General features: G+C 68.1%; 53 protein-coding genes (1 of these 53 only partly in view). 23 read left to right on the top strand and 30 right to left on the bottom strand.

What is annotated here, in order from left to right; genetic code table 11:
* On the bottom strand, positions 1–353 hold the 5' portion of the coding sequence (locus tag ACJH6H_RS19415; protein ID WP_212812643.1) for a TIGR00730 family Rossman fold protein. Its footprint begins 211 nt before the window's first position; only the first 353 of its 564 coding nucleotides appear in the window; the start codon lies at positions 351–353; the stop codon falls past the left edge of the window.
* 101 nt (positions 354–454) lie between these two features.
* Here ACJH6H_RS19415 and ACJH6H_RS19410 point away from each other — a divergent pair, with 101 nt between their 5' ends.
* Together ACJH6H_RS19410 and ACJH6H_RS19405 are read left to right on the top strand one after the other, a co-directional pair.
* Entirely contained in the window at positions 455–2113 is a 1659-nt protein-coding gene (locus ACJH6H_RS19410) for a tetratricopeptide repeat protein (protein WP_406775626.1), read from the top strand.
* Positions 2114–2184: 71 nt separating this feature from the next.
* On the top strand, positions 2185–3042 hold the full coding sequence (locus ACJH6H_RS19405; RefSeq protein ID WP_406775603.1) for a type VII secretion target: 858 nt from the start codon (positions 2185–2187) through the stop codon (positions 3040–3042).
* A 126-nt stretch (positions 3043–3168) separates the two neighbouring features.
* On the opposite strand, the gene abc-f is transcribed toward ACJH6H_RS19405, so the two are convergent.
* From abc-f to ACJH6H_RS19375, 6 genes are all read right to left on the bottom strand, one after another.
* Positions 3169–4758, bottom strand: coding sequence for a ribosomal protection-like ABC-F family protein (abc-f, locus tag ACJH6H_RS19400; RefSeq protein ID WP_406775602.1), 1590 nt, complete (start codon positions 4756–4758; stop codon positions 3169–3171).
* A 142-nt stretch (positions 4759–4900) separates the two neighbouring features.
* Entirely contained in the window at positions 4901–5263 is a 363-nt protein-coding gene (locus ACJH6H_RS19395) for an RNA-binding S4 domain-containing protein (RefSeq protein ID WP_073697652.1), read from the bottom strand.
* A complete protein-coding gene (gene dapE, locus ACJH6H_RS19390) occupies positions 5260–6324 on the bottom strand; it encodes a succinyl-diaminopimelate desuccinylase (protein WP_406775601.1) in 1065 nt (354 codons plus the stop codon). Before dapE ends, ACJH6H_RS19395 begins: the two co-directional genes overlap by 4 nt.
* A gap of 118 nt (positions 6325–6442) precedes the next feature.
* Positions 6443–7723, bottom strand: coding sequence for a GAF domain-containing protein (locus tag ACJH6H_RS19385; RefSeq protein WP_318986206.1), 1281 nt, complete (start codon positions 7721–7723; stop codon positions 6443–6445).
* Positions 7724–7746: 23 nt separating this feature from the next.
* On the bottom strand, positions 7747–8541 hold the full coding sequence (locus tag ACJH6H_RS19380) for an acetoin reductase (protein ID WP_346416963.1): 795 nt from the start codon (positions 8539–8541) through the stop codon (positions 7747–7749).
* Between the two features lie 14 nt (positions 8542–8555).
* A complete protein-coding gene (locus tag ACJH6H_RS19375) occupies positions 8556–9602 on the bottom strand; it encodes a 2,3-butanediol dehydrogenase (protein ID WP_406775600.1) in 1047 nt (348 codons plus the stop codon).
* A 114-nt stretch (positions 9603–9716) separates the two neighbouring features.
* Here ACJH6H_RS19375 and ACJH6H_RS19370 point away from each other — a divergent pair, with 114 nt between their 5' ends.
* Together ACJH6H_RS19370 and dapD are read left to right on the top strand one after the other, a co-directional pair.
* The gene (locus ACJH6H_RS19370) at positions 9717–11531 is read left to right on the top strand and encodes an NAD(P)-binding domain-containing protein (protein WP_406775599.1); all 1815 of its coding nucleotides are present in this window, start codon (positions 9717–9719) and stop codon (positions 11529–11531) included.
* Between the two features lie 136 nt (positions 11532–11667).
* Entirely contained in the window at positions 11668–12591 is a 924-nt protein-coding gene (gene dapD, locus ACJH6H_RS19365) for a 2,3,4,5-tetrahydropyridine-2,6-dicarboxylate N-succinyltransferase (protein ID WP_406775598.1), read from the top strand.
* A 72-nt stretch (positions 12592–12663) separates the two neighbouring features.
* Here the strand turns inward: dapD and ACJH6H_RS19360 are convergent, their stop codons facing one another.
* Positions 12664–13077 (bottom strand): PPOX class F420-dependent oxidoreductase, encoded by a 414-nt coding sequence (locus ACJH6H_RS19360; protein WP_318986211.1) that lies wholly within the window; start codon positions 13075–13077, stop codon positions 12664–12666.
* A 143-nt stretch (positions 13078–13220) separates the two neighbouring features.
* On the opposite strand from ACJH6H_RS19360, the gene ACJH6H_RS19355 reads away from it, so the two are divergent.
* A complete protein-coding gene (locus ACJH6H_RS19355) occupies positions 13221–14546 on the top strand; it encodes a hypothetical protein (protein ID WP_406775597.1) in 1326 nt (441 codons plus the stop codon).
* On the opposite strand, the gene ACJH6H_RS19350 is transcribed toward ACJH6H_RS19355, so the two are convergent.
* Positions 14543–15940: an acyl-CoA synthetase gene (locus ACJH6H_RS19350; protein ID WP_406775596.1), complete on the bottom strand. Its 1398-nt coding sequence runs from the start codon at positions 15938–15940 to the stop codon at positions 14543–14545. The genes ACJH6H_RS19355 and ACJH6H_RS19350 overlap by 4 nt on opposite strands.
* 142 nt (positions 15941–16082) lie before the next feature.
* Between ACJH6H_RS19350 and ACJH6H_RS19345 the strand changes: the two genes are divergently transcribed.
* From ACJH6H_RS19345 to ACJH6H_RS19330, 4 genes are all read left to right on the top strand, one after another.
* Positions 16083–17066 carry an NAD-dependent epimerase/dehydratase family protein gene (locus ACJH6H_RS19345; protein ID WP_406775595.1) on the top strand — a complete coding sequence of 328 codons (984 nt, stop codon included), beginning with the start codon at positions 16083–16085 and terminating at the stop codon, positions 17064–17066.
* 68 nt (positions 17067–17134) lie between these two features.
* Positions 17135–17632, top strand: coding sequence for an NUDIX domain-containing protein (locus tag ACJH6H_RS19340; protein ID WP_406775625.1), 498 nt, complete (start codon positions 17135–17137; stop codon positions 17630–17632).
* Positions 17633–17746: 114 nt separating this feature from the next.
* Positions 17747–17983, top strand: coding sequence for a hypothetical protein (locus ACJH6H_RS19335; RefSeq protein WP_406775594.1), 237 nt, complete (start codon positions 17747–17749; stop codon positions 17981–17983).
* Between the two features lie 83 nt (positions 17984–18066).
* Positions 18067–19086, top strand: a complete 1020-nt coding sequence (locus tag ACJH6H_RS19330; protein WP_406775593.1) for an isopenicillin N synthase family dioxygenase — start codon at positions 18067–18069, stop codon at positions 19084–19086.
* On the opposite strand, the gene ACJH6H_RS19325 is transcribed toward ACJH6H_RS19330, so the two are convergent.
* Positions 19074–22529 carry a proline dehydrogenase family protein gene (locus ACJH6H_RS19325; protein ID WP_406775592.1) on the bottom strand — a complete coding sequence of 1152 codons (3456 nt, stop codon included), beginning with the start codon at positions 22527–22529 and terminating at the stop codon, positions 19074–19076. The two genes, ACJH6H_RS19330 and ACJH6H_RS19325, sit on opposite strands and share 13 nt — an antisense overlap.
* 69 nt (positions 22530–22598) lie before the next feature.
* On the opposite strand from ACJH6H_RS19325, the gene ACJH6H_RS19320 reads away from it, so the two are divergent.
* Positions 22599–23525 (top strand): LysR family transcriptional regulator, encoded by a 927-nt coding sequence (locus tag ACJH6H_RS19320; protein ID WP_406775591.1) that lies wholly within the window; start codon positions 22599–22601, stop codon positions 23523–23525.
* 5 nt (positions 23526–23530) lie between these two features.
* Here the strand turns inward: ACJH6H_RS19320 and ACJH6H_RS19315 are convergent, their stop codons facing one another.
* Positions 23531–24004, bottom strand: a complete 474-nt coding sequence (locus ACJH6H_RS19315; protein ID WP_406775590.1) for a MarR family winged helix-turn-helix transcriptional regulator — start codon at positions 24002–24004, stop codon at positions 23531–23533.
* The gene (locus ACJH6H_RS19310; protein WP_406775589.1) at positions 23991–25031 is read right to left on the bottom strand and encodes a TIGR03617 family F420-dependent LLM class oxidoreductase; all 1041 of its coding nucleotides are present in this window, start codon (positions 25029–25031) and stop codon (positions 23991–23993) included. The genes ACJH6H_RS19315 and ACJH6H_RS19310 overlap by 14 nt, the downstream gene beginning before the upstream one ends.
* Positions 25032–25181: 150 nt before the next feature.
* Between ACJH6H_RS19310 and ACJH6H_RS19305 the strand changes: the two genes are divergently transcribed.
* The gene (locus tag ACJH6H_RS19305) at positions 25182–26306 is read left to right on the top strand and encodes a sulfotransferase family protein (RefSeq protein ID WP_406775624.1); all 1125 of its coding nucleotides are present in this window, start codon (positions 25182–25184) and stop codon (positions 26304–26306) included.
* Entirely contained in the window at positions 26296–27588 is a 1293-nt protein-coding gene (locus tag ACJH6H_RS19300; protein WP_406775588.1) for a hypothetical protein, read from the top strand. Before ACJH6H_RS19305 ends, ACJH6H_RS19300 begins: the two co-directional genes overlap by 11 nt.
* A gap of 112 nt (positions 27589–27700) precedes the next feature.
* Here ACJH6H_RS19300 and dapC read toward each other — a convergent pair whose 3' ends face one another.
* Both dapC and fdxA read right to left on the bottom strand, forming a co-directional pair.
* Positions 27701–28804, bottom strand: coding sequence for a succinyldiaminopimelate transaminase (dapC, locus tag ACJH6H_RS19295; RefSeq protein WP_406775623.1), 1104 nt, complete (start codon positions 28802–28804; stop codon positions 27701–27703).
* A 2-nt stretch (positions 28805–28806) separates the two neighbouring features.
* Positions 28807–29127, bottom strand: a complete 321-nt coding sequence (fdxA, locus tag ACJH6H_RS19290) for a ferredoxin (RefSeq protein ID WP_029121628.1) — start codon at positions 29125–29127, stop codon at positions 28807–28809.
* 257 nt (positions 29128–29384) lie between these two features.
* On the opposite strand from fdxA, the gene ACJH6H_RS19285 reads away from it, so the two are divergent.
* Together ACJH6H_RS19285 and ACJH6H_RS19280 are read left to right on the top strand one after the other, a co-directional pair.
* Positions 29385–29951 (top strand): PadR family transcriptional regulator, encoded by a 567-nt coding sequence (locus ACJH6H_RS19285; RefSeq protein ID WP_406775587.1) that lies wholly within the window; start codon positions 29385–29387, stop codon positions 29949–29951.
* Entirely contained in the window at positions 29948–31963 is a 2016-nt protein-coding gene (locus ACJH6H_RS19280; protein WP_406775586.1) for an FAD-dependent oxidoreductase, read from the top strand. The genes ACJH6H_RS19285 and ACJH6H_RS19280 overlap by 4 nt, the downstream gene beginning before the upstream one ends.
* A gap of 119 nt (positions 31964–32082) precedes the next feature.
* On the opposite strand, the gene ACJH6H_RS19275 is transcribed toward ACJH6H_RS19280, so the two are convergent.
* Together ACJH6H_RS19275 and ACJH6H_RS19270 are read right to left on the bottom strand one after the other, a co-directional pair.
* On the bottom strand, positions 32083–32544 hold the full coding sequence (locus ACJH6H_RS19275; protein ID WP_406775585.1) for a DUF2231 domain-containing protein: 462 nt from the start codon (positions 32542–32544) through the stop codon (positions 32083–32085).
* 150 nt (positions 32545–32694) lie between these two features.
* Entirely contained in the window at positions 32695–35274 is a 2580-nt protein-coding gene (locus ACJH6H_RS19270; protein ID WP_318986224.1) for a bifunctional FO biosynthesis protein CofGH, read from the bottom strand.
* Positions 35275–35487: 213 nt separating this feature from the next.
* Between ACJH6H_RS19270 and ACJH6H_RS19265 the strand changes: the two genes are divergently transcribed.
* Positions 35488–36834 carry a hypothetical protein gene (locus ACJH6H_RS19265; protein ID WP_406775584.1) on the top strand — a complete coding sequence of 449 codons (1347 nt, stop codon included), beginning with the start codon at positions 35488–35490 and terminating at the stop codon, positions 36832–36834.
* Between the two features lie 231 nt (positions 36835–37065).
* Here ACJH6H_RS19265 and ACJH6H_RS19260 read toward each other — a convergent pair whose 3' ends face one another.
* Together ACJH6H_RS19260 and mshB are read right to left on the bottom strand one after the other, a co-directional pair.
* Entirely contained in the window at positions 37066–37518 is a 453-nt protein-coding gene (locus tag ACJH6H_RS19260) for a hypothetical protein (RefSeq protein WP_406775583.1), read from the bottom strand.
* A 90-nt stretch (positions 37519–37608) separates the two neighbouring features.
* Complete coding sequence (gene mshB, locus ACJH6H_RS19255) at positions 37609–38487, bottom strand: N-acetyl-1-D-myo-inositol-2-amino-2-deoxy-alpha-D-glucopyranoside deacetylase (RefSeq protein WP_133425568.1); 879 nt, start codon at positions 38485–38487, stop codon at positions 37609–37611.
* 28 nt (positions 38488–38515) lie between these two features.
* On the opposite strand from mshB, the gene ACJH6H_RS19250 reads away from it, so the two are divergent.
* A complete protein-coding gene (locus ACJH6H_RS19250) occupies positions 38516–39814 on the top strand; it encodes a chloride channel protein (protein ID WP_406775582.1) in 1299 nt (432 codons plus the stop codon).
* Here the strand turns inward: ACJH6H_RS19250 and ACJH6H_RS19245 are convergent.
* Positions 39801–41711: an ABC transporter family substrate-binding protein gene (locus ACJH6H_RS19245; protein ID WP_318986228.1), complete on the bottom strand. Its 1911-nt coding sequence runs from the start codon at positions 41709–41711 to the stop codon at positions 39801–39803. The genes ACJH6H_RS19250 and ACJH6H_RS19245 overlap by 14 nt on opposite strands.
* Before the next feature lie 64 nt (positions 41712–41775).
* Between ACJH6H_RS19245 and ACJH6H_RS19240 the strand changes: the two genes are divergently transcribed.
* Positions 41776–42636, top strand: coding sequence for a hypothetical protein (locus ACJH6H_RS19240; RefSeq protein ID WP_318986229.1), 861 nt, complete (start codon positions 41776–41778; stop codon positions 42634–42636).
* A gap of 48 nt (positions 42637–42684) precedes the next feature.
* Here the strand turns inward: ACJH6H_RS19240 and typA are convergent, their stop codons facing one another.
* Positions 42685–44589 (bottom strand): translational GTPase TypA, encoded by a 1905-nt coding sequence (gene typA, locus ACJH6H_RS19235; RefSeq protein WP_318986230.1) that lies wholly within the window; start codon positions 44587–44589, stop codon positions 42685–42687.
* Positions 44590–44657: 68 nt separating this feature from the next.
* On the opposite strand from typA, the gene ACJH6H_RS19230 reads away from it, so the two are divergent.
* Both ACJH6H_RS19230 and ACJH6H_RS19225 read left to right on the top strand, forming a co-directional pair.
* Positions 44658–44825: a hypothetical protein gene (locus tag ACJH6H_RS19230; protein ID WP_165605901.1), complete on the top strand. Its 168-nt coding sequence runs from the start codon at positions 44658–44660 to the stop codon at positions 44823–44825.
* Between the two features lie 93 nt (positions 44826–44918).
* Positions 44919–45191, top strand: a complete 273-nt coding sequence (locus ACJH6H_RS19225) for a hypothetical protein (protein WP_073698499.1) — start codon at positions 44919–44921, stop codon at positions 45189–45191.
* Here ACJH6H_RS19225 and ACJH6H_RS19220 read toward each other — a convergent pair.
* Positions 45185–45571, bottom strand: a complete 387-nt coding sequence (locus ACJH6H_RS19220; RefSeq protein WP_318986279.1) for a (deoxy)nucleoside triphosphate pyrophosphohydrolase — start codon at positions 45569–45571, stop codon at positions 45185–45187. The genes ACJH6H_RS19225 and ACJH6H_RS19220 overlap by 7 nt on opposite strands.
* Positions 45572–45645: 74 nt before the next feature.
* Positions 45646–46500, bottom strand: a complete 855-nt coding sequence (locus tag ACJH6H_RS19215; protein WP_318986231.1) for a DUF559 domain-containing protein — start codon at positions 46498–46500, stop codon at positions 45646–45648.
* A gap of 144 nt (positions 46501–46644) precedes the next feature.
* On the opposite strand from ACJH6H_RS19215, the gene ACJH6H_RS19210 reads away from it, so the two are divergent.
* The gene (locus ACJH6H_RS19210; protein ID WP_064979105.1) at positions 46645–46920 is read left to right on the top strand and encodes a 4a-hydroxytetrahydrobiopterin dehydratase; all 276 of its coding nucleotides are present in this window, start codon (positions 46645–46647) and stop codon (positions 46918–46920) included.
* Here ACJH6H_RS19210 and ACJH6H_RS19205 read toward each other — a convergent pair.
* Positions 46901–48079 carry a mannosyltransferase gene (locus ACJH6H_RS19205; RefSeq protein ID WP_318986232.1) on the bottom strand — a complete coding sequence of 393 codons (1179 nt, stop codon included), beginning with the start codon at positions 48077–48079 and terminating at the stop codon, positions 46901–46903. The genes ACJH6H_RS19210 and ACJH6H_RS19205 overlap by 20 nt on opposite strands.
* A 183-nt stretch (positions 48080–48262) precedes the next feature.
* Between ACJH6H_RS19205 and ACJH6H_RS19200 the strand changes: the two genes are divergently transcribed.
* Positions 48263–49048, top strand: a complete 786-nt coding sequence (locus ACJH6H_RS19200) for a hypothetical protein (protein ID WP_318986233.1) — start codon at positions 48263–48265, stop codon at positions 49046–49048.
* A gap of 45 nt (positions 49049–49093) precedes the next feature.
* The gene (locus ACJH6H_RS19195) at positions 49094–50140 is read left to right on the top strand and encodes a hypothetical protein (protein WP_406775581.1); all 1047 of its coding nucleotides are present in this window, start codon (positions 49094–49096) and stop codon (positions 50138–50140) included.
* Here the strand turns inward: ACJH6H_RS19195 and ACJH6H_RS19190 are convergent, their stop codons facing one another.
* From ACJH6H_RS19190 to ACJH6H_RS19170, 5 genes are all read right to left on the bottom strand, one after another.
* Positions 50141–51556 carry a CHAD domain-containing protein gene (locus ACJH6H_RS19190; protein ID WP_406775622.1) on the bottom strand — a complete coding sequence of 472 codons (1416 nt, stop codon included), beginning with the start codon at positions 51554–51556 and terminating at the stop codon, positions 50141–50143.
* Positions 51557–51654: 98 nt separating this feature from the next.
* Entirely contained in the window at positions 51655–52395 is a 741-nt protein-coding gene (locus ACJH6H_RS19185) for an SDR family oxidoreductase (protein WP_318986236.1), read from the bottom strand.
* A 58-nt stretch (positions 52396–52453) separates the two neighbouring features.
* Positions 52454–52816: a nuclear transport factor 2 family protein gene (locus tag ACJH6H_RS19180; protein WP_406775580.1), complete on the bottom strand. Its 363-nt coding sequence runs from the start codon at positions 52814–52816 to the stop codon at positions 52454–52456.
* A gap of 32 nt (positions 52817–52848) precedes the next feature.
* Positions 52849–53277, bottom strand: a complete 429-nt coding sequence (locus ACJH6H_RS19175) for a MarR family winged helix-turn-helix transcriptional regulator (protein ID WP_406775621.1) — start codon at positions 53275–53277, stop codon at positions 52849–52851.
* Positions 53278–53449: 172 nt separating this feature from the next.
* A complete protein-coding gene (locus tag ACJH6H_RS19170; RefSeq protein ID WP_064859942.1) occupies positions 53450–53599 on the bottom strand; it encodes a DUF1059 domain-containing protein in 150 nt (49 codons plus the stop codon).
* Between the two features lie 33 nt (positions 53600–53632).
* Here ACJH6H_RS19170 and ACJH6H_RS19165 point away from each other — a divergent pair, with 33 nt between their 5' ends.
* Positions 53633–54295: a nitroreductase family protein gene (locus tag ACJH6H_RS19165; protein WP_406775579.1), complete on the top strand. Its 663-nt coding sequence runs from the start codon at positions 53633–53635 to the stop codon at positions 54293–54295.
* Positions 54296–54368: 73 nt separating this feature from the next.
* Here ACJH6H_RS19165 and ACJH6H_RS19160 read toward each other — a convergent pair whose 3' ends face one another.
* Together ACJH6H_RS19160 and ACJH6H_RS19155 are read right to left on the bottom strand one after the other, a co-directional pair.
* Positions 54369–54947 carry an HhH-GPD-type base excision DNA repair protein gene (locus tag ACJH6H_RS19160; protein ID WP_406775578.1) on the bottom strand — a complete coding sequence of 193 codons (579 nt, stop codon included), beginning with the start codon at positions 54945–54947 and terminating at the stop codon, positions 54369–54371.
* A 542-nt stretch (positions 54948–55489) separates the two neighbouring features.
* Positions 55490–56271, bottom strand: a 782-nt coding sequence (locus ACJH6H_RS19155; protein ID WP_406775577.1) for a hypothetical protein, incomplete at its 5' end; no start/stop codon positions are given.

Genomic DNA, 56271 nt, shown 5'->3' with positions numbered 1-56271 from the left:
AACTCCTCGAGGGTGCCGATCCCGCCCGGCAGCGCGATGAACGCGTCGGACCGGTCCTCCATGATCTGCTTGCGCTCGCGCATCGTGTCGGTGACGATCAGTTCGCTGGCGTTCACATCGGCCAGCTCACGGTGCACCAGCTTCTTCGGGATGACACCGATGGTGCGGCCGCCGTTCTCCCGGGCTCCGTCGGCGACGGCGCCCATGGCCGAGACGTTGCCGCCGCCGGACACCAGCGTCCAGCCCCGGGCCGCGATCGCCCGGCCGACATCGCCGGCGAGGGTGAGCAATTCGGGATGACGGGGACCAGCGGCGCAGTAGACACAGACGGCGTAGGCGTTTTCGGTTGTCACACCGCAACGCTAATCGAGCCGTGCCGGGCATCGCGCAGCCATAGGATCGGACCGTGGTGCTGAGCCAGCTCGAAGCGGGCGTCGAAACCCGGTCCGGTGCGCTGCTCACCGGTGCCCGCGGGTCCGGCAAGACCACATGGGCACGGGCCGCATACGACGAGCTGGCGCCCGGCTTCGAGCGCGCCGCCTGGATCACCGGCACCGCGGCCGACTCCCGCGTACCGTTCGGCGCCTTCGAGCGGTTGTTCACGGTGCCCGAGACCGGCCGGACGGTTCAGGTGCTGAGCGCGGCCCGCGAGGCCCTCGGGACCGGACTGCTGTTGGTCGTCGACGACGGGCATCTGCTCGACCGGTTGTCGGCGTCGCTGGTGTACCAGCTCGCGGTCTCGGGTGCGGCCCGGGTCATCGTCACCGCGGAATCGAATCAGTCTCTGCCCGAGGGCATTTCGTCACTGGTACGGGACCGGCTGGTGGTGCCGGTGACCGCCGACGGGCCGGTCCCTCCTGCCGAGTCCCCCGCTGCTGACCCACTGCCGGCGCCGGACGACGACGGTGTCGTCGGCCGGCTGCGGCGCGCGGTGCGGGCACTCGACGGCGGTGACGCCCTACCCGTCGCCGAGTTGGCTGCCGCCGCCGACGATGCCCTGCGGCTGGGTGATCTCGAGCTGGCGGAACGCCTGGGCCGCGCCGCGCTGCCGGGCGGCGGCCTGGCCACCCGGGTGACGCTGAGCTACGCCCTGGCCTGGCAGGGTCGCGGTCCGGATGCCGATGCCGTGCTGGCCGAGGTCGACGCGACCGCACTGACCGAACCCGCGTTGCTGATGTGGGCGCTGCCCCGCGCGGCCAACCAGTTCTGGATGCTGTCCGAGCCCGAGCGGGCGACGGCCTTCCTGCGCACCGTCCGCAGCCGGGTCCAGACGCCGACGGCGAAGGTCACGCTAGACGCCTTGTCGGCGACGTTCGCGATGAACGCGGGCAACCTCAATCGGGCCATGCAGCTGGCCGACTCGGTGCTGTCCAGCCCTGACCCGAGCGACACCGCCGTCGGCTGGGCGGCATCGGCGGCGGCGCTGAGCTGTGCCCGCACGGGCCGGTTGACCGAGGTGGACGGCTTCGCCGAGCGCGCGCTGGCCGCCGGCCAGCCGGGCCTGTTGCGGTTCACCAGTGGCTTCGGACAGACCACGGCCCTGCTGTTGGCCGGCGAGCCCGACAACGCGCAGCAGCTGGCCCGGGAGCTGATCGATTTCACGCAGTCCCAACAGCCCGGGCGGGCCATCGGTGAGGTGCTGTTGGCCGATGTGTTGATCTCGCGGGGCGAACTCGACTCGGCGATCGAACTGCTCGAGAACGCGGCGAAAGCGCTGGCGCGCACCGGATATTCGTGGGGCCCGCTGGCATGGATGCTGCTGGCGCGAGCCCTCGGACAGCGCGGGGCGACCGCCGAGGCGGGCCGGGCGCTGGCCCGCGCCGAAGCCAGGCACGGCTTGAAGTCGATGTTGTTCGCTCCCGAACTGGCCCTGGCCCGCGCCTGGACCAACGCGGCGCGGCGGGACCGGCACGGCGCGATCGCCGCCGCCCGCGAGGCGTTCCGTGCCGCCGAGCGGGGCGGCCAGTCGGCGGTGGCGCTGCGCGTCCTGCGCGACGCGGCGTTGTTGGGCGATGTCCGGGCCGCGGACTGTTTCGACCGCGTCGGCGTCGACTGTGCGTTCGGCAGGCAGGCTCGGGCCGTGGCGGCGGAGGTCGCCGCCGATCGCGCCTGACCATTTGCCGCAGGGCATGTCATCGACGTCGCCATAGGATTGACCGCAACAGGTCTTCGAGGGGGCAGATCATGGGCGATCCGCTGTACGTCAATACCGAGGGTGTGCTGGGCATGGCCCGGGTGCACGACGCGGTCGCGGCCGGGCTCGGTCAGCTCCAGAACGGCGCGGGTCTCGGCCAGTCGGTCGGCCCGGCCGGTCCGGCGACGACGCACGGGCTGATCGCCCACGGCATGAATTCGGCGCTCGGTGGGGTGATGGCGCGGCGCGACAGCATCCTGCAGTCGACGGGCGCGGCCGGCCAGCAGATGTCCGAGCAGTTGCACCGCGCCGCCGAGGCCTACCGGGCCGGTGACGAGCAGGGCGCGCGTGGGCTGTCTTCGGCCGCCGAGGGCATCCCGGGCGGCGGGGCCGGTGGCGGCGTCAGTGCCGGCACGCCGGGTGGGCTCGGCGCGGCGGTCCCCGGCAGCCCCGCCGCCGGCGGTGGCGACGTGGCGCAGACGCTCGGGCAGGTGGGCCAGCAGGCCGGCCAGATCGCCCAAGGTGTGGCGCAGACATTGGGACAGATTCCGGGGCAGATCGCCCAGGGCGTGAGTGGCGTGTTGGGCGGGTTGCTCGGCGGACTGGGCGGGGCTGACGGTGTCGGCGCCGGCCATGCGGCGGGCACGGGACTGGGCGGAGCGAGCGGCTCGGGTGGCGTGGATTCCGTTGGGGAACATGACAAGCCGGACACCGACGACCGGGAACGGGAACGCCGGGATCCCGAACGCCACGAGAAGGGTGACGACGACAAGCGGATCCTGTCGGTCGAGCACCGCGGTCCGGCAAGCGGCACCGCCGACGGGAGCGGGGACCCGGCGGCCGGTCCGTCGGGCGTCGCCGCTCCCCCGCCGCGGCGTCCGGCCCAGACCCGGCCGCAGGACATCTAGATCGGGGCCGGGGCCTCACCCGGTGACCCGGAGCTGTCACCAAACCCGACATTGTCAGCCGATGTTGACAGTTTCAAATCGCAAGCGCCGCAGGAGAGCCGACACGCGGACCCGTGCACGCCGGTTTCACTCCAGCGTCATCCGCCGCTCGATGCCGATCGCATCGAGGAAGCGCTCGTCGTGACTGACCACGATGAAGGCGCCGCGGTAGGCGTTGAGCGCCGACTCCAGCTGCGCGACGCTGACCAGGTCCAGGTTGTTGGTCGGTTCGTCGAGCAGCAGCAGGTGCGGCGCCGGTTCGGCGTACAGCACGCACGCCAGTGTGGCGCGCAGCCGCTCGCCGCCGGACAGCACCGACACCGGTAGGTCGATCCTGTTGTCCTGGAACAGGAACTGCGCCAGCAGATGCCGCCTGCGGGTGATGCTGAGGGTCGGCGCCCAGGCCATCAGGTTCTCCAGGACACTGCGCTCCTCATCGAGCAGGTCGAGGCGCTGCGACAGGTAGGCGATGCGGCCGTCGCCTCGGATCAGGGTTCCGGCGTCGGGTTCGAGGTCGCCGTTGATCATCTTGAGCAGCGTCGACTTGCCCGCACCGTTCCGGCCGGTCAGGGCGATCCGCTCGGGTCCACGGATGTCGAGGTCGATTCCGTTGCCGGCGAACAACGTCCGGCCGCCGCGCTGGATGTTCAGGCCGGCCGCGCTCAGCACCGTCCGGCCTGCGGGCACTTCCGTGTCCGGCAGGTCGAGGGCGATGACGTCGTCGTCGCGCACCGCACGCTCGGCGGCGTCGAGGCGCGCCCGGGCATCGTCGACGCGCTGGGAGTGGACCTCGTCGGCGCGGCCTGCCGACTCCTGGGCATTGCGCTTGAGCTTTCCGGCAATGATTTTCGGCAGCCCGGCGTCCTTGACGTTGCGGGCAGCAGTGCCGGCCCGGCGGGCGGCGCGCTCGCGGGCCTGCTGCATCTGCCGCTTCTGCAGCTTCAGTTGCGACTCGGCGTTACGCATCTCATCGACAGCCGCTCGCTGCAATTCAGCGATCGCATCCTGGTACGCCGTGAAGTTGCCGCCGTAGAACTGGACGTCACCGTCACGTAGTTCGGCGATGCGGTCCATGCGGTCCAGTAGTGCGCGGTCGTGACTGATCAGCAGTAGAACGCCTGGGTAGCGGTCCAGCTCGTCGTAGAGCCGTTGCCGTGCAGCAGAATCCAGGTTGTTGGTCGGTTCGTCGAGCAGCAGGACATCGGGACGCCGCAGCAGTTGCGCGGCCAGGCCGAGGGTGACGACCTCACCGCCCGACAGCGTGCCGAGCACCCGATCGAGCGGGACGTCGAGACCGAGCCGGGCCAGCTGCGCCGTGCTGCGTTCCTCGATGTCCCAGTCGTCACCGATGGTGGCGAACACGGCCTCGGAGGCGTCACCCTCGGCGAGTGCCGCCAAAGCCGCCAAAACGGGTGCCACGCCGAGCATTTCGGCGACGGTCAGATCGGTGGCGAACGGCAGTGTCTGCGGCAGGTAGCCGAGCGTGCCGTCGACGGTCACATTGCCGCCAGTCGGCTGCAGTTCTCCGGCAATGAGTTTGAGCAGCGTGCTCTTCCCGGCGCCGTTGGGAGCGACCAGTCCGGTGTGACCGGCACCGACCGTGAACGACAGATCCGAGAACACTTCGGTGCCATCGGGCCAGGAAAACGACAAATGGGAACAGGAGATAGAAGACATGCAAGAGCTCTCGTGAGAGTGACAGGGCGAGGGCGTACTCCGGTTATCCGGAGATGTCTTCTCCCAGCATGTTTCGGCCCACCTCGGTTGGCAGCAGTTGCAAAGCCCACAGTACTCACGGGCGCAACTGATTTATTGCCGCTCAGTACCCGCGCAACTGATCCAGCTGTCGCCGTTCACGTTTGGTGGGCCGGCCGGCTCCGCGATCCCGGACGGGCACTGCCGGCATCGTCTCTTTGGCCGGTGGCGGCGGGCTGCGGTCGATCAGGCATTCCGGCACGACGGCCGCGCCGACCCGCTTGGCGATCGGGCGGATGACCTCGACGATGCGCTCGCGGCCATCGAGCCGGACCCGGACCTCGTCGCCCGGGCTGACCAGCTGCGCCGGTTTGACGGTGACGCCATTGACGCGGACGTGGCCGGCCCGGCAGGCGGCGGCCGCCAAAGACCGGGTCTTGGTGATCCGGACGGCGAAAATCCAGCTGTCGACGCGGACGCTACTCAACTTGTCAGATACCGCCGCAGCATCTCGGTGACGGCGGTGATGTCCGCCGTCGTCACGCGCTCGTCGACCTTGTGCGCCAGGTTCGGGTCGCCCGGTCCGTAGTTGACGGCCGGAATGCCCAGGGCGGCAAAGCGTGCCACGTCGGTCCAGCCGTACTTGGCTCGCACCTGGTCCCCGGCCGCGGCCACCAGCGCGGCGGCGGCCGGCTGCGTCAGACCGGGCAGCGCGCCGGCGGCGGAGTCGGTGAGCTCGATGCGGACATCGACACCGGCGAACACCTCGTGGACGTGCGCGAGGGCCTGCTCGACGCTGCGGTCCGGCGCGAACCGGAAGTTGACGGTGACCGACGCGGCGTCGGGGATGACGTTGCCGGCGATGCCGCCGTCGATCCGGACCGCGGACAGTCCCTCGCGGTAGACGCAGCCGTCGATGTCGACCGAGCGTGCCTGGTAGGCGGTGAGCCGGTCGAGGACGGCACCGAGCTTGTGAATCGCGTTGTCGCCCAGCCACGATCGCGCCGAATGCGCGCGGGTACCGGTGGCGTGGATGATGACGCGCAGGGTGCCCTGGCACCCGGCTTCGATGAGACCACCCGACGGCTCGCCGAGGATCGCGACGTCGGCTTTGAGCCAGTCGGGCAGTTCCCGCTCGATGCGGCCGAGACCGTTGGCGCTGGATTCGATCTCCTCGCAGTCGTACATGACGAGGGTGATGTCGTGCGTCGGCTCGGCGATGGTGGCCGCCAGGTGCAGGAACACCGCGTCGCCGGCCTTCATGTCGGAGGTGCCGCAGCCCCAGAGCTCGCCGCCGACGAGCCGACTGGGCAGGTTGTCGGCCGCCGGGACGGTGTCGGTGTGCCCGGCCAGCAACACGCGCGACGGCCGGCCCAGGTTGGTCCGGGCCAGCACCGCGTCGCCGTTGCGGATCACCTCGAAGTGCGGAGCCTGGGCCTTGATCGCGGCCTCGATCTCGTCGGCGATGAGCTGCTCGTGCCGCGATTCGCTGGGGATGTCGACCAGGGCGGCGGTCAGAGCGATCGGGTCGGCGGTGAGATCCAGCATTCAGCCAGATTAGCTGGTCACCTTTCACCCGCGAGCAGACGCAAAACTGTCGTTTTCACGGCCGAAAACGACAGTTTTACGTCTGCTCGCGAGGGGAGAGTGCCCCAGCTCACGAGGTTCAGGCGACGGCGCGCAGGGCCCGGATGGCAGGTGCCGTCGAGGCGCCGAGCAGTGTCGAGCGGTCGGCCGGGTAGCGCACGTCGATGACGGCGTCGTCACCGAACCGGTAGGGCTTGCCGAGAATCAAGCCCGCCAACTGCTTTCGCATCCGGGACAGCTCGGCCCGCACCGTGACCACCCGGCTCCGGTCGCCGTACAGGTCTTCGGCGAGCTCCGACGCCGAGCGCCCGTTCCGGTGGATCGCCAGCACCAGCAGGATTTCGGCGTGCCGTAGCGAGATGTCATGGCGCCATCCCCCGAACTCCCCGGCCATCTCGAGGACCGGGGCGGCGCGCAGGTCCAGGACGACGCGGGTGGCGGTGGCGTCGTCGTCGGCCGCGGCGGTGGACGGCCGGACCAGCCACCCGCCGGGCAGCATCTCGACGTCGCATCGTCCGAGGGTCGGGATCCACGCCCGCCCCGGGGCCAGTTCGTCGGGCAGCAGAATCCGATTGTGCAGTGGCATCTGGTCGACGGCGGCCACCCAGCCGTCGGCGTCGACCGCCAGCGCCGGACTGCCGATGCGGGCCAGGATGGGCGCGGCGACCATCCGCAGCCGGTTCAGCGTGCCCTCGTGCTGCTCGCGCAGGTGCGCTTCGGCCAGCCGGGCGACCGCGTCGACGAGCGCGACGGTGGTGGGATGCACCGTCGCGGCCGGGCCGGAGACGTCGACGACGCCGATGACCTGGCCGGTGCGCGGGTCACGGACCGGGGCGCCCGCGCAGGTCCAGGCGTGGTGGCTGCGCAGGAAATGCTCGGCGGAGAACACCTGCACGGCCCGGTTGGACGCCAGCGCGGTCCCGATGGCGTTGGTGCCGACGGCGCCCTCGCCCCAGTTGGCGCCTTCGACGAACCCGAGCCGGTCGGCCTTGCCCAGCACGGCCGCGGACCCGGACCGCCACAGCACACGACCCCGCGCGTCCGCCAGCACGAGGATGTTGTCGCCTTCGGCGACAATGGATTCCAGCCCGCGCGACACGTCGTCGAGCACGGCGAGCAAACCCGACGACTTGCGCAGCGCATCCAGACCGGACGATTCGATGACCGGCGGGATGTGGGTGTCGGGGTTGACGCCGCGGGCCAGCATCCGCTGCCACGACTCGCCGATGACGTCGCGGGGCCGCGCCGGCGCGCGGCCGCCGGACATGGTCGCGTCGTAGACAGCCGACATCAACCGCGCGTAACTGCGCGGGTCCTCGCCAACAGCTACCGCTGGTTCAGGCACGGCCGGGCTCTGCATCAACGCCGATTGTGCTCCGCATGTCAGCGATAAACCAGGCCGCCGTCGATGAGACCAGCCTGCCCGGTCATGTAGTCGGCGTCGGGCCCGGCCAGGTACGACACGAACCCGGCGACGTCATCCGGGGTTTCCGCACGGCCCAGCGCGATGCCGCCGACGAACTTCGCGTACGTCTCGCCGACCGGGGCGCCGGTGAGTTCGGCGAACCGCTTGTCGATCTCCACCCACATGTCGGTACCCACCACGCCGGGGCAGTAGGCGTTGACGGTGATGCCGTCGGCGGCGTGCTCCTTCGCGGCGGCCTGGGTCAGGGCGCGTACGGCGAATTTGGTGGCGCTGTACGGCCCCAGCATGGCGAAGCCGTCATGCCCGGCGATCGATGAGGCGTTGATGATCTTGCTGACCTTGCCGTGCGCCTGGTTGCCGAGTTCCTTGAATTTCGCGACCGCGGCCTGGATGCCCCACAGCACGCCGTCGACGTTGATCGACCACAACCGCTGCAGGTCCTCGGGCGTGACGTCGGCGAGCGGGCCGACCAGTGCGACACCGGCATTGTTGACCATGATGTCGAGCCCGCCGAGTTCGGTTGCCACATAGTCGACGGCGGCGAACACCTGGTCCCGAGCACTGACATCGGCGACGAAAGTGGTTAATTTGGAACCGATTTCGGATATCTCGGCGGCCACCTCCGCCAAGGGATCGGCTTCGACGTCGACGAGTGCGACGTCGGCGCCGTCACGCGCCAGCCGTAGTGCGATACCGCGCCCGATGCCACGTCCGGCCCCGGTGACCAGGGCTACCTTTCCTGCCAATGTCATTGCTGTTTCTCCGCTCATCGCGTCGGGTCGACCAGAACTTTCATCTTGTTCCCCGCATGCAGGGCCTCGAATCCTTCGGAAACCACGTCACCGATCGGGATCTGGGCCACCCATCCGCTGGTGTCATAGGCGCCCTGCGCCATCAACGCGATGACGGCCTCGAAGTCGGCGCCCGTGTAGCACAGCGAGCCCTGGATGCGGGACTCGTTCATCACCAGGTTCAAAAGCGGTGTCTGCAGCGGCTTTTCGTAGATCGCGACGCTCACCATCGGCTTGCGGGATCCGACGCAGGCCAGTGCCGTCTCCACAGCGGGCGTGACGCCGGCGGCGTCGTACACCGCGTCGGCGCCGGCGCCGTAGGTGTGGTCGGCGATGAAGCCGGGCACATCGATGACCGTCGGGTCGAGCGTGACGGCGCCGAGCGCTTCGATGGCCGCGCGCCGTGTCGGCGACGGCTCGACGACGAAGACCTCCTGAAGTCCCTTGCCGCGCAAGGCGAACCACAATCCGATGCCGATGGGACCGGCGCCGAAGACCATCGCGGTGTCACCGGATTCGACGTCGCCGAGGGTCGCCGCGTGGTAGGCCACCGACATCGGTTCGACGAGCGCGCCGAGTTCCAGCGAGACGTTGTCGGGCAGCCGGTGCAGCATGTTCGTCGGCACCACGGTGTACTCGGCCATGCCGCCGTCGGACATCAGGCCGTGGAAACCGATCTGCTGGCAGACGTTGTAGTTGCCTGCCGCACACGGGCCGCAGTGGTCGCATTTGTAGATCGGTTCGACGGCCACCCGGTCGCCCTCGCGCCAGTCCGTCACCCCGGCGCCGACCGCCGTGACGGTGCCGGAGAACTCGTGGCCCAGCGTGAGCGGGAGTTCCTGATGCGTCAGGGGGTGCGGCTGCGTGGGGACGAAGATGGGGCCGGCGTAGTACTCGTGCAGGTCGGTGCCGCAGATGCCGTTGAATCCGACCTGTAGTTGCACCTGGCCCGGCCCGGGAGTCGGGATGGCGACGTCCTCGACCGAGACTTTGTTGGGTCCGTAGTAGACAGCAGCTCTCATGCGACCAGTTGTATGTGACCGCGGCCACACCCCGACAGAGTTGCAGGAGGTTGCAACGCTGCAACGTGATGCAACTCTTGTCGGGAGTTGCGCCCTGGCTGTGTCCTGAGTCACATGACCGCAACACTGGAACCCACCACCGCCATCTCGCCGCAGCAGCGCGTCGAGAACTGGCTCGCCAACTTCGAGGCGGCACTGGCCGCACAGGACATCGACGCCGTCGTCGGGATGTTCGCCGTCGACAGCTTCTGGCGTGATCTCGTCGCCTTCACCTGGAACATCAAGACCGTGGAAGGCCGCGACCAGATCGCCGGCATGCTGCGCGCACGGCTGGCCGACACCACCCCGTCCGGGTTCCGGACCCGTGAACCCGCCACCGCCGACGGCGACGTGACATCGGCGTTCATCGAGTTCGAGACGGCCACCGGGCGTGGCTCGGGGCACCTGCGGCTGCGCGGCGACGAAGGTTGGACGCTGCTGACCACGCTGCAGGAACTCAAGGGCCATGAGGAGCGCAAGGGTGCGACGCGGGTGCTCGGCGCGGTGCACGGGTCCGACCCCGACTCGCGCTCGTGGGCCGAGAAGCGCGCCGAGGAAGAGGCGACGCTGGGGCGCGAGAAGCAGCCCTATGTACTGGTCATCGGCGGTGGTCAGGGCGGTATCGCGTTGGGTGCGCGGCTGCGGCAACTCGGAGTGCCGTCGATCGTCGTCGACAAGCACGAACGGCCCGGCGACCAGTGGCGCAAGCGGTACAAGTCGCTGTGCCTGCACGACCCCGTCTGGTACGACCACCTGCCCTACCTGCCGTTCCCGGCCAACTGGCCGGTCTTCGCCCCAAAGGACAAGGTCGGCGACTGGCTGGAGTTCTACACCAAGGTCATGGAGGTGCCGTATTGGTCGCGCACCGAATGCCTCTCGGCCACTTACGATTCCGAGGCCGGCCGGTGGACCGTCGAGGTGAACCGCGACGGCGAGCGCATGACGCTGCACCCGACCCAGCTGGTGCTGGCGACCGGTATGTCCGGAAAGCCAAGCATCCCGACACTTCCGGGTCAGGACATCTTTGCCGGGGAACAGCACCACTCGAGTCAGCACCCGGGCCCGGACCGGTACGTCGGCAAGAAGGTCGTCGTGGTGGGGTCGAACAACTCCGCGCACGACATCTGTAAAGCCCTGTACGAGAACGGCGTCGACGTGACGATGCTGCAGCGCTCGTCGACACACGTCGTGAAGTCCGACTCACTGATGGAGCTCGGCCTCGGCGACCTGTACTCGGAGCGCGCGGTGGCCGCCGGTATGACGACCGAGAAGGCCGACCTGACGTTCGCGTCGCTGCCGTACGCCATCATGGCCGATTTCCAGCGACCGATCTACGACGCGATCCGGGTGCGGGACAAGGACTTCTACGACCGGTTGGAGGCGGCCGGCTTCGAGCTGGACTTCGGCGACGACGACTCCGGCCTGTTCATGAAGTACCTGCGCCGCGGCTCGGGCTACTACATCGACGTCGGTGCGTGCGAGCTGGTAGCCAACGGTTCCATCAAGCTGGCGCACGGCCAGGTGTCACACCTGACCGAGAACGCGGTGGTGCTGGCCGACGGCACGGAACTGCCCGCCGACGTCGTCGTCTATGCGACCGGCTACGGCTCGATGAACGGCTGGGCCGCCGACCTCATGGGCCAGGAGATCGCGGACCGCGTCGGCAAGGTGTGGGGCCTGGGCAGCGGGACCGCCAAGGACCCCGGCCCGTGGGAGGGCGAACAGCGCAACATGTGGAAGCCGACGCAGCAGGAGAACCTGTGGTTCCACGGCGGCAACCTGCACCAGTCGCGGCACTACTCGCTGTACCTGGCGTTGCAGCTCAAGGCCCGGTACGAGGGCATCCCGACGCCGGTGTACGGGCTGCAGGAGGTCCATCACCTGCAGTGACGCGCGGTTCTCCCCGCTAGTCCTCTTCGCGAGCAGACGTAAAACTGTCAATTTCACCGCGAGAACGACAGTTTTGCGTCTGCTCGCGAGTGGGTGGTGCCCCCAGTTCAGCGCTGGTTCAGTAGCCTTTAGCAACGTGACTTCTGCATCCGGCATCGGCATCGCCACCATCACCTCCGACGGAACCGTCCTCGACACCTGGTTCCCGGCACCCGAACTGAACGCCGACGCCGCGGCCGGCCCGGTCCCCGCTGAGCTGGAAGCCCTCGTCGGCACCGACGAGGACCGCGGCGTGCGCACCGAGATCGTGCGCACCACCATCGCCTCGCTCGACGACAAGCCCGCCGACACGCACGATGTCTGGCTGCGCCTGCACCTGCTGTCGCACCGCCTGATCGCGCCGCACGGCGCCAACCTGGACGGCATCTTCGGCCTGCTGACCAACGTGGTGTGGACCAACTTCGGCCCCTGCGCGGTCGAGGGCTTCGAGACCGTCCGCGCCAAGCTGCGTCGCCGCGGCACCGTCACCGTGTTCGGTGTCGACAAGTTCCCGCGCATGGTCGACTACGTGCTGCCGAGCGGTGTGCGCATCGCCGACGCCGACCGGGTCCGCCTGGGCGCGCACCTCGCGTCGGGCACCACCGTCATGCACGAGGGCTTCGTCAACTTCAACGCCGGCACCCTGGGCACCTCGATGGTCGAGGGCCGCATCTCGGCGGGCGTCGTCGTCGATGACGGCTCCGACGTCGGTGGCGGCGCGTCGATCATGGGCACGCTGTCGGGCGGCGGCAAGGAGGTCATCTCGGTCGGCAAGCGCTGCCTGCTGGGCGCCAACGCGGGCCTGGGCATCTCGCTGGGCGACGACTGCGTCATCGAGGCCGGCCTGTACGTCACCGGCGGCACCAAGGTGACCACCGCAGACGGCCAGACCGTCAAGGCCAAGGAACTGTCCGGCTCGAACAACCTGCTGTTCCGCCGGAACTCGGTCAGTGGCGCGGTCGAGGTCGTCAAGCGCGACGGCACCGGCATCACGCTCAATGAGGCGCTGCACGCCAACTAGAGTTGGCTCACCGAAAGTGAGCTTGTGTGCGCGGTTTCATCGAAAGCTCGCACACAAGCTCACTTTCGTCGTTCAGGCCCAGGGGCCGACGCCCGTCACCTTGTCGATGGTGATGCGGGTGAGGTATCCCGGCGGCGCGCCGGCCGGTGGGAACTGGCCGTTGAACTCGGGCGCCATCACGTTGGTCAGTCGGGTCAGCACTTCGGGCGCCCCACCCTCGACGATGCGGGCGGTACCGCTGATCGCGAGGTACGGATTCACCGATGCGGCACCGCGGTCGGTGCCGATGATGGTGACCGCGACCCTGGGATCGCGGCGCATGTTGCGCAGCTTCTTGTAGTCGCCGAGGTGCGCGCTGACCAGTTCGTCGCCCTGCAGTTCGACCCACACCACCGAAACCTGCGGGCTGCCATCGGCATTCAGAGTCACCAGCGTTGCGTTGGCCCCGTCCCCGATCAGGGCGCGGGCTTCGTCTGTGAGTTGCATGGGATCTACAAGGCCGCGGCGGCGTGTGGCATTCCCGCCGGGAAAGAGCTTGTGCGCGTGGATCCGCCCAGCTCGTCGCCGCCGGGAAGTTGGAGGTTTTCCCCCAGGGACATCGGCGCACATTCATCGCTAGCGTCAATCCGGTGAGCACGACGACCGGCGACGCGGACACCTTGACGCCTACCGACCCCGAGGAGATTTCGGCACCCGAATGGACCGGCGCGCAGAAGCTGGCGTTCCGGCTGTTCTTCACCATCGGCGGCGGAATCCTGATCCTTTCGGTGTACGGCAATCTGGGCCTGAGCGTCTTGATGGCCCCGCTTCTGCAGGGGCTCGCAAACCTGGGCAGTTTCGTGACCCGCGGCGAGGGCGCGTACCTGAACATCGACGGCGGCGCTGATTCCCTGGCGGAGTGGTGCCTGCACCTCGGCTGGATCCTGGTGGCCCTGGTGATCACCGCGGTGTGGACCGCCCTGGACCGGCATCGACCGAACTACCGCAGTCTTGCCGCGCTGCTGCTGGTGTTCGCGCGGTTCGGTCTGGCCGTCTCGATGCTGCTCTACGGTCTGGCCAAGCTCATTCCGACGCAGATGGCCTACATGATGCTGCCCGGCTACCAGATCCAGATGGTCGGCGACGTCAGCATGATGAACACGCTGTGGGGTTTCATGGGCGCCTCGGACCCCTACTCGGTGGCCACCGGTCTGGTCGAATTCGCCGCCGGTGCCCTATTGCTGTGGCGGCGCACGTGGCTGCTGGGCGCGCTGATCGCGATCGTGGCCATGGCCCAGGTGTTCCTGCTCAACCTCTTCTACGACGTCCCGGTGAAGCTGGTGTCCGGCCAGCTGTTGTTCATCGCCGTCGCGATCACCACGCCGTACTGGAAAAGCCTGGCTCAAACGGTATTCCAGCTTGGCGCTCCCGAACCGGTCGCGCTGTGGCCGGCGCTGGGTTCCGGCAGGCGGTGGTTGCGCCGGACCGGCATCGTGGCGAAGTTCGCCATCGCAGGCGTCGTCGTCGTGCTGGTCACGACGTTCAGCGTCGTGACCTACCAGCAGATTCGGCACCGGGAATCGGACATCGACGGAGTCTGGCGCGCAACGTCATTCACCGTGGAAGGCGAACAGGCGACGCTGCAGCAGACCTCGCCGGCGCCATGGACGAATGTCGCGATCGCGGACCGGCCCGGCGACTACACGAGCTTCGTCACCCAGGTCCCGGCGGGTTATGTGACCGTCTACCTGTTCGAGATCCGCGGCGACCGGCTGGAGATCAAGAGGCACGAAGCGGATCCGCCCACGGTGCTGCACTTTCGCCTCGACGGTCCCGACCGGCTGACGTTGACCGGCACGGTCGACGGCAAGCACATCGAAGGCGACTACCAGCGACGGCACATGCAGCGCAGCGAATCTCACTTCCGGTTGATCCAGCCGGAGATCGAGGGTGGACCGGCCAGTCGTCTGCCCTAGACGAGGAGCTTCTTCTGCACCTTGCCCATGGCGTTACGCGGCAGGCTGTCGACGAGGCGCACCTCGCGCGGCCGTTTGTGCACCGAAAGCTGTTGCGCCACAAAGTCGATGAGTTCCTGCGCCGATGCGGACCCGACCACGAACGCGACGATGCGCTGGCCCAGGTCGTCGTCGGGCACGCCGACCACCGCGGCCTCCGATACACCCGGGTGCCCCAGCAGGACGGTCTCGATCTCGCCGGCGCCGACCCGAAAACCACCGGACTTGATCAGGTCCACCGACTCACGGCCGACGATGCGATGCATGCCCTCGCCGTCGACGACGGCCACGTCGCCGGTGCGGTACCAGCCGTCGTCACCGAGCACCTCCGCCGTCGCCTCGGGCCGGTTGAGGTACCCGCTGAACAACGTCGGCGTGGAAACCTCCAGGCGGCCAATGGTTTCCCCGTCGTGCGGTACCGGCGACCCGTCCTCGGCGACCAGCCGGGTCTGCACGCCGTCGAGCGGCAAGCCGACCCAGCCGGGCCGGCGTTCGCCGTCGACCCGGGTCGACAGCGTGATCAGCGATTCGGTGCTGCCGTAGCGCTCGACGGGTGCGTGCCCGGTGAGCCGCACCAGGTCGTCGAACACCGGTACGGGCAGCGCCGCACTGCCGGACACCAGCAGGCGGGCGCCCCGCAACGCCTCGGCCGCGGCGGCATCGGCGACGACGCGGGACCACACGGTCGGCACGCCGAAGTACAGCGAGCCGCCCGCCGCCGCATACGCGGCTGGTGTCGGTTTCCCGGTGTGCACGAAGCGATTTCCGATGCGCAGCGAGCCCAGCAGGCCGAGGATCAGGCCGTGCACGTGGAACAACGGCAGGCCGTGCACCAGGGTGTCGGCCGGGGTCCAGGCCCAGGCTTTGGCCAGCGCATCGATGTCGGCCGCGATGGCGCGACGGCTGATCAGCACGCCTTTCGGCAGACCCGTGGTGCCCGAGGTGTACATGATCAGCGCCGTCGAATCCGGCGAGGGCTCGGCGTAGCGGTGCCAGGACCGGGCGTGCAACCGGACCGGAACAACCGGTAGCCCTTCGGTCTCCTCGGGCGCCTCCCCCAGCCACGCCTGCGCCCCGGAGTCGGTGATCATGTGCCGGCGTTCGGCGGCGCCGACATCGGCCGGCACCGGAACCACCGGCACCCCCGCGATGAGGCAGCCGGCGATGGCCAGCACCGTCTTGGCGGTCGGCCGGGCCAGCACGGCCACCCGCGACGCCCCCGCGACGCGCTCGGCCACCGACGTCGCGGCCCCGACCAGATCGCTGCGCGACAACGCCGTGCCATCGATGCGCACCGCGTCTTCGAGATCGTGTCCGGCGGCGACGGCGGCCGGGTTCAGAGAGGTCAGCAGCACATCGCGAGGCTACTCGCCTGTCCGGATGCACCGAACGTCCAGCGTCGGTAAATGACTCGCGCAGGACAGTCGGCGCCAATATGTTCGGTGCCGTGAGTGTGGCACATCGTCCATTCAGACGGACAACCAGGAACCGGCCGCGATGAGGATCCTCGTGACCGGCAGTTCGGGTCACCTGGGTGAGGCACTGATGCTGCGCCTACAGCAGACGAACCACGACGTCATCGGTCTCGATGCGACGGCGTCGAGCTTCACCCACCACCAGGCATCGGTCGCCGATACCGTCGCCGTGGCCGAAGCGATCCGCGGCGTGGATGCCGTCGTGCACACCGCGGGCCTGCACAAGCCGCACGTCGCCACGCACACCCGCCAGGAGTTCGTCGATACGAACATCAGCGGCACGCTGAACCTGCTGGAAAACTCGATTGCGGCCGGGGTGACGCGATTCGTCTACACCAGCACGACGAGCGCATTCGGGGACGCGCTGATTCCGGGCCCGCACGAGCCCGCCGCCTGGATCACCGAGGACGTCGCGGACAGGCCCAAGAACATCTACGGCGTCACCAAAGCAGCCGCCGAAGACCTGTGTGAACTGTTTGCGCGCCGGCGCGGACTCCCCTGCGTGGTGTTGCGGACCGCGCGGTTCTTTCCGGAATCCGATGACAGCAAGGATATTCGGGACAGCTACGACGACGCCAACGCAAAGGTCAACGAGTTCCTCTACCGCCGTGTCGATCTGGAAGACGTCGTCGAAGCCCACCTGCGGGCCATCGAGCGCGCACCTGATATCGGGTTCGGGCGCTACATCATCAGCGCGACGTCGCCGTTCACCGTGGCGGATCTGCCGCAGTTGCGGCTGGACGCACCGGCGGTCGTGGCACGCTACGTGCCCGGGTACGTGGACGAATACCGGCGCCGTGGTTGGACCATGTTCCCGTCGATCGACCGGGTCTATGTCAACGACCGCGCCAGGACCGAACTGGGTTGGCACCCGCGGCACACCTTCGCCGAGCTGATCGGACGACTCGCGCAGGATCGCGAGTTCCGCAGTTCCCTGGCGGTGTCGGTCGGCTCGAAGGGATATCACTCGCAGGTCTTCACCGACGGCCCATACCCGGTCGAATAGCGGCACTCCGCGATACTGGAGCTGTGATCGAACGCGTCGGCTCCCGTGAGGTCTACCGCAACGCCTGGATGTCTGTCCGAGAAGACGACATCCGTCGTCCCGACGGCACCACCGGCGTCTACGGCGTGGTGGACAAGCCCACCTATGCCCTGGTGATCGCCCGCGACGGCGACCGCTACCGGATGGTGGAGCAGTTCCGCTACCCGATCGGGTTGCGGCGCTGGGAGTTTGTGCAGGGCACCGCGCCGGGCACCTTGGACGGCGACGAGCCTGCGCCCGGCGATCTGGCGGCGCAGGAACTCCGCGAGGAGACCGGGCTGCGTGCCGAGACGTGGGAGGTGTTGGGCCAGTTGGACGTCGCACCCGGGATGTGCAGCCAACGCGGCTGGGCCTACCTCGCGACCGGCATCACCGAGGGCGAACACGAACGTGAGCATGAGGAGCAGGACATGCACAGCGAGTGGTTCACCGCCGATCAGATCGAGGACATGATCCGCCGCGGCGACATCACCGACGCACAATCGTTGGCGGCGTGGACGTTGTTGCGGTTGCATACGAGTCGATAAGCGATCCTGCCAACTCGGATAAACATCGCGCCACCTGGGATGATGCCGATTCGGGCGCCTGTTGATCTGGGCATCGCACCCAGGCACCCAGCAGGAGGCAACGGCATGAAAACGATGAGCAGTAGTACACGGCAGGCGCTGGGCCGTTACGTTCTCGCAGGCGCACTCGGAGTCGGAGTCCTGGTGTCCCCGATCGTGTGGTCGTTCGGCGAGGATACACAGAAGGCGCTGCCGGAAACCGTTGTGGCATCGCACAACAACCACGGCATCGACCAGCTGGAGTGGCTCCAGGACATCCAGCCGCACGCGCAGGCGCCACGGGTCGACACCACGGTGCACCAGAGCCAGTAGTCGGCGTCACAGACCGACGGTGTTGCGCGAGAAGAATTTTCACACTTGATCTCAACTTAGGTTGAGGTTCTAGCGTCGACAGCATGACCCAACAAGAAGTGATCGTCGACCGTGTCGTCCTGCAGGACGGCTTCGTCCCAGTGATAGACATCAGCAGCGCCCGCACCGGCGACCCGACGCACCGCCAGGCGGTGGCCGATGCGATCGGCCGGTGCTGCGAGACGAGCGGCTTCCTGATCCTGGTCGGGCACGGCGTGCCGTACAAGGCCATCAACGACGTCAACCGCGCCCTGCGCGAATTCTTCGCGCTACCGCAGGCCGAAAAGGACCGCGTCCGAGCACTTCCGGGCGACCCACTGGCCCGTGGATTCAGCAGCGCGGGCAAGCTCGCGGCCACCAACGATGGCGCGGACGTCGCGGCCGAACACCAAGCGCCGGACCGGGTCGAGAAGTTCGTCCACTTCCCGCTGGGCAACCCGGAGGGCCTGGGCGGCGACGGCTGGACCGACGAACGGGTGGCCGTCGCCGACCGCTGGCCCGACCTTCCGGGCTTCCGTGCGGCCTACGAGCGCTACTACGCCGAAATGGAATTACTGGCGACCGAATTGTCGCGGCTGTTCGCGCTCGCCCTCGGCCTGCGCGAGGACTGGTTCGACGCGTCGATCGACCGCCACAACTCCAACCTGATGGCCAACTACTACCCGGCCGACGATCGGCCGGCCGGCGAAGTCCGGCTGAGTCAGCACAGCGACTGGGGCAATCTCACGATCCTGTTGCAGGACGAATCTCAGCGCGGGCTACAGGTTCGGGGTGACCAAGGTGAATGGATCGATGTGCCCATCGTCCCCGGATCGTTCGTCATCAACATCGGCGACCTGCTGGCCCGGTGGACCAACGACCGCTGGGTCAGCACCGTGCACCGCGTGGTGAGCAACGGCGCGGGCGGAGAGCGGTTCAGCCTGCCGTTCTTCCACCAGCCCAACTTCGACGCCGTCATCGAGTGCATCCCCACGTGCGCGACGGCCGACAATCCGCCGCGCTACGCACCGGTGGTGTCGGGACCCTATCTGCTCGACAAGTTCAAGCTCGCCTACGCGCTCTGAGTGACGGCGTCACCGAACAGGTTCTCGGACAACGGCGTCGGAGAACCGAATCGGTGCGCCGTCACGGCGATCGCCTGCTCGTGCAGGAAGGTCAGCAGCTCGACGCGCCCGGCTTCGACAACCGGCCCCGCGTAGAGCGCGGTGCCGACAGCGCCGGCACTGTCGCGCGCAAACTGTTCGCGGCTGCCGCCGAGCAGGCGAACCCGTCCAGGTGCGTTGTCGCGCAGGGTGTTCCGCCACGACACCGCATCCTCCACCCGGTACACGACGCCGGCGGTGGCCAGCGTGCCGGCGATCGCCGGAGCGAGCGGAACCGGGGTGGAGACGGTCACGCGGGAGCCGGCCAGGATGCCCGCGCCGACCACGCGCAACAAGGCTGCCGGATCGGCATTCTCGGCGCGCACCGTGACCGGGACGGGCAGGTACCGGAAGACGTTCTTCTCCGCCATCAGGCCGGAGACATCGCGCGCGACGCCGAACTCCGTCGCCCAGGCCTGTGCGTCGGATCCGAAGGACCGTTCGAGGAAATCGATTTCCGCGGAATCCAGCGCGAAAGTCTGTGCGGCGTCGAGGATCGCTCGTACGGTCGGCGATACCGGAGCAGTCTGGGTCGCGGGCGCGGAACGCCAGTCATTCAGCCCGACAAGGTAATTCGGCCCACCCGCCTTCGTGCCCGCCCCGACCGCCGATTTCTTCCAGCCGCCGAAGGGTTGACGCTGCACGATCGCGCCGACGGTTGAGCGGTTCACATAGGCGTTGCCGGCCTCGACCCGGTCGAGCCAGCGTTCGATCTCCTCGCGGTCCAGACTGAAGAGGCCTGCCGTCAGTCCGTAGTCGACCTGATTCTGGATGGCGATCGCCTCGTCGAGATCGGCGGCGGCGATGAGGCCCAGAACCGGTCCGAAGTATTCGGTGAGGTGGAACTCCGAGCCGCGCCGAACCCCGGTCTTCACTCCCGGCGACCAGAGCCGGCCGGTGTCATCGAGTTGGCGGGGCTCCACCAGCCACTGCTCCCCCGGTCCGAGCTGCGTGAGCGCCTTCAGCAGTTTGCCGTGCGCGGGTTCGATGACGGGCCCCACCTGAACGGTCGGGTCCGACGGGTAGCCGACCTTCAGCGACGTGACGGCATCGACGAGCTGGTCGCGGAACCGCGCGGACCGCGCGACCGAGCCGACCAGAATGCCCAGCGACGCTGCCGAACACTTCTGTCCGGCATGCCCGAAGGCCGAGTACACCAGGTCTTTCACCGCGAGATCGAGATCGGCATGCGGCGTGACGATGATGGAGTTCTTGCCGCTGGTCTCGGCCAGCAGCGGCAGGTCGGGCCGGAAGCCGCGGAACAGTTCGGCGGTCTCGAACGCGCCGGTGAGGATCAGCCGGGCGACGCGCGGGTCCGATACCAACCGGGTGCCGAGATCGCCCTCGTCGAGATGCACCAACCGCAGCACGTCGCGCGGCACACCGGCGTCCCAAAGCGCTTGCGCCATAACGGATCCACACCGCCTGGCCTGCGTGGCGGGTTTGATGATGACGGGACTGCCCGCGGCCAGCGCGGCCAGCACCGATCCGGCGGGGATCGCCACCGGGAAATTCCATGGCGGCGTCACCACCACCAATCCCGCAGGCACCGCGACGGCGCCGTCGACAGCATCGAGTTTTTCCGCCTGTGCCGCATAATAGTTCGCGAAATCGATGGCCTCGGAAACCTCCGGATCACCTTGATCCAGCGTCTTACCGCACTCGGACGCCATCACCTCCAGCAACACCGCCCGCGCTGCCTGCAACGAGGCCGCCGCGCGCCGCAGGACCGCCGCCCGCTCGGCACCCGTCCGCGCCGCCCAGGTCGCACCCGCGGCGACGGCGTCGGCGATGATCCCGTCGAGCGCGGCCGTGCTCGTCACGGTGTGCTCGGCCACCAACTCCACGCCGGTCGACGACGCGGCGATCCGCTCGGTGATCGCCCGCCCCCACAACCGATTTCCGGGCAGCGCCGGATCGGTGTCGGCGACATTCGCGAACCGGCCGGCCGGGCACATTGCCGCGCGCGGATCGTCGGTACGGCGATCCTGACGACGGTTGGGCACCGGAATGACAGTCTCCCCCACGAGATCCGCGAGCGACGCGATGAACCGGTCCCTCTCGCGCTGGAACAGCGACTGGTCGTCGTGCAGCTCGAACACCGCCGACATGAAGTTGTCCTGGCTGGCACCTTCCTCCAACCGCCGCACGAGGTAGGCGATCGCGACGTCAAAGTCCTTGGGGTGCACCACCGGTACGTACAGTAAAAGACCGCCGACGGTGCGCCGGACGGCTTCGGCCTGCGCCTCCGCCATCCCCAGCAGCATCTCGAACTCCACCCGGTCCCGGACGCCGCGACGCCCCGCGAGCGTCCACGCGTACGCGATGTCGAAGAGGTTGTGCCCCGCGACACCGATCCGCACGTTCGCCGTGTGTTCGGGCCGCAGTGCGTAATCCAGCACCCGCTTGTAATTGGTGTCCGTGTCCCGTTTGGTCGGCAGCGTCGCCACGGGCCAGCCGTGCAGCGAGGCCTCCACGTGTTCCATGGGCAGGTTGGCGCCCTTGACCAACCGGACCTTGATGCCGGCGCCACCCCGCTCGCGGCGCGCGCGAGCCCAGTCCTGCAGGCGCATCATCGCGCTCAGCGCATCGGGCAGGTAGGCCTGCAGCACGATCCCGGCTTCGAGGTCCAGCAGGTCGGCCCGGTCGAGCAGCTTGGTGAACACCGCGATCGTCAACTCCAGGTCGCGGTACTCCTCCATGTCGAGGTTGATGAACTTCTTCGTCGGCGCGGTCGCCGCCTGCGTGAACAACGGCAGCAGGTTCTGCGCGATGTGGTCGACGGCTTCGTCGAACGCCCACGGCGAGTGCGGCGGCACGGTGGCCGAGACCTTGATCGACACGTAGTCGACGTCGGGGCGGGCGAGCAGGCGTTCGGTGCCCTGCAGCCGTCGGGCCGCTTCGGCCTGGCCGAGCACGGCCTCACCGAGCAGGTTGATGTTGAGTCCGACGCCACGATTGCGGATCCGTGCGATGGATCGTCCGAGACGGGCATCGGTCGCGTCGACGAGAAGGTGACCGACCATCTGGCGCAACGCCTTCCGGGCGACCGGGATGACCAGGCCGGGCGCGATCACCGACACCAGGGCGCCGAGCTTGATCAACAGCCGTTCGTGCAGCGGCAGGAAGGCGGGCGCGTTGCGCGCGAGGGCGCGGAGGTTGGCTGCCGCGACCCGATGGTCTTCGGGCCGGATCACCCGGTCGACGAAGCCGACGGTGAAATCCAGGCCGTGTGGATCGCGCAGGACGTCGGCCAACCGTCTGCCGGCCGGGGCGACAGGCAGGCGGGCGGCGTCGTCGAGCCACGACCGGACCTGGCTCACGACATCGGTCAGCAGATCTTCGTCACTGCCTAGCTGGGTCATCTGCCCATCATGGGCTCGTCAGACACTTAAAATAAAGCGATGATTTCTGACAGAAAAGATTAAGCAGAAATGAAACATCAGCGCGCTGACCTGCTCGACACCCGACGGCTGCGTCTGCTGCACGAGCTGAGCCTGCGTGGCACGTTGTCCGAGGTCGCCGAGGCACTGCACCAAAGCCCGTCCTCGATATCGCAGGCGCTGAGCCAGCTCGAACGCGAAGTCGGCGTGCCGTTGCTCGAGAAAGTCGGGCGCCGGCTGCGGCTCACGCCCGCCGCCGAGGTGCTCGTCGAACACACCGCGGTCATCTTGGCGCGGCTCGAGCAGGCCGCCTCCGATGTCGCGGTGCAGAGCGACGAGGCGTCCGGCACCGTTCGGCTGGCCGTCTTCCAATCGGCGGCCTCGGCCTTCATGCCGCAGATGTTGACGGAGCTGGCGACCCGCCATCCGCGGCTGCGCGTGACCATGTCGCAGCGCGAGCCGGAGCAGGCGCTGTACGAGACCTGGCTGCGTGAGTTCGATCTGGTGATCGCCGAGGAGTATCCGGGGCACGCCGCGCGCGCGTACCCCGATCTGCACCGGGCACCGCTGACCACCGATCTGCTGCGGCTGGCCGTCCCACCGAGCGGAGATCCGTGGGACCACATCTCCTCGGTCGAAGATGCCGCCGAGCTGCCGTGGACGATGGAGCCCGAAGGCACCGCTTCCCGGCACTGGGCCGAACAGCTCTGTCGGAAAGCAGGTTTCGAGCCCGACGTCCGCTTCGAGACCGACGACCTCGAAGCCCAGATCGCCCTGATCGAGAACGGCAACGCCGTCGCCATCCTGCCCGACCTGATGCGCGTCCGGCGCCGTCCCGATGTCCGCGTCATCGACGTCGATCCGCGCCGGCGCGTGGTGTTCACGGCGACGCGGACCGCCATCAGCAAGACGCCGGCCATCGTGGCGTGCCGGGCCGCGCTGGCTTCGGCCGTGCCCGCGCAGCTCGACGTGGATTGAACGCCCTAAATCGGGGTTTCCTTGGTGTCGTTGACGAACCTGTTCAGCAGCACGTCGAGCTGACGCAGATCGTCGGCGCTCCAGTCCGCCAGCGCACGCGCCAGGTGTTCGCGACGCACTTCCTGCAGCGCGTCGGCCGCCCGCTGCCCCGCCGCGGTGACCTGCACGATGGACACGCGCCCGTCATTGCCGTCGGCGTGCCGGGTCACGTGCCCGGCGTCGACCAGGGCCTGCACCCGCCGCGTGGTCATGCCGACGTCCATGTGCGCGGTGGTCGCCAACTGCCCCACGGGCTGCGGCCCGTCATCGATCAGGACCCGCAGCAGCGCGTACGACGGCTGCGACAGTTCGGTGTCGGCACTGGCGGCCTGCCGCTTGAAGGCCGCACGGCTCAAGCTCAACCGCACCACCTGGGCGAGGGCGGCGCTGATCGAATCCACCGATTCCATCTTGCGTTTCGACGCCCTAATCGAGGCCATGGCGCGCTCCGTTCTGCAGGTCCCGGACGCAGGCCCGCACGGGTTGATCCTCGTTCTCGTCCGCACCGACCGGCGGTAGTACCACCCCGTCCGCAATGCCGTCGTACTTGGCACGCAGCAGATTCGGCAGCTGATCGTATCGCCCGGCCGTCACGAGCTGATCGAGTACGGCGTCGTCGAGGACGGTGGTCAGGTCTTCCCACCGTTGCTGTTTGATGAGGGCGCGAAGGTCGTCGGCCAAGGCGTGCCAGCCTTTTCGTTTCAGTGTCGCCGCGTAGGCGGGTGTCGAGAGCAGGAAGGCCAGCATCCGGCGTTGGCGCTCGCGGTCCTGCGCGACCCGCAGGTCGGTGCTGCCGGTGGCGACCGCGGTCGATGCCACTAGCGCCGGCAGGTCCGTGCGGCCCGCCGCCTCGGCGCCATGCTGAAGTGCCGGGCGGACAACGTCTCTCAGGTAGTCCGGGTCCGAATTGGTGGAATGGGTGACGACGCCGTCCGCCACCCCACCGGCCAGTTCACACATCCGTCCGTTGACTGCGCCCAGCCAGATGCGTGGTGGCGCGAGGTCATTCGGCCCCGGGTTGAAGTACGGCTGGAGCCGGGTGATGCGGTAGGCGTCACCCTCGTAGCGGACGGACTCGCCAGTGCGGAACGCTTCGAAGATCGCCTTGAGGGCGCCGACGTATTCGGCCATCCGTGCCCGCGGTTCGCTCCAGGGCATGCCGAAGCGGTCTTCGATGTTCTGCCGAATCTGCGTGCCCAGGCCCAATTCGAAGCGCCCGCCCGAGAACGTCTGGAGGTCCCAGGCCGCATAGGCCGTGAGCATGGGGCTGCGGACGAAAGCCAGCGTGACGGCCGTGCGGATGGTCAGCCGCTCGGTGTGTTCGGCGGCCAGTAGCGCCACGGCCAGTGAGTCATGCGTCGTCTCGGCGATGTGCAGGCCGTCGAAGCCGAGTCGCTCGATCCGGCGTGCGTAGGCCGGCACCTGGGTCAGCGGCAGCTCGGGCGACATGGCGGCGAATACCTGCATACGCCAGGACGCTAGCCAGCCTGGTTGACATTGTCAATTGATTGACAAAGTCAACTAAAGGTACTTACGTTGTGGCCGGTCCCATTCCGACTCCACGCTCGAGGAACACCCGTGTCGCGTTTCTACTTCGACTGGTCCAACTACTTCACGATGCTGCGCCTGCTGCGCCGTGACGTCCGTTCGCAGCGCCGGTGGGCGCCCTTCGTGCGATTCGCCGCCGGGGTACCACTGATGGCCGGCCTGCATGCGCTGTGCTTCGCACTCGACCCGCTCCTGTTTCCGTCATTGCGCCGCACCGAGGTTCGCGCCCCCACGTTCTGTATCGGGCACGCGCGCAGCGGCACGACATACCTGCACCGCTTGATGGCGCAGGACCCGCAGTTCAGCTACGCCCTGATGTATGAGCTGTTCTTCCCGTCGCTACTGGAGAAGAAGCTGCTGCGCTTGTTGTTTCGTGTCGACGCGGCGACCGGCGGGCGGTTGCGTCGCCGGCTCGACGAGATCGAGGAGCGGGCTTTCGCGCCGACCGAGGACATCCACAAGACCGGTTTCTTCGTACCCGAAGAGGACGACGCGTTCCTGACGTGGTCGCTGAGTTCCGGATTCTGGATCGTGGCGTTCCCCTACATGGGCGAGTTGGACTTCTATCACGTCGACCGCTGGCCCGCGGCGAAGCGGCGCCGCATGATGGCGTTCTACAAGGAATGCGTGCGGCGCCAGATCGCCCTGAACGGCGGCGGCACCCACCTGAGCAAGAACCCGACCTTCTGCGGCCGCGTGGAGACCCTGATCGAGACCTTCCCCGACGCGAGAATCATTGTGCCGATGCGTAATCCGTACGAGACCATACCAAGCCTGCTGAAACTGATGCAGACCGAATGGTCGCTGCGCGGGCGCGATGACCAGCTGGTCGCCGGCTCGCTGCGCGTGCTGGCCGACCAATCCGTCGACACCTACCTGCATCCGCTCGAAGTGCTGGCGCGCCATCCCGAGGTGCGTGCCAGCGTCGTCGACTACCGCGAACTCGTCGGCGCGCCATCCGCCACCATGCGCCGCGTCTACGCCGACCTCGGCCTCGACGTCGGCGCGGAAGCCGAGCAGGCCTTCACCGCTGCCGAACGCCGGCCCGGCCACGAGACGACGCACCGGTACAGCCTGGCCGAGTTCGGGCTCGATCCGAACGACATCCACCGGCGACTGGCCGGCCTGTTTGACGAATACCAGTGGGCCACCCTGGTAGAGGACAAAGGAGAAAGCAACGCTCATGTCAGCTGAACTCGAAACGATGCGCGCGGCGTGGACCGACATGATGGCCGCGCTGGACCGCGCGCGCGATGCCGTCGACTCCCCCGACCTGCACGCACCACCCGTGTCATCCCTCGGGGTCGCCGAAGGCTACCGGTATCTCCTGGGTTTCGCGTTCAGCGCCATCGAACGCGCCTTCCACGAAGACCCCGCGTTCCCCTATTTCCGCCGCACCATCCAGCCCGTCGACAAAGCCACCATCGACAACGCCGACGCGCTGTACCTGTCGGCGGCGATCGACGGCGCCCACAATTACCTGATCCGCGGATCATTGGGACCAAATGCACCGCACTACCTCATCTTTGAGACGCACACGGTGTATGCGGGCGATACCGGCACGTTGGCCGAGCTGGGGCCGGGTGGGCGCGTCGTCACCGGGATGCTGGACTCTGCAACGCTTCTCGTCGACGACGGCGGCCGGTTCGAAATCCTGCTGGCCCCGGAGCGGCCGGCCGGCCACACCGGCAATTTCATCGCCACGGCGTCCGACGGGAACACCGCCGGATATGTCATCGCGCGCATGCTCTTTCATGACTGGGAGCACGAAACCTGCCCCGATCTGCACATCGCGCAGATCGGCGCCGAGGGCACGCATCCGGCAGCGCTGACACCGTCGTCCACGGCGGCCCGGCTACGGCGCACCGGTGAACTCGTCGAGAATCAGATGAAGTTCTGGAATGAGTTCTACGACGTCGTCCTCGAAGCACACGGCGACAAGAACGGCGACGGCATCACCTTCATGCCCCGCAACGCACTCAACGCACCCATGCCCGCCAACCTCGCGACGGGCGGCGGCCAGTGCACCAACGTCTACTCGGGCGGTACCTACGATCTGGGACCCGACGACGCACTGCTGGTCGAGCTCAATGTCCCTGTGCCACCGGCATATCTGGGTTTTCACCTGTCGAACCTCTGGGGTGAGTCACTCGACTACGCCAATCACGTCAGCAGCCTCAACGGATTTCAGACCGAACCCGACCTGGACGGCCGGCTGCGCTACGTCATCACCGGTGTCGATCCCCAGGTGCCGAATTGGCTTGACACCGCGGGACATTCGCAGGGCTTCCTCACGGTGCGGTGGACGTACAGCGCGCCGCCCGCGGAGTTGCCGACGGCGACAGTGACGGTGATCAGCCGCGACGAGGTGCGCAAGCATCTGCCCGAATCCACCCGCACCGTCAGCGCCGACGAACGTCGCGAGCAGATCAGAATCCGGCAGGAGCACGTCCAGCGGCGCTACCGCCAGTACTGATCGCGGGGTCACCACCCACTCGCGAGATGGGGGTACCTCCCGCTTGCGAGCAGACGCAAAGCTGTCCCTCTTCTCGAGAAGAGGGACAGCTTTGCGTCTGCTCGCGGAAGAACTAAGCCAAGCGGGAAACCGCGGCGGCGATGCGCTCGTCGGTCGCGGTGAGTGCGATGCGTACGAACTGCTCGCCCGCGGGGCCGTAGAACTCGCCGGGGGCGACGAGGATGCCGCGTTCGGCCAGCCACGCGACCGTTGCGCGTCCGGACTCACCGCGGGTGGCCCACAGGTAGAGGCCGGCCTCGGAGTGCTCGACGGTGAAGCCGGCGCCCCGGACCGCCGCCAGCAGCGCGTCGCGGCGCTTGGCGTACCGGTCGCGCTGGACGCGTTCGTGTTCGTCGTCGTCGAGGGCCGCGACCATCGCGGACTGCACGGGCGTCGGGACGATCATCCCGGCGTGCTTGCGCACCGCCAGCAGTTCCGCGACAAGTTCCGGGTCGCCGGCGACGAAACCGGCGCGGTAGCCGGCCAGCGAGGAGGTCTTGGACAGCGAGTGCACGGCCAGCAGACCGGTGTGGTCGCCGTCGCAGACGTCGGGATGCAGCACCGACAACGGCTGGGCATCCCACGACAGGCCGAGGTAGCACTCGTCGGACGCGACGACGACGCCGCGCTCACGCGCCCAGCCGACAACCTTGCGCAGGTGGTCGACACCCAGCACCCTGCCGGTCGGGTTGCTGGGCGAGTTGAGGTACACCAGCGCGGGCACCTGGGGCCCGACCTGGGTCAGCGAATCGGCCCGCAGTACCTGTGCGCCGGCCAGCCGCGCGCCGACGTCGTACGTCGGGTAGGCCAGCTCGGGCACCACGACGGTGTCGGCGGCTCCCAAACCGAGCAGCGTCGGCAGCCAGGCGATGACCTCTTTGGTGCCGATGACGGGCAGTACCGCCTGCTCCGGCAGGCCGGTGATGCCGTAACGGCGCTGCAGGGCAGCCACCGCCGACGCGCGCACGGCCGGCGTACCGGCCGTCGTCGGGTAACCCGGTGAGGCACTGGCAGCGGCCAGCGCGTCCCGGATGACATCGGCGACCGGATCCACCGGCGTGCCGACGGACAGATCGACGATGCCGTCCGGGTGGGCACGAGCGGTCGCGGTCGCCTCCGCCAGGGTGTCCCAGGGGAACACCGGCAATGCGGCCGAGACCTTGGCTCTAGCGGACAGGGTCACTCGCCCTGCGGCGCGAGATCCTTGACCGCCTGCGGGTCGTTGTCGGTCTGGCCGACCTTCGACGCACCACCCGGCGAGCCGAGCTCGGCGAAGAAGTCGGCATTGTTCTGGGTGTACCCGCTCCACTGATCGGGGACGTCGTCCTCGTAGTAGATGGCCTCGACGGGGCAGACGGGCTCGCACGCGCCGCAGTCCACGCACTCATCGGGGTGGATGTACAGCATGCGTGCACCCTCGTAGATGCAATCGACCGGGCATTCTTCGATACATGCCTTGTCTTTGACGTCGACGCAGGGTTCGGCAATGACGTACGTCACCGGTAGTTCTCCTGTTCCAGTGGGCTGCTGGCTCGTCAGGATTACAACGAGCAGACGTCAGTATGGTGCGCCCGTACCGAAGCGTCTGGCTCAGTGTTACCTAACTTTACGCGCCGCCCGGGAAGGGTGGCGCGTGGTTACTGATACTAGACGTTGCACATACCGTCCGACTAGTTCCCACCACAGCTTTTTACGCGTGTCATTTTTGGCTTTGCAATTTGTTGCATAGGACCGTCGGTAGCACCTACGCTCATGCCGTGGCCCTCCCCCACGCCATCCTCGTGGCGTTGTGCGAACAAGCCGGTTCCGGTTACGAACTGGCCAGCCGGTTCGACCGATCGATCGGCTACTTCTGGGCCGCCACTCACCAGCAGATCTACAAGACGCTGCGCACCATGGACACCGAAGGCTGGGTCAGTGTCGAGGTCGTCGCGCAGCACGGCCGTCCGGACAAGAAGGTCTATTCGGTGACCGACGCCGGCCGGGCCGAACTCGAACGCTGGATCGCCGAACCGCTCACCGGCCGTGGTAGTTCCGTGACCGACGCTCGCACCCGCGAACTCGCGGTTAAGCTGCGCGGCGCGACGTACGGCTCCGCGAACAGCACCGCCGCCCTGCGCGAGCAGATTCGCGCGCTGCGCGCCGAACGCGCCGCGCTGCTCGACACCTATCGCGGCTACGAAAAACGTCAGTTCCCCGATCCCTCCGCACTGACCGCCAGCGCGCTGCACCAATACCTGGTGCTGCGCGGCGGTATCCGCGCCGAGCAGGGATCGGTGGACTGGTTGGACGAAATCCTGTTCGCCCTAGAAGGAACACCATGACCAACCCCTATCCGAACCTGTTGTCGCCGTTGGACCTTGGCTTCACCACGCTGCGCAATCGAGTGATCATGGGCTCGATGCACACCGGCCTCGAAGACCGCGCCCGCGACACCGGAAAGCTGGCCGAGTACTTCGCCGAGCGGGCCCGCGGCCGTGTCGGCCTGATCATCACCGGCGGCTACGCCCCCAACCGCACCGGCTGGCTGCTGCCGTTCGCCGCCGAGATGCTGTCGTCGAGCGACGCCCGCCGGCACCGCCGGATCACAGGCGCGGTGCACGCCGAAGGCGGCAAGATTCTGCTGCAGGTACTGCACGCGGGACGCTATGCGTACCACCCGCTTTCGGTCAGCGCGTCGTCGATCAAGGCCCCCATCAACCCATTCCGGCCGCGGGCCCTGCGCGATGTCGAGGGCACCATCAATGACTTCGTGCGGTGCGCGCTGCTGGCCCGCGAAGCCGGGTACGACGGCGTCGAGATCATGGGCAGCGAAGGCTATCTGCTGAACCAGTTCCTGGCGCCGCGCACCAACAAGCGCACCGACGCCTGGGGCGGCACACCCGAGAAGCGCCGCCGCTTCCCGGTCGAGATCGTCCGCCGCACGCGCGAGGCCGTCGGCCACGACTTCATCATCTGCTACCGGCTGTCGATGGCCGACTACGTCGAGGACGGCCAGACGTGGGAGGAAATCCTCACGCTGGCAACGGAAATCGAAGCCGCTGGGGCGACGATCATCAACACCGGCATCGGTTGGCACGAAGCGCGCGTACCCACCATCGTCACGTCGGTCCCCAACAGCGCGTTCGCGGACATCAGCAACGCGGTGGCGCAACACGTCACCATCCCGGTGGTCGCGTCCAACCGGATCAACATGCCCCAGTCCGCCGAACAGATCCTGGCCGACGGTGCGGTGCAACTGATCTCGATGGCGCGACCGCTGCTGAGCGACCCGGATTGGGTCCGCAAGGCACAGCGCGATGCCGCCGACGAGATCAACACCTGCATCGCCTGCAACCAGGCCTGCCTGGACCACGCGTTCGTGCACAAGACCGTGTCATGCCTGCTGAATCCGCGGGCCGGGCACGAAACCACGTTGGTACTGGGCAAGACTCGGGTGACGAAGCGCGTCGCAGTCGTCGGCGCCGGCCCCGCCGGCCTGGCCGCCGCCGTCACCGCCGCCGAGCGCGGCCACGATGTGACACTGTTCGAGGCCGGCGACCACATCGGCGGCCAATTCGATTTGGCCCGAAGGATTCCCGGCAAAGAGGAGTTCAACGAGACCCTCCGCTACTACACCACGATGCTGGCCAAGCACCGCGTGGATGTCCGGCTGAACACCCGGGCGTCGGCCGACGAACTGTCCGGCTACGACGACGTCGTGCTCGCCACCGGCGTCGCGCCGCGCATGCCTGCGATCCCGGGCATCGATCATCCGATGGTGCTGTCGTACGCGGAGGCCCTCACGGGCGCAGCGGTCGGCAAGCGCGTGGCGGTGATCGGCGCCGGCGGAATCGGTTTCGACGTCAGCGAGTTCCTCACCGTCGACGAATCGCCCACCTTGAACCTCAAGGAATGGCGCGCCGAGTGGGGCATCGCCGACGGCGGCGACTCCCGCGGCGGGTTGGCCACGCCGATCCCGCTGCCACCGGCCCGCGAGGTGTACCTGCTGCAGCGCACCAAGGGCGCCCAGGGACGCGGGCTCGGCAAAACTACGGGCTGGGTGCACCGGGCATCGGTCAAAGCCAAAGGCGTCCAGCAGCTTTCCGGCGTGAACTACGAGAAGATCGATGACGCCGGCCTGCACATCAGCTTCGGCCCCGACCGGTCCGATGCCCGCATCCTCGAGGTCGACAACGTGGTGATCTGCGCCGGCCAGGAGTCGGTGCGTGACCTCGAGGAAGGCCTGCGGCGCAACGGGATCACCCCACACGTCATCGGCGGTGCAGCGGTGGCCGCCGAGCTCGACGCCAAGCGCGCCATCCGCCAGGGCACCGAGTTGGCGGCCAAGCTCTAGTCGGCCGCTGTCCCGGCCACGGCCCTACGTCGAGCGTGGGCGTTGCCGCGCTCCGTGCGGCGTGTCGTCACCACCAAGCGCCACGCTCGGCGTAGGACGGCCGCCTTGTCGGGTTCGGGCTACAGACTGAAGCCGCCCCAGACGGCTCGGGCCCCGGTGTGCCCGATCCGCACGATCTGGTAGATCGTGGCCACGCCGACGACCACAGCCAGCACCGCCACTATGACGCGGGCCAGCGTCTCCTTGTCCCCCAGTCGTGCACCCCAGCGGTGCAGGAAAGCCACGGCCAGCGACACCACGAGCAGACCGATGACGAAAAAGACTGCGGTATCGCCGAGTTCGGCGTGCTCACGCAGCACCGGGTTGTCGGGGAGCTGCTTGATCAGCGCCTCGCCGGCCTCGATGGCGAACGGTGTCAGAATGACCGTCGCCACGGACAGCGCCAGCGTCAGCCACACGAGCCGCTCCCGGGCGGCCGTCCATACGGCGCACATGATCGTCAGGACCGCCGTCAGCGGCGTCAGGACGATGATCGCGTGCACCAGCAATGGGTGGGCGGGCAGGTCACCGATCGTGTTCACGCATCACAGCGTGACACTCGCCGCCGACGAGCGTGCGCAAAATGCACGCGACACACCGCGAAAGCCCGTACAAACTCCCCCGCAAGCGGGTGGTGCCCCCAGGCCGGCTCGCGGGAGGTGGTGGTGCGCCCCGGCTCGCGGGAGATGGGGCTAGGCGGCCAGGGGCGAGTAGTCGGTGCTGCGTTGGCGGGCGGGGCGGCCGATGCCTTCGGCGATGGCGACCAGCTCGGCGACGGTCTTGGCCGAGCCGTTCTCCGAACCGGCCATGCGCGAGATGGTCTCCTCCATCAACGTGCCACCGAGATCGTTGGCACCGCCCTGCAGCATCACCTGCGTGCGCTCGACGCCGAGCTTGACCCACGAGGTCTGGATGCTCGGAATCCGGCCGTGCAGCATGATCCGCGCCAGCGCGTGCACCGCGCGGTTGTCGCGGTGCGTCGGCCCCGGGCGTGCCCCACCGGCCAGATACAGCGGCGAGGACTGATGCACGAACGGCAACGGCACGAACTCGGTGAAACCACCTGTGCGGTCCTGGATTCCGCGCAGCACGTTCAGGTGCCCCACCCAATGCTTCGGGGTGTCCACGTGCCCGTACATCATCGTCGACGACGACCGCAGACCCACCTCGTGCGCCGTGGTCACCACATTGATCCACTCGGCGGTCGGCAACTTGCCCTTGGTCAGCACCCAGCGGACCTCGTCATCGAGAATCTCGGCCGCGGTGCCCGGGATCGTGTCCAGGCCGGCCTCCCGCAGCGAGGTCAGCCACTCGCGCACCGACAACCCACTGCGCGTCACGCCGTTGGCGATCTCCATCGGCGAGAAGGCATGCACGTGCATCGACGGCACCCGATTCTTCACCGCCCGCACCAGATCGGCATACCCCGTCACCGGCAACTCCGGATCGATACCGCCCTGCATGCAGACCTCGGTCGCCCCGGCGACATGCGCCTCCCACGCCCGGTCGGCGACCTCGTCGACCGACAGCGAGTAGGCATCAGCGTCACCCTTGCGCTGCGCGAACGCGCAGAACCGGCAACCGGTGTAGCAGATGTTGGTGAAGTTGATGTTCCGGTTCACCACGAACGTCACGTCATCACCGACGACATCCCGCCGTAGCGAATCAGCCAGCGCGGCAACAGCATCCAGCGCCGGACCGTCAGCGGTGGCCAGGGCCAGATACTCGTCGTCGGAGCAGCCGCCCGGGTTGCGTTCGGCCGACCGCAGCGCGGCCAGCACGTCGGTGTCGATGCGCTCGGGGGCCCGGGCCGCCAGCTCGGAAACCTTCTCCCGGATGGACTCCCAGTCCCCGAACGCACTACCCAGATCGCTGCGCGTCTCGGTCAGCCGGCCCTCGGTGTCGATCGCAGAGTGCAGATCGGTGCGGCCCAACGACTCTGACGCCTCATCGGGTTCCTGCCACGGCAGGCCGACAGGGTTGACCTCGCGTGCCCAACCGGTCTCCGGGTCGGCCAGCGCATCCACGTGGCCCCGCACCCGCGGGTCGATCCACGCCGCCCCGGCCTGCACGTACGACGGCTGCGCCGTCAACCGCTGCACCAGGTCATAACCCGCCTCGGCCGTCACCGCAGCCAGATCGTCCAGCGCCGGCCACGGCCGTTCGGGGTTGACGTGGTCGGGGGTCAGCGGGGACACCCCGCCCCAGTCGTCCACGCCGGCGCCGATCAGCGCCAGGCATTCCTCACGGGACACCAGATTCGGCGGCGCCTGAATCCGCATCTTCGGGCCCAGCACCAGGCGGGTCACCGCGATGGTGGCCAGGAAATCGTCGATCCCGGCATCGGGAGTCGCGGCCATGGCCGTGTGGTCCTTGGCCCGGAAGTTCTGCACGATGACTTCCTGCACGTGCCCGAATTCCTTGTGCGACTTGCGGATGGCATGCATGGTCTCGGCCCGCTCGGTGAGATTCTCACCGATACCGACCAGCAGGCCCGTGGTGAACGGGATCGACAACCGGCCCGCGTCATCCAGCGTGCGCAACCGCACCGCCGGATCCTTGTCGGGGCTGCCGTAATGCGCCAGGCCCTTGGTCTCGAACAGCCGCCGCGACGTCGTCTCCAGCATCATGCCCATCGACGGCGCCACCGGCTTGAGCCGCGACAGCTCCGACCAGCTCATCACACCCGGATTCAGGTGCGGCAGCAGACCGGTCTCCTCCAGCACCCGGATCGCCATCGCCCGCACATAGTCGAGGGTGGAGTCATAGCCCCGCTCGTCGAGCCACTGCTTGGCCTCGTCCCAACGGTCCTCCGGCCGGTCACCCAGGGTGAAAAGCGCCTCCTGGCAACCCAACTCGGCACCGCGACGAGCCACGTCGAGAATCTCGTCGGGCTCCATGTACATGCCCATACCCTGCGCGCGCAGCTTGCCCGGCACCGTCACGAACGTGCAGTAATGGCAGGTGTCGCGGCACAGATGCGTGACCGGGATGAACACCTTGCGCGAATACGACACCGGCAACCGACCGGTCGCACCCCGCCGTCCCGCGGCCTCCAGCCCGGCGTCCCGCACCCGGGCAGCGCTCGCACAAAGGTCGGCCAGGTCGTCGCCGCGGGCCGTCATCGCGATCGCGGCCTCATCCACATTCAGCGCCACACCATCACGGGCGCGGCGCAGCACGCGACGTAAGGCGGACGACGATGCGGGGGCGGCGAGCGGTGGGACCACGGGAAGAGGCAGGTCTGCGCCGTTCTGGGGGTTCAGAGCCACTTCCGTGTAACCCCGCTGAAGTCGACGTTCATCCACGCGTCTCACATTCTGAAACCACTGCGCCTGGCATACCGGCCACAGTAGCGCCAGCTCGCCGGCGCGGCGCGGGCCCCATACCCGGACACACACAGCAAACGCGCAGACTATTCGCCGAATTTGGTGACGACCGCGTAAGTTCAGAGGGTCGGGACGCGATCATTTCGAGGAGCCACGGTGTCCGTTTCAGTCCGCTCGTATGTCATGGCGGGCGCCGCCGCTGCGACCGCCACAGCTGTCGCATTGACCCCCATCCAGGTGGTTCCCGCCGACGTCGCGGTCCCCGCGCACTCGACCACAGCCCAACCGCACCTGACCGAGGCCATGGTCAAGCTGCTGGCCGCGGCAAGCAACATGACGCCGCCGGTGCCGCCCAAGCTGCCCGCCGCGGGCGTCGTCCCCAAGGTCGGGCCGAACCCGCTGGCGGCCGCACCCACGGTGACCGGGCCCGTCGTCACCCCACAGAACGCGGCCAGTGACTGGCTCACCAACGCGTACACCGGCATTCAGGCATGGGTCGACTGGGGCGTCGACTACGCCACCGACGTTCTGTATTGGCTGAACTGGTTCGTGCCATTCACCGGCACGATCGCCGCCCAGACCGACATCTTCTACTGGACGCTGATCCGGCCCGTCTCGGACGACATCTTCTACCAGGCGGTCGTCCCGATCGTGAACGATCCGCTCAACCTGGGCGTGTGGGTCAACGGCATCGGCAATGCGATCCGCTATTCGGTCAATGACGTCATCAACTTCGGCATCGCGGAGTTCAACTACTTCTTCGGTTGGATCATCCCGCCGATTCCGCCGCTGCCGCCCATCGGGTCGTTGGCCGCCACGCAGACCACCCTCGAGTCGATCGCCAAGACGGTGCAGACCACACTGACCAGCCTGGCCGCCGGTCTGGTCCCCGCCAAGGCCGCCGAGAAGGCCGCCGCCGCGGACGCCGACCCGGCGAGCAAGCTCGCGCCGACCGCCGCGCAGTCCCCGGCGGACAAGCCGGCAGACAAGCCGGCCGAGAAGCCTGCCGAGACGCCAGCGGTGACGCCGGCGAAGGCGGACGACAAGGGCAAGTCCGACGACAAGGGCACGCAGCCCGCGGGCACCGAGGCCGGCCAGCAGCCGACCGACCCGCAGGCCGAGCCCAAGACGGACCCCAAGGCGGAGCAGCCCAAGACGGACCCCAAAGCCACCGACCCGAAGACCGAACCCAAGGCCGATCCGAAGACCGAACCCAAGACCGGCACTGCGACCGGCGAGGCCGAGGGTCCGGCCAAGCAGCAGGACGAGGTCAAGGCACCGAAGCCCGTCAAGAAACCCGGCAAGAAGGCCGGGGATAAGACCGAGGCCACCAACAACAACGCCGGCACGGATCACCCGACCGGCACGACCGGAGCGACGAAGCCCGGCAAGGGCGACAAAGCCGGAAGCGGCAAGGCCAAGGGCGACAAGGGCGCCGGCCAGTCGCAGGGCGCTGCCGGCGGCCAGAAGGCCGGTTCGGGAAGTCACACAGCCAATAGCTGAGCCAGGCGCCCAGGTTCGCCTGCTCTTGTCACACGTCGATCGCCGCGCCCTGACCGCAGAATCACCGACACCGTCGTTGGCTCTGCGTCAGCGGCGTCAGGCACTCGACCTTTCCCGCCACAACCGCAGGACCAACCAGGCACCGCGATCGACCCTGCGGCCACAGCGGCATCTACTCGATAGTTGTCGCCCTCAGTGCGGAGTCGATGCGGAAATGCCGGAGACCGGACGCTAGTCCGGCGCTGCCGCGCGCCGCTGGGCATTTCGCCACAGCACCACGCCGGGCGGCGTCGCCCCGAGCAGCAAGAAGATCAACGGTGAGGCCTGCATGATTCCGGCGCCGCCGAACACGATGTCATCGCCTGGCCCACCGAGCAGCAGGAGCACGACGGTCGTCAACCAGGCCCACATCGGCAGCGCGGCCAGGCGGGGATGGGACGTCCACTGGAGGCCGGCCCAGACCAGCGCCGCATTGACGAGACCACTGAGCAGGCCACTGATCGGGAACGGCACGGGGCCGAGGTAGAGCGGCAGGAACAGTGCGCCGGCGATGGCCGACAAGGCGCCATCGAACGCCAGCACACCGAGCATCAATGCGCGCGCCCGACCGGAGTCGGCGCGCACCGGGGCAGACGTCAGGTCGGGATGCTGTCGAGCAGACCGACGAGGGAGCCGACGACCCACTGATAGTTGTCGCCGAGGCCCTGCAGGTGCTGCAAGTTGGGGTCCAGATCCGAGTCCATGGCGGCTACCCTACTCCCCCGCTTCCCGGTCTCACGCGAGGTTTATCCCGCTGAGTAGGTCAGTTTCCACACCACGGGCGTCGCGTTCGCCGGCCGTGCCGTCGACCAACACGTAGTGCTCGACGGCACTGATCGGCAGTGCAATGTTGTTGGACAGCGCAAAGACCCGGCCGCTCGGCTCCACCGTCACCTGCGTCTGGTGGGCCCGCATGGCGGCGACCTTGGCCGGCAGGCTGTCCTGCGCGTCGATGACGGCGTCGATGCGGTGGCCGAGATCGAACGGCAGCGCCGTGGCCGGGATCCGCACCCAACTCTCGGGCAGCTCGATCCCATTGATCGACTCCAGGGCCTCGGCCATCGACTCACCGTCCATCACGGTCCAGTAGAACTTCGGGACCTGCCACGGCTCACCGGGATGGCCGTCGCCCGCCGACGCGGCGACCGCAGCCGTCGTCACCCGATGCGCCTGGATGTGGTCGGGGTGCCCGTAGCCGCCGTTGGGGTCGTAGGTGACGACGACGTGCGGGCGGAAGTCCCGCAGCACCGCCACCAGTTCGGCGACGGCCTCGTCCATGTCGGCGTCCGCGAACCGCTGACGGTGCCGCGCCGGGCTGCCTTCCATACCGGAGTCCCGCCAATGCCCGGCCCCGCCCAGATACCGCGGCCTGTCGACGCCCAATGCCCGTAGCGCCGAGGTCAATTCACCGATCCGGTAGCCGCCCAGCTGGTCAGCTCCGTCGACCGCCAGCTGTGCCCACTGCGAACCGATGACCTCGCCCTCTTCGCCCAGGGTGCAGGTGAGCACCCGCACGTCGGCGCCGCGGGCCGCGTAGTGCGCGATGGTCGCTCCGGTAGTCAGTGTCTCGTCATCCGGATGGGCATGGACGAACAGCAGCCGTGGGGTCTCCATATCCCCCAGGCTGGCATACATTCACCGGGTGACGCGACGTGCGCTGGAGTTCGGCAGTGCGGTGCTGCTCACCGGCCTGCTCGCCGGGGTCGCCGGGGCACTGACGGTCTCGTTGCTGCACGCCGTCGAACATCTCGCCTACCACTATTCGTACGGGCTGCTGCTCGACGGCATCGGCGCCAGTTCGCCGGTTCGGCGCGCGCTGGCACCGGCGATCGGCGGAGCGCTGGCGGGGCTCGGCTGGTGGATCCTGCGTCGCCGCAGCGGGACTCCGTCACTGTCGGCGACCATCGCCGGGAAGAAGCCGATGCAGCACCTGCCGATGGCGGCCGACGCGGCGCTGCAGGCCGTGGCCGTCGGCAGCGGTGCGTCGCTCGGCCGCGAGACGGCGCCGCGCCAATTGGCCGCGGTGCTCAGCAGTTACGGGACGACGTGGCTCGGGCGGCTCACGTCATCGACGCTCGGGACGCTGACGGCCCGCGACCGCGAGATTCTGCTGTCCTGCGCCGCGGGCGCCGGCCTGGGCGCGGTGTACAGCGTGCCGCTGGGTGGGGCGTTCTTCGCGGCTCGCGTCATGATGGGCACCTGGCATCCCAAGGTCGTCGGCACGGCGCTCATCACGTCGAGCCTGGCGGTCGCGGTGTCGCATCCGGTCACGCATTTCGAGCGCGATCTCATCTGGCCGGATCCGGCACTGTCGTACCAATTCGCCATGCTGGCGCTGGCCATCGCACCGCTTGCGGTGGTGATCGGCCTGGTCTTCAACAAGCTGATGGCGGTCGCCGGGCCCAAGCCGCAGCTGACGTCCTGGGTGCTCGTCCCGGGTGTCGCGCTGGCCGGGCTGGTGACCGGCATCTGCTCGATCTACCGGCCCGAGTTGCCCGGTAACGGCCGCAGCGTGCTGATCGTCAGCGTCGACGCGCAACTGAGTCTCGCCACCGCGGCGGTTCTCCTGGTACTCAAGCCGTTGCTCACCGCGCTGTATCTGCGGGTCGGCGCGGTCGGCGGCCTCATCACGCCGGCGCTCGCCACCGGCGCGGCCGCGGGCACCGTCGCGACGTTCGCCCTCAACGGTCTGGCCGGTACGCACCTGCACGTACCCGCGGTGGCATTGACATGTGCGGCCGGCGTCCTCGCCATCACGCAGCGGGCGCCGGCGTTCGCGGCGTTGTTCGTCTGGGAGCTGGCGCATCCGCCGATCTGGCTGCTGCTGGTTTTCGCGGTGGCCGCGTACTCGTCGCACGGGATCCGGCTGCTGCGGGAGCAGTCGGCGGCCCGGGCGGCCGCCGTCGCGTCGCCGGTTCACGAAAAGCTCAGGGAACCTTGACCCACTTGCCGGCGTCGCCGACGATCCCGACCGGGACGGCGCCGGTGAGGCTGACGTTCTGCACCGTCGGCCCCGCGGCGACGATCGTGGTGTCCTGCAGGATCGGCAGCACCGTCTCCATCGCCCAGAGCTTGGGCTCCAATTCGTTGAGCACGTCGGCGATCTTCTCGGTGCCGGCCAGCGCCGCGTCGATCTTCGGCTGAATCGCGTGGTCGCAGATGCCGGTCAAGTTACTGGGCGCCTGCACCAACTGGTCTCCGCCGAGCGGCTTGGGCAGCGGGAGGGTGGGCGCCGTCGACGTCACCGTCGGCGTCGATGGCTGCGGCACAGCGGTTTTCGACGTCGACGTCGACGTCGGCTGCTGGGGCGGCACCGGGGGCGTCGCGGTGGAGACGGCCGTCGCGTCCAATCCCGGGCAGCCGTAGCGCGATGCCAGCACCGTCGCCAGGTCGCCGCCGGCATGACGCCAGCCGACGATGGCGTCGACCCGCTCCAGACCCTCGGCGTACAGCGCCACCGGATCCATGGCCAGCACGGTGGCCTCGATGCCGACGCTGCGCAGTTGGTCGGCGGCCGTGTTCGCCACCGCGACCGACGTCGGGTCGTTGGCGGCGACGCCGATGGCCAGCCCCAGCGGCTTGCCGTCCTTGACCAGCCGATCGTGGCCCGGCGGTGGTGGCACGCCGGGAGGTGACGGTGGCGCGACGTCCGGCTCGATGTTGTACCCGGCGCGCACCAACAGGTCCATCGCGGCGTTGCGGTCCAGCGCCGGTGGCGCCGTCGGCACGTAGCCGGGGTCCGACGGCGTCCGGATCTGAGCCTGCGCCAGCGTCACGGTGTTGTCGCTGCCCGCGCCGACGGCGGCCAGCAGGCCGACGTCGAGGAGACCCAGCAGTGCCTTGCGGACCTGGACGTCGGTCAGTGCGGGCCGCTGCGCACGCAGCGTCAGCTGCATGACCCGCGGCGTGACGATCCGCGCGGTCCGCACGCCCGGGATGGCCGCGAGTTGCGCGAAAGTCGCCTGCCCACCGTGCACCTGGGCCACCTGGGTGTCCCGGTTACGGATCGAATCTGCAAGCGCCGCAGGCGATCCCCCGCGCCGGAACAGCACCTGGTCGGGCACCGACGGCACACTCCAGTACCGGTCGTTGCGCGCCAGCAGGATTTCGTCACGCTGCGGGTCGATGCTCTCGACACGGAACTGGCCGCCGGTCACCGGCATGGCCCGCGCCAGCCCGGCGCCGAACCCGCCCGGCACGTCCTTGACGATGTGCGCCGGCAGGATGTTGTTGAACAGCTCCCGCCACGCCGGGTAGGGCTTGGCGAACGTCACCACGGCCGTCTTACCGCCGTCGACCGACTGGACACCGGTCACCAGGTCGTAGCCGGCCGGATCGACGACGCCGGGCTGACTGACCATCTGGCGCCACTGGTACCAGTAGTCGTCGGCGGCGATCGGCGCGTTGTCGGTCCACTGCGCCTCGGGGCGAATCTTGTACGTGACGGTGAACGGGTTCTGGTTGGTCACGTCGGCCGACAACAGCAACGACGGGTCCAGTTCCCAGCGCGAACCCGACGGTGCGGCCGGGTCGGCGATGGGCCGGAACGAGCTCGGCAAGACGAGCGCCGAGATGGCCGCGTTGACCGGCGACTGGTCGGACTGCAGATGCGGATTGAAGCCGGGGCCGATCCAGTCGATGGCCATGATGATCTGGCTCATCTTCGGTGGCGGTGGGACGACGGTCTTCGTCGTCTCGGTGCTGCGCGGCGCCGGCGGCGGGCTCACGGTGCAGCCCGCAAGCGCCAGAACCGACACCAGTGCCCCGGTCGTCATCAATCGGCGGCGGGCGGTCGGCACGACAGTCAGGGTATCGGCACGGTGAGCCCGAACCACCATCCGAGGCCACCGATGCAAATCCCCGTCGCTCCGCTCGCCCCTGATGTGGTCCACAATCTCCGGTATGGGACTACTGCCTAAGCCGTACACCCCGCTGTCCGATGCCGACGTCGCCGACGCGCTGAGCCGCGCCGTCGCTGTCATCAACCCATTGCTCAACGTGCTGTCGCAAGCCGATCCGATCGGGCTGCGTAAGCGCTCCCATCGTCTGCTGAGTCCGCCCCGCGGGCTGACCGACCGGGTCCGGCGGCTGCGCCTGCGGCTCCGGCGCGTTCAGGCCGGCCGTAGCCCCAACGCCGCGGACCTGGCCATGAACGCCGGCGCGCAGCTGATGAACGCCGCCGACCTGCCCGGCACCGCCGCCTGGGAGCGGATGAGCCGAGACGAGCGCATCCACTGGTGGGTGCACCGCGTCGGCGCGTTGAACACCGTGCTGGTGGCCACGCCGGGCGCATTCGGTGTGCTGGCCCGGGTGCTGCCGGTGAGTGAGCTGGCCGGGTTCGTCAACCACGCCATCGTGTTGTGCGCGGTGGCCCGCGAATACGGCGTCACCGATCGGCGCGAGCAGGTGCGACTGCTGGCCGCGGTGTTGTGCGGACGGCAGCTGCCCGCGGACTTCGATGTGCCGCAGCCCCCGGAGCCGGAGCCGCTTCCCGACACCCCGCCGGACGGCTGGAAGCCCCTGGAGGCCATCACGTCGTCGCTGCCGGTCGTCGTCGTCAAGAGCATCTGGCAGCTGGCCGGCATCTTGCGCGCGACGTTCGACGAGATCGCCAAGCGGCCGCAGCCGAACAAGTGGTGGCAGCGTTTGAGCGCGCTGCCGTGGGTCGGCGCGGTGTCGACGTACTTCGGTGAGCGCGGGGCGCTGATCAAGGCGGCCGACGAGGGTGTCGCCTGGCTGGACCAGAACCAGAAGGCCGGTTAGCACTCCGCGAAAACGCTTGTGCCGACCGGCCTTTCGGTTCGGTGAGAGTTAGTTGCGGGCCTTCTCGCGGGCCTTGGCGCGAGCGCGCAGGCTCGCGGTCAGCTCGACCTTGCGCACGCGCACGACCTCGGGCGTGACCTCGACGCACTCGTCCTCGGCGCAGAACTCCATGGCCTGCTCCAGACCGAGCTCCAGCGGCCGCGCCAGCGTCTCCATGACGTCGGCGGTGGAGCTGCGCATGTTCGTCAGCTTCTTCTCGCGGGTGACGTTGATGTCGAGGTCCTCGGCGCGCGGGTTGATGCCCACGACCTGGCCCTCGTAGGTGTCCTGGCCCGGCTCGACGAAGAACTGACCGCGGTCGGCCAGCTGGATCATGGCGAACGGCGTCACGGTGCCGCTGCGGTCCGAGACCAGCGAACCGGTGTGCCGGGCGCGGATCTCGCCGGCCCACGGGCGGTAGCCGTCGAACACGGCGTTGGCGATGCCGGTGCCGCGCGTCAGGGTCAGGAAGTCGGTGCGGAAGCCGATCAGGCCACGCGACGGCACGATGAAGTCCATGCGGACCCAGCCGGCGGCGTGGTTCGTCATCTCTTCCATGCGGCCCTTGCGGGCGGCCATCAGCTGGGTGATGGCGCCGACGAACTCGTCGGGACAGTCGATGGTCATGGCTTCGAACGGCTCGTGCAGCTTGCCGTCGATCTGCCGGGTGACCACCTGCGGCTTGCCGACGGTCATCTCGAAGCCTTCGCGGCGCATCTGCTCGACGAGCACGGCCAGCGCCAGCTCACCACGGCCCTGGACCTCCCAGGCGTCCGGACGGCCGATGTCGACGACGCGGATCGAGACGTTACCGATGAGCTCGGAATCCAAGCGGGACTTGACCATTCGCGCCGTCAGCTTATGACCGGAGACCTTGCCGGCCAGCGGCGAGCTGTTGGTGCCGATGGTCACCGAGATGGCGGGCTCGTCGACGGTGATGCGCGGCAGGGCATGCGCGTGATCGGGGTCGGCGAGGGTGTCGCCGATCATGATCTCCGGCATACCCGCGACAGCGACGATGTCGCCGGCGACGGCCTCGGTGGTCGGGGTGCGCTCGACACCGACGGTGACGAGCAGCTCGGTGATCTTGCCGGTGGTGATGACGGGCGCGCCGTCGACCTCACGCATCCAGGCCACCTGCTGGCCCTTCTTGAGCTTGCCGTTGTAGATCCGGACGAGCGCCAGACGGCCGAGGAAGGCCGACGCGTCGAGGTTGGTGACCAGGGCCTGCAGCGGGGCGTCGGGGTTGCCCTTGGGCGCCGGGATGTGCTCGAGCAGCACGTCGAACAGCGGGTCGAGGTTCTCGCTGTCGGGCACCTCGCCGTTGGCGGGCTGAACGGTCGAGGCGACGCCGGCGCGGCCCGAGGCGTACAGGGTCGGCAGGTCCAGGGCCTTCTCGGCCGCGGCCTGGGCTTCTTCGTCGAGGTCGGAGGCGACGTCGAGCAGCAGGTCGTGGCTCTCCTCGACGACCTCGGCGATACGGGCGTCGGGCCGGTCGGTCTTGTTGACCACGAGGATGACGGGCAGGTGCGCGGCCAGGGCCTTGCGCAGCACGAAGCGGGTCTGCGGCAGCGGGCCCTCAGAGGCGTCGACCAGCAGCACGACGCCGTCGACCATGGAGAGGCCGCGCTCGACCTCGCCACCGAAGTCGGCGTGGCCGGGGGTGTCGATCACGTTGATGACCGTCACGGTGCCGTCGGCGTTGTGCCGGTGCACCGCGGTGTTCTTGGCCAGGATCGTGATGCCCTTTTCCTTCTCCAGGTCACCCGAGTCCATGATGCGTTCGGTGGAGTCGTCACCCCGGTCCAGGGCTCCGGACTGCCGCAGCATGGCATCGACGAGGGTCGTCTTGCCGTGGTCGACGTGTGCGACGATGGCGACATTTCTGAATCCGGCACTGGCCTGCTCACTCACGCCCAAGATTGTCGCAGCGAGGGGGTCGGTTTGCGAAACCGCGAACGGCCTGGCAAAACTGCTAATCGATGAAGGCCAGCAAGCTCGCCGGGGCGAAACCGAAGAAGAAGTGCTGCCGCAGCAAGCCCCGGTGCAAGCGGTGTCCGCTGGTGCTGCACAAGGTCCAGAAGGCGGCGCACCACGGGGTCCACGGCAAGGACCTCGAGAAGGTTTTCAAGCGCGCCCGCAAGGCCTGATATATACGCATTGACCTGCCTCTATGCCTGTTTCGCGAGTACCGTGGAAACGTCTCGTCAGTTCGGGGAAACCAGCGCGAGGAGGTCGCCATCATGACCATCTACGAAGTGTTGACCGGAGTCATCGGGTTCGTGCTGGCGCTCGGCGCAACGGCCGCGATATTCGCCGGATTGGCCAATTGGGCCGGCGGATTCTTCGTGGTGCGGTGTGCTGCGTGTCACCATTTGGCGTTCTCCACGGTGAACAAGCCGAAGACCGACTGCCCGCATTGCAAGTACCCCGCGCTGCTGCACCCGCTGTACACCGCGCAGCACGGCACGGCGATGGCGTCGGCGCGCGTCGTCGGCGACAAGCTGCACTACTGAGTCAGCGCGTCCTTCAACTCCGCGAGCCAGGCGCGGTCCGCCGGCACCCAGGGCAGGTCGTCGAGTTCGGCCGCACCCACCCAGCGCACGGCATGGTGATCGTGGGCGTGGGGCGCGTCGTCGGTCGACACCCGGTACGCCCGCAACGTGACGGTGTCGGACAACGGCACGTCCTCGCCCACCTTTTCCCCGACGGTCACGATGACGCCAAGTTCCTCGTGGAGTTCCCGGGCCAGCGCCTGCGCGTCGGTCTCCCCCGGCGCGACCTTCCCACCCGGCAGCTCCCAGAGGCCCGCGAGTTCCGGCGGCCGATTGCGCTGAGCGACCAGCAGTCTGGCGTCGGCGATAAGGGCTCCGGCGACGACGATCACGTCGGCCAGGCTACTGGCTCGTCGAACGTGGGGGTTTACGCGAATATTCGGCCGAAGTACCTCGTAAACCCCCACGCTCGGCGTCAGACCGGGCATCCGGCGGCTCGCAGCTTCGCGCGCACTCTCGCGACCAGCTTTTCGGGCTCGCGCAACATCGCCGCACTGACCCGGATGACCACCCACCCCATGGCTTCCAGGATCGCGAGACGTTCGATATCCCAGGCCCGCTGCCGACTGTCGTTCCAGTGCTGGACACCGTCGTACTCGACTGCCACCTTCCACTGACGCCACCCCATGTCGACGCGGATGAACGCCTCGCCGTAATCGTCGAAGAAGCGGATCTGCGTCTCGGGAAACGGAAGGCCGCCGGCGACCAGCCCCAGCCGCAGCCGCGATTCCTGCGGCGATTCAGCACCACCGTCCACCAACGTCAGAGCAGACTGCGCCCGATGCACACCGCGGGTACCTGGATTCGCCGCGATCAACGGTTCGATGTCGACGAGTTTCAGATCGGTTGCGTTCATCAGCGCATCCACTATCGGCACGGCCCGGTGCTGCGGCAGCAGTCGCGCGAGGTCGAAGGCCGTGCGGGCGGCAGTTGTGACACGCATACCGCGCCGCACACAAATGTCTTGCGGAGCAAGGGCATACGAATGAGTCGTCAGCCCTCGTGGGCTATGGCGATCTGGCCGGACCACCACCGCGGGCGCATCGGGGTCGAGCCACTTCGTACCGTGCACCGCAGCCGCAGACACCCCGGCAATCACCGCATCCGGCCCTGCGAACAGCCAACCGGCGCGCGCCTTCAACTCGGCCGTCATCTCGACGCCCTTGGCCAGGTACACGTTGCGATAAACCATGCGATACCGGGTACGCAACTGATGCTCCGTCAGGCGTCCTGTCCGCAGCGCCTGCGACCCGAGGATGAGTTGGTCCATGACGTCACCCTCGACGGGACGGGCGACAAATCTGACGCCCAGCGACCCGGTTATCCACAGGTCAGGCCGTCGAGCGTGGGGGTTTACGCGGAAAATCGCAAACGATTCCTCGTAATCCCCCACTCTCGCCGCAACAATGGGGTCATGGCCGTCCTCACCGATGAACAAGTAGACGCCGCACTGCCCGAAGGCTGGGAACGCGCCGACGGCGCGCTACGCAGGTCCGTGAAGTTCCCGGCGTTCCTCGACGGTATCGATGCCGTCCGCCGAGTGGCGATCCACGCGGAAGCCAAGGATCATCATCCGGACATCGACATCCGTTGGCGGACAGTTACTTTCACCCTGGTCACACATTCCGAGGGTGGTATCACCGACAAGGACGTGGAGATGGCCACGGACATCAACGGACTGGTCGTCTAGTCCTGGTTCGCAGGGCCATCCACGCCAGCGTCACCACCGTCATCACCGGGTAGATCAACCCCGCCCAGGACAGGTACCACGGACGGCTGATCACCCAGATCGTCGGCTGCGCGAAACTCAGCAGCCACGGCACGCCGACCAGCAGCAGCACCAGCCAGATCCAACGCAAGACGCGCGCGGAAGCGAGCTCCGCGAACGGCCCGTGCCACAACCACATCATCAGCGGGATCAGCCACACCCAGTGGTGGGTCCACGAGATCGGCGAGAACAGCAGGCCGAACAACTGCACGACGAGCAGCGCGCCCAGTCGATCCGGCCGGCCGGGACCGTAGACGGCGCGCCAGGCGAACACCGCCAGCACGGCCGTCAGCACCACCGCGATCAGCACCGCGGGCTCGAAACCGGCGTCGTGGCCGACGATCCGCGAGATCGCGCCGCGCCAGGACTGGTTGAACGACGTCGCGACGGGACCGATCCGGTGGGCGTCGCCGAGCAGGTCCGTGAAGTAGTAGAGCGCCTGGTCGCGCAGCACCAGCCACGACACCAGCACGGTGCCGGCGAAGGTGACGGCCGCGAACACCGCAGCGCCCCACCGGCGGACGCCGAGGAAGTACAGCCCCGTGACCGCGGGCGTCAGCTTCACCCCGGCGGCCAGACCCACCAGCAGACCGGACCACCACCAGCGGGTGCTGTAGACGGCGTAGAGAACGGCCAGTACGAGGACGACGTTGATCTGCCCGTAGTCGAACGTGCTGCGCAGCGGCTCGGTCCAGATGCCGACGGCCGTCCAGGCCATGGCCAGCCGGTGCGAGGGATCGACTGGACATTTCCCGTCGCTTCGCTCGCCCCGAAACCCGATGAGCCGCAAGCTGATCCACACCACGCCGTAGAGCGCACCGATGATCCCGACCTGCCAGCAGAACGCCAGCAAACCGAACGGCACGAAGTGCAGCGGATAGAACAGCACTGCCGCGAACGGCGGATAGGTGAACGGCAGCGGGAAGTCCGGGGTCTGGTCGGCGTAGACGTAGTCGTACAGCGGGCGACCACTGCCGAGGGTCGCCGCGCCGCCGAAGTAGACGTGGAGGTCGACGAAGTTGGCCCCGTTGGGGACCAGGTAGGTCCACGCGAAGCGCGCGGCGACGCTGAGCGCCAGCATCAGCGGCGCCCATCGGAGAACTGATCGCGTGGCGGTGTTTATCGCATGACTGTAACGGTCGGTCACCCTTCGCCTTCCGATCAGTAACGGATCCATAAATGCCACACGTGTCACTTGAGTAACACCAGTAACTGAATAGCTTCGGTGATGACGCGCCACGACTGGACCGGGAGGACCCCCAAAATGCGCACACGCACCACTGGAAAATTGTTGGCCACCAGCATGATTGCCGCCGCCGGCGCAGTCCCGGTGGCGATCGCCCTGAGCGCGGTCGCCGCCGCCGACCCGGCCCCCGCGGCCCCGGCCCCCGTCGTGCCCGGCACGCCGCTGGTCAACGAACTCGCCCAGGCTCCGGTCCAGGCGCTGTCGGGTGTCACCCAGGCCCTGACCTCGGGCGCGCCGGCCGCCGCTCCGGCCGCTCCGGCCGCCACTGCATCGGTGACCCTGCCGCAGAACCTGGTCCCCGGCGCCACCGCTCCGGCGGCCGCTGCCCCGGCCGCCGCTGCTGCGCCGGCCCCGGCCCAGGGCCTGATCCCGTCGGCCAACATCAACCTGCCGCAGATTCCGGGCTCGCCCGTCCCGCTGCCGAAGCAGGTCGCCTTCCCCGGTGACCTGACCTCGCTGCTGCCGGCCGGTACCCCGCTGGCGAACCTGCTGCCGCAGCCCGCTGCTGCTGCCGCGCCCGCTGCGACCGCCGCAACCGCTGCGACCTCGCCGCTGACTGCCCCGCTCGCCGCCGCGACCGCACCGCTGGCCGCACCGCTGGCTGCCGCTGCTCCGGCCGCTGCCGCCCCGCTGGCCGCCGCCACGGCACCGCTCGCCGCTCCGGCTGCGGCGGCGTCGCCGCTGGCCACCGCACCCGCCGCCGTGGCGGCTGCCGCACCGGCTGCACAGGCCATCCCGGGCGTCGTCCCGGGGATCATGAGCCTGACCAGCCTCGCGCCGGTCATCACCTCCGGCTTGCCGTGATCCGCGCCGTAACCAGATAACCGATACGAAACCGGGGAGAGAGTCATGCAATCGAGGAAGCTGTTCGTCGCACTCGGCGCATCCGTCGCACTCACGATCAGCGCGGCCACCGTCGCCCACGCTGATCCGGCGTCGCCACTGCCGTTGCCGCTGCCCATCGATGGCCTGCAGGCTCCTGGTCTGCCGGCCATGCAGACTCTCGCCCCGGTGATCCAGCAGGCCGCCGCTGACCCGGCGGGCGCCGCGGAGCTGCTCATGGCAGCAGCCCGGGCGTTCGCCGGGAACAAGGCGGCACCGTCGGATTCGAAGAATCTGGCCAACGCCGTGAACCAGTTCGCCGCCGACCCGGCCGCGAACCACGTGCCCGCCCCGGGCGCCGTTCCTGGTGCCGAGGCCCACCTGCCGGCCGGCGTCGACCCGGTGCACGCCGTCGGCCCGGTGGCCGAGGCCGCTCCGGCACCGGCCCCGGAGGCTGCCCCGGCTCCGGCCCCCGAGGCCGCACCCGCACCCGCCGCAGCGCCTGCTCCGGCACCCGCCCCTGCCCCGGCACCTGCGCCGGCGCCGGCTCCTGAGGCCGCCCCGGCCGCTGCCCCGGTCACCCAGGCCGCGGCGACGGTCCCCGCCCCCGAAGCCGCCCCGGCCGCTGCGCCGGCCCCCGCGCCGGCCGGCGCGTTCGGCCCGGGCACGCCGATCACGCAGGACTTCATGTACCCGTCGATCAGCAACGGCTGCGGCGCTGACGGCGGCAATGTGCTGGCGACTGCGATCAGCGTGGCGGGCCCCGCGAAGATTCCGACCCCGGGCCCCGGCCCCGGCCAGACCGCCTACGTGTTCACCGCGGTCGGCACGCCCGGCCCGGCCGCCGAGCAGAAGCTGCCGCTGAACGTCACCTGGGTCAACCTGACGACCGGCAAGTCGGGCAGCGCGACCCTCAAGCCGCAGGCCGACATCAACCCGCAGGGCCCGACGACGCTGACCGCCATCGTCGACACCGGCTCGGGCAGCATCATGTCGACCATCTTCGGTCAGGTGACCACGACCGAGAAGCAGTGCCAGTTCATGCCCACCATCGGTTCCTCGGTGGTGCCGTAATCACAACATCGCTCGGGCCTGCTGTCGGCACGCGTCGGCTATCCGCTGTTCGCGGCCGTACAGCAGGCCGAAGGTGAAGCCGTTCTCACCGGCCGTCGTGCCACTCGCCAGCGCCAGGCGGCGCAAGATGTCAGATGCGACCACGGTGTCCTGGTGATCGCCCAGGATCGACTGAAATCGCTTGTAATGCTTGACCGTTCGCTTCGAGCCCTCGACATCGCGGCATAGCTCCGCCGCGTACCGGGCGCGCTTGGCGGCCTTGCGGGCGCGGTGCAACAGCGCGGCGTCGACGTCATCGCCACCGAGCGCTGCGACGAGCCGTCGGTCAGCTTTCCGTTGGGCCTTACGTGCCCGCTTGACCAGTGCGGCGGTGCTCGTCTCGAGATCGACCGGTGGCGCCGTGCGCCATGACCGCAGCACCGTCATCATCGCCCGGTAACGCGGCGAGTCCATGGCCTCGGTGATGCGCGCCCGCGCGGGCAGCTCGACGGCCTGCAGGTCATTGCGGATGCGGGCCCGGACCGGACCCAGGATCAATTCTTCCGGCAACTCTTCGAGCGCTTCGGTGAATCTGAACTGCTGCACCTGACAATCACGAACCTCGCCGAGCAGCCCCGCGAACCATCGCAGGTCCTCATCGAGCTCTTCGACAGCGGCCTGATCCAGCAGCTTGCCGAACACCCGCAGCGTGCTCCGCAGCCGCCGGATCGCCACCCGCGTGTCGTGGATGGGGTCCTGTCCCCGCCGTAATTCGATGTCGCCCAACACGATCTGGTCGATCTGGGCGTTGAGGTACCCGAGCAACGCACGCGCCGCGGGCGACACGCGCTCGACGGACCGAATCTGCGGCAGGACGTGGGCGAGCTTCGACGGAAAGCGCGACGGCCGGGCGCCCGCGGCTTTCAGACGGCGGACGAGGCGCTTCGGCATCGACGGGGTGTGCGGCCCCAGTTCGACTTCGACCTCACGCCAGGCGAGTAGCCGCTCGTTCGCCGACGCCCGCACCGAATCGTCGGCAATCTCGGCATAGAGTTCGCCGGACCCGGGCTCGGCGAGCCGGTACCGATCCCGGACGGTGTGGATCGTGGCGACGCTCGCCAGTTGCTTGCCGAGGCTGATGCCGCCGAGGAGCTCAGCGGCCGCATCGGGCAACTTCTCCGTCAACGCCCAGTGCAGTTCGACGCGCCCATCGGCGGCCGGCACCTTCAGCTGCCACCCCGTGTCACCGTCGCCGGAGCGACGGCGCAGCTGGACGCGGTGCGCCAGCAGGTCGCGGTCGCTGGTGTCGTAGTAGTCGCTGGTGAGGTCGACGGTGTCGTGCTCGATGTCGGCGTCCGGGACGATGCCGCGTAGGTCGGGCAACCGAAACCGGTCATCGACGTCCCACTTGCCTTCGCGTTCCAGAACCTCGTGCATACCCAGGGGCATAGCCGCGTGCTCCGGCGATCAAACCAGCCGTGGTGTCGAGACGATGCCGAGGTCAACCAGCCGACGGCATCGTCTCGACGTGGCGGTCAGAGCTGGATCTGGCCGCCGTCGACGGCCAATTCGGCACCGGTCATGAAGCTGCTCTGGTCCGAGGCCAGGAACAGCACCGCGGCCGCGATCTCCTCAGGGCGTCCCAACCGCTTCAGCGGCACCTGCGCCGCCATGCCGTCGAGGAGATCCTGCTTCTGCTCGGCCGGTGCCAAGCCGGTCAGTCCAGGGGTTTCGATCGGTCCCGGGACGACGGTGTTGACCCGGATCTTGCGGTCGGCGAGCTCCGCTGCCCACGTGCGACCGAGCGACCGGATGGCAGCTTTGGACGCGGCGTAGAGCCCGAACGCCGGAACGCCTTCGGACGCGGCGGTGGAGCCGGCGAGGATGATCGACGCGCCGTCGTTCAGCAGCGGCAGCGTCTTCTGCACGGTGAACACCGTGCCGGCCACATTGCGGTCGAAGTTGTCGCGGTAGTGCTGGGGTGTCACATCGGCGAGGGTGGCGAAGTCGCCGCCGCCGGCATTGGCGAAGACGACGTCGAGGCCCGCGCCGTGCTCGGCGATCGCGGCGGCGAGGACGTCGAGCTCCTCTGGCTTGCTGATGTCGCTCTGGACACCGTGCGCGCCGATGGCTGCGGCCGCCTCATCGAGCCGCGTGCGATCACGTCCGGTGATGAACACGTACGCGCCCTCATCCGCGAGGCGCTTTGCGGTCGCCAGGCCGATGCCCGACGTTCCCCCGGTGACCAGTGCTGTCTTGCCGTCGAGCTGTCCCATGATCGTTGTCCTCACTGTTGTGTGCCGTTCGGCAGTCACAACATAGGTGATGTGTCACCTATTCCGCGGCATTCAGCACAGTCCACAGCCGAACGATGCGCTCGTCGACGATCTCCGCGACGTCGAAACCCGACGCCACCGTGGCGTCGTCCGGAGTACGTACCTCCCACGCCAGGAAGCCCAGGCCACGGGTCCGGCGCACCGGGCCGGCCTTCACGAAATGCAAGCCTGCCAGCTTTTCCTGCAGCTCAGCCACCTTGGCATTCAACCGGTCGCGGCCGACGGTCACGCCGTCATCATCGACCCACGTGACATCGTCCGAGTAGGTCTCCGCGATCGCGGCGGCACGGAGCCGTGGGTCGCGTTCATCGAACACGGCGAGCAGATTGGCTTCCATCAAGCGGGTGATGACTTCACTCATGACGCTCCCTATAGGTGATTTATCACCTAATTCTAACCCGGCGCGGGCGGGAGCGAGCTGTGGTGATCGAGGTTGACGTGAATGTGCTCCAGTGCCGCGGTGAACGGTCCGAGCAGGTTCTCCGGCAGCGGGTCGAAGAACAGACTGCGCACGAGGTCGACGTGCCCGGGTGCGGCCTCGGCGATCGCCCGCCGGCCGTCGGCGGTCAGCACGACATTGGTGGTGCGGCCATCCGCGGCGCTCGGTCGGCGCTCGGTCAAGCCGCGTTGTTCCATGCGACGCAATTGGTGCGAGAGCCGGCTGCGTTCCCAGCCGATCTGCGCGGCCAGGTCACTGACACGCAGGCCGCCGCCGGTGTCGCCGCTGAGCGCGACCAGCACGTCGTAGTCGGCGAGCGAGAGCCCCGAGTCGGCTTGCAGCTGCCGGTTCATCTCGTAGTTCATCCGAAGCTGTACCCGCATGTAGGCGACCCAGGCCCGCTGCTGCTTCGGCGTCAGCCAGCCCCGCTCGGGAGTCGGCTCCCCTGCCTTTCTCGGCGTCACGGTCGCCAGTATGACGGTCGGACAGACCCGACTACGCAACAGCGAGCGTGGCCACCCCCCAACGGCAGCCACGCTCGCCTTGGTTGATGGCTCAGTAGGCCATGAAGAGAATCATCTCGCGGTCGTACTCCCGACCGGGGTGTTGCTCAGCGAGGTGGGCCTGGGCCTTCTCGACCAGATCGTCCTCGTCACTGCCGGAAATCGCCTCGCCGCAGGGGCAATTCAAGTGTGTCTTAGCCATACACATCACCTTCCCATACGCATGATGGTCGGTATGGAGATTTACGACGTCATGCGCACGACCGGGGCTGTCCGCAAGTTCAGCGGCGAGCCCCTGCCCGACGACGTGCTCGAGCGCATCCTCGACAACGCGCGCTTCGCCCCGAGTGGCGGCAACCGGCAGGGCGCGCGGGTGATCGCGGTCCGTGACGTCGAAACCCGCAAGAAGCTGGGCGAACTGTCCAAGCCGGGCGCCCGGCAGTACATCGCTCAGATGGCCGCCGGCGAAGGGCCGTGGAACCCGTTGCAGCCCTGCGGGGTTGATCCGGCGGTCGTGGCGGCGACCCCGGTACCCGATGGCATGGTCACCGGGACGCTGCTGGGCGCCGAGGTCGTGCTCGTGGTGTGCCTGGACCTCGGCGTGGCAGCGGCGTTCGATCAGCACCTGGACCGCATCGGTGTGATCAGCGGCGCGTCGATCTACCCCTTCGTCTGGAACATCCTGCTGGCCGCGCGCAACGAGGGCTACGGCGGCGTGCTGACGACCATGGTGGTCGCGCAGGAGCCCAAGGTGCGCGAGCTGCTCGGCATCCCGGACAACTACGCCGTCGCGTGCATGCTGCCGCTGGGCAAGCCCGTCAAGCAGGTGACGAAGCTGACCCGGCGTCCGGTTTCGGAGTTCACCACCCGCGAGCGGTTCGACGGTCCGCCGCTCTGATCGCGTCGAGCGTGGGGCTTGACGAGGGGAATCGCGAGAATCTCCTCGTCATCCCCCACGCTCGAATCAACACTCAGGCCTTGGCGGCCTTCGCCACTGCTTTCATCTGCTTCTTGTAGGCGCGAACCTGGTCCAGTGAGCCCTTGTCGACGACGTCGGCGACGGACATGTGCGTGCCCTGCTTGCCGTAGTCGCCGGCGGCGGCGCGCCAGCCCTCGGGTGTGACGCCGTACTGCTTGCCGAGCAGCGCCAGGAAGATCTTGGCCTTCTGCTCACCGAAGCCGGGCAGCGCCTTGAGCCGGCGCAGCACCTCTTTACCGTCGGGGTTGCCGGTGGTCCACAGGGCCGCGGCGTTGCCGTCGTACTCGTCGACGATCACCTGCGACAGGGCCTGCACGCGCTTGGCCATGGAACCCGGAAAGCGGTGCACCGCAGGGGTTTGCGCGAACAGCTCGGCGAACTTGTCGGGGTTGTACTCGGCGATCTCGCGCGCATCGAGCGAGCCCATCCGGTCCTCGAGCTTCTTCGGCCCGGCGAACGCCACTTCCATCGGAATCTGCTGATCCAGGAGCATCCCGACCAGCAGTGCGAACGGGTTGGACTCGAGCAGTGCGTCGGCGGACGGCTCCTGAACCAGCTGCAGCTTCGACATCACGTCAGTTTAAAGCCTGCGAATGCAGTCGCGACGGAACACCGGTGATGGTCGGAGGAGCCAGACCAGGGTCGCGAAAACGCAGACTTGCGGTCTAGACAAAGGCATAACCGAGGGCATCCGCTCCAAGCGCGATTCTATGGAGGCCGGACACCGAATAGCATCGGCTACGCCGACCACGGAGCTCAGTCGACTCCTGAGTCTCCTGAGAGTTCGGTCCCGCAGGGTTTGCCCTGCCGTTCCGGTACCGGTGATGGACGGACAAGACCAGGGTGGATAGCCTTTGAGCGTCGATAAAAATTCCTGCGCTCGCCTGCCGAAACCGACGCCGAGCGGACCTAAAGCGACCCACGCCGACATGCAGAGCTTCCATCATCGGCAAGGCCGCCGCTCAGCCGTCAGCAAGGCCCTACTGCCGGAATCCGCCAGGTTGTCCGGGTTCGGGTTCGGGCCGTCCCCTTTCTCAAGCAACCGAAGCAACCCCCCTGGGTGGCCGCTTAGCCGCGAAGCGCACGACCATGCCGTATCGGCACTGTGAGCGGTTAGTCAAGGAACCGCACATGCGACTTGTCTATTCGGCCATCGAAGGGCGCGATTGCATACCTCGACAGATGAGTATTTATTTCCGATATGAAAGATTGAAGATTCCCGAGAGGATCCTCGACGACGTCGCCGTCAAAAATACGAAAGTTCTGCAAGTACGTCGTAAACATCGGATCCGCAGCATCGAGACATAACAACTGCAGGTTCTGCAATGCTTTAATAATTCCAAGATCCGCTGTGGGCATAGCCTCCAACAGGACTCCGCGGACGCTGAAGTACCATTGAACCAAAGCGTGGCGACAGTTGAGCGGATATCCACGACGGTCCAGTACGGAAAAGGGCCCCAATCGATCCCGTCGTATATACAAGATAATATTGTCTTCTTCGTATGGCAGGAATAGCCCCGGCGGGAACGGATACAGATCGTGAACATCCGCCGTGTTGCCAGAGCGAACAGCGTAAGTTTCGCCATCGGCGTTGACGACCAGCTCCAAATGTAAGCACATCAAACCCCTGGATAAACAATCGAACGCGTCCTGCCCGCTAGCCCCCAGTATTCGGGAATCGACGATTCGGGACTCAAAATCTAGCGCCACGCGCCCGCCCTCGCTGCATATGTCCTGAATGTTACGGACGGATAGCAGTCTGTCATCTACCGTTCGTATGATCGGCTCGCATAGCCAGCCATCTCCCGCCACAATTAGCGGCTCTTCGCAGTTGAGGGTGTAGAGGTCATCGGCGCGTCGTTGCCGGGATAGGGGTCGAGGTCTCTCGAAGATGA

The sequence above is a fragment of the Mycobacterium sp. SMC-21 genome, assembly GCF_045310825.1.
Taxonomy (GTDB): Bacteria; Actinomycetota; Actinomycetes; order Mycobacteriales; family Mycobacteriaceae; genus Mycobacterium.
The sequence above is the reverse complement of the archived record's forward strand: the minus strand, read 5'-3'. Positions and strand labels throughout refer to the sequence as shown.

Excerpts from the sequence above, each read along its gene's own strand:
- ACJH6H_RS19405 (WP_406775603.1), top strand. The coding sequence starts at position 2,185 with ATGGGCGATCCGCTGTACGTCAATACCGAGGGTGTGCTGGGCATGGCC.
- abc-f (WP_406775602.1), bottom strand. The coding sequence starts at position 4,758 with ATGTCTTCTATCTCCTGTTCCCATTTGTCGTTTTCCTGGCCCGATGGC.
- dapE (WP_406775601.1), bottom strand. The coding sequence starts at position 6,324 with ATGCTGGATCTCACCGCCGACCCGATCGCTCTGACCGCCGCCCTGGTC.
- ACJH6H_RS19385 (WP_318986206.1), bottom strand. The coding sequence starts at position 7,723 with ATGCAGAGCCCGGCCGTGCCTGAACCAGCGGTAGCTGTTGGCGAGGAC.
- ACJH6H_RS19380 (WP_346416963.1), bottom strand. The coding sequence starts at position 8,541 with ATGACATTGGCAGGAAAGGTAGCCCTGGTCACCGGGGCCGGACGTGGC.
- ACJH6H_RS19375 (WP_406775600.1), bottom strand. The coding sequence starts at position 9,602 with ATGAGAGCTGCTGTCTACTACGGACCCAACAAAGTCTCGGTCGAGGAC.
- ACJH6H_RS19370 (WP_406775599.1), top strand. The coding sequence starts at position 9,717 with ATGACCGCAACACTGGAACCCACCACCGCCATCTCGCCGCAGCAGCGC.
- ACJH6H_RS19360 (WP_318986211.1), bottom strand. The coding sequence starts at position 13,077 with ATGCAACTCACAGACGAAGCCCGCGCCCTGATCGGGGACGGGGCCAAC.
- ACJH6H_RS19345 (WP_406775595.1), top strand. The coding sequence starts at position 16,083 with ATGAGGATCCTCGTGACCGGCAGTTCGGGTCACCTGGGTGAGGCACTG.
- ACJH6H_RS19340 (WP_406775625.1), top strand. The coding sequence starts at position 17,135 with ATGTCTGTCCGAGAAGACGACATCCGTCGTCCCGACGGCACCACCGGC.
- ACJH6H_RS19335 (WP_406775594.1), top strand. The coding sequence starts at position 17,747 with ATGAGCAGTAGTACACGGCAGGCGCTGGGCCGTTACGTTCTCGCAGGC.
- ACJH6H_RS19330 (WP_406775593.1), top strand. The coding sequence starts at position 18,067 with ATGACCCAACAAGAAGTGATCGTCGACCGTGTCGTCCTGCAGGACGGC.
- ACJH6H_RS19325 (WP_406775592.1), bottom strand. The coding sequence starts at position 22,529 with ATGACCCAGCTAGGCAGTGACGAAGATCTGCTGACCGATGTCGTGAGC.
- ACJH6H_RS19320 (WP_406775591.1), top strand. The coding sequence starts at position 22,599 with ATGAAACATCAGCGCGCTGACCTGCTCGACACCCGACGGCTGCGTCTG.
- ACJH6H_RS19315 (WP_406775590.1), bottom strand. The coding sequence starts at position 24,004 with ATGGCCTCGATTAGGGCGTCGAAACGCAAGATGGAATCGGTGGATTCG.
- ACJH6H_RS19310 (WP_406775589.1), bottom strand. The coding sequence starts at position 25,031 with ATGCAGGTATTCGCCGCCATGTCGCCCGAGCTGCCGCTGACCCAGGTG.
- ACJH6H_RS19305 (WP_406775624.1), top strand. The coding sequence starts at position 25,182 with ATGCTGCGCCTGCTGCGCCGTGACGTCCGTTCGCAGCGCCGGTGGGCG.
- ACJH6H_RS19300 (WP_406775588.1), top strand. The coding sequence starts at position 26,296 with ATGTCAGCTGAACTCGAAACGATGCGCGCGGCGTGGACCGACATGATG.
- ACJH6H_RS19280 (WP_406775586.1), top strand. The coding sequence starts at position 29,948 with ATGACCAACCCCTATCCGAACCTGTTGTCGCCGTTGGACCTTGGCTTC.
- mshB (WP_133425568.1), bottom strand. The coding sequence starts at position 38,487 with ATGGAGACCCCACGGCTGCTGTTCGTCCATGCCCATCCGGATGACGAG.
- ACJH6H_RS19245 (WP_318986228.1), bottom strand. The coding sequence starts at position 41,711 with ATGGTGGTTCGGGCTCACCGTGCCGATACCCTGACTGTCGTGCCGACC.
- ACJH6H_RS19240 (WP_318986229.1), top strand. The coding sequence starts at position 41,776 with ATGGGACTACTGCCTAAGCCGTACACCCCGCTGTCCGATGCCGACGTC.
- ACJH6H_RS19230 (WP_165605901.1), top strand. The coding sequence starts at position 44,658 with ATGAAGGCCAGCAAGCTCGCCGGGGCGAAACCGAAGAAGAAGTGCTGC.
- ACJH6H_RS19225 (WP_073698499.1), top strand. The coding sequence starts at position 44,919 with ATGACCATCTACGAAGTGTTGACCGGAGTCATCGGGTTCGTGCTGGCG.
- ACJH6H_RS19215 (WP_318986231.1), bottom strand. The coding sequence starts at position 46,500 with ATGGACCAACTCATCCTCGGGTCGCAGGCGCTGCGGACAGGACGCCTG.
- ACJH6H_RS19210 (WP_064979105.1), top strand. The coding sequence starts at position 46,645 with ATGGCCGTCCTCACCGATGAACAAGTAGACGCCGCACTGCCCGAAGGC.
- ACJH6H_RS19205 (WP_318986232.1), bottom strand. The coding sequence starts at position 48,079 with ATGCTGGCGCTCAGCGTCGCCGCGCGCTTCGCGTGGACCTACCTGGTC.
- ACJH6H_RS19200 (WP_318986233.1), top strand. The coding sequence starts at position 48,263 with ATGCGCACACGCACCACTGGAAAATTGTTGGCCACCAGCATGATTGCC.
- ACJH6H_RS19195 (WP_406775581.1), top strand. The coding sequence starts at position 49,094 with ATGCAATCGAGGAAGCTGTTCGTCGCACTCGGCGCATCCGTCGCACTC.
- ACJH6H_RS19190 (WP_406775622.1), bottom strand. The coding sequence starts at position 51,556 with ATGCACGAGGTTCTGGAACGCGAAGGCAAGTGGGACGTCGATGACCGG.
- ACJH6H_RS19185 (WP_318986236.1), bottom strand. The coding sequence starts at position 52,395 with ATGGGACAGCTCGACGGCAAGACAGCACTGGTCACCGGGGGAACGTCG.
- ACJH6H_RS19180 (WP_406775580.1), bottom strand. The coding sequence starts at position 52,816 with ATGAGTGAAGTCATCACCCGCTTGATGGAAGCCAATCTGCTCGCCGTG.
- ACJH6H_RS19175 (WP_406775621.1), bottom strand. The coding sequence starts at position 53,277 with ATGCGGGTACAGCTTCGGATGAACTACGAGATGAACCGGCAGCTGCAA.
- ACJH6H_RS19170 (WP_064859942.1), bottom strand. The coding sequence starts at position 53,599 with ATGGCTAAGACACACTTGAATTGCCCCTGCGGCGAGGCGATTTCCGGC.
- ACJH6H_RS19165 (WP_406775579.1), top strand. The coding sequence starts at position 53,633 with ATGGAGATTTACGACGTCATGCGCACGACCGGGGCTGTCCGCAAGTTC.
- ACJH6H_RS19160 (WP_406775578.1), bottom strand. The coding sequence starts at position 54,947 with ATGTCGAAGCTGCAGCTGGTTCAGGAGCCGTCCGCCGACGCACTGCTC.